The organism is Actinokineospora iranica, from assembly GCF_900101685.1.
Lineage (GTDB): Bacteria > Actinomycetota > Actinomycetes > Mycobacteriales > Pseudonocardiaceae > Actinokineospora > Actinokineospora iranica.
In genome coordinates, this window is the sequence record NZ_FMZZ01000017.1 from 57,672 (window position 1) to 113,025 (window position 55,354).

Below are 55,354 nucleotides of genomic sequence, written 5' to 3' on the forward strand. Positions count from 1 at the left end.
ACACCATCCGGGCACGCGGCCGGACTGCAACGGGCATCGGGACTCCCTGCGGCACGTGGATCAGACCTGTTCCTTCTGCCTGCCGATGGCCGCGACGGCGGCCTCGACCGGGGCGGGCGGACGCGGCCCGGCCGCCCGCCGCCTGGCCGCGGGCAGCACCGCGACGCAGGCGGCGAGCGCGCCGAAGGCCGTCACCAGGCCGACCACGCCGAGCACCCGGGCGAGCGGGTCGGTCCCGTCCTCGGCGGCAGGGGCGGCGGGCAGGTGGACCGCCAGCACCGGCGCCGGGTACTCCGGCTCCGGCGCGCCCGCCTGCCCGACCTCGATCCAGCGCACGACCTCGCCGTCGGAGTAGGTCTGCAACGCCTTGAAGACCAGGCCGTCCACCCCGTGCGGCAGCGGGCCGAAGGACACCGGGAACTCGACGAACTCGCCCGGCTTGACCTCCCCGCCCTGCCAGGTGATCGACTCGACGCCCTCGGTCAGGGTGCCGCCGTGGCCGTGGCCGTGGATCGGCGCGGCGAGCTTTCGCGTGGCGACCGTCGCCGTCCACCCCGGAACCGGGGCCACCGACACCTTCCCGAAGGGGTGGTCCGCCGGGAAGGCCACCTCCAAGCGGGTGGTCGAGGCGTCCGCGCGCTCGTTGGGCACCCGGAACGCGGCCTTGGTGTAGCCGCCCGGCTCGGGGTTGTCCGCGGTGACCGTGACGTGCGCGACGGCGGCCTGCGCTCCGGCGAGCAGCGCCGCGCCCGCGACGGACGCCACGACCAGACCGCGGAGCATCGCTGACCCAACACGTGGCATGGGATCGGCCCTTTCGTTGTCCGGCGAGTGGGGAGGTGGTCAGCCCTGCGGGTGCTCTTCCTTATGCGCGGCCCCGGCTCCGGACAGACCGGGCAGCGGAAGCTGGGGCAGCGGCAGGGCGGGCAGCGGAAGCTGCGGCAGCCCGGGGACCGACGGCGGGATCCGCGACAGGTCCGGCAGCCCGACCGCGGGCGGGTCGACGTGCAGGATCGAGACCAGGCCGGTCATGCCCTCGTGGGTCTCGGAGTGGGAGAAGATGTGGCAGTGCAGCATCCACTTCCCCGGCACGGTGGGGGTGAAGATGATGTCGAAGGTCTGCCCGACGCCGACCAGCAGCGTGTCCATGCGCTGCGGGAAGGGCGTTCGCAGCCCGTCTTGGGCGACGACTTCGAAGAACCCGCCGTGCAGGTGCATCGGGTGGATCATCTCCGGGCCGGTGCCGATGATCCGGAAGCGCACCCGTTCGCCGACCCGGGCGCGCAGCGGCACGGTGGCGGGGAAGCTCTTGCCGTTGATGACGAAGCCGAGCGCGCCGTCGCCGAGCATGATCCGGTAGTCGCGGTCGGCGTGGATGTCGCCGAGCCTGGGCACGATCTCCAGTGAGCCGTAGACGCCGCGGCTTTCCTGGTCGCCGTGCATGTGCGAGTGGTACCAGTGGCTGCCGGTGCTGATCGCGGTCCACTCGTAGGTGTGGGTCTGGCCCGGGTCGATCAGCAGCTGGGTCAGGCCGGGCACGCCGTCCTGGCTGTTGGGCAGGACCATGCCGTGCCAGTGCATGGACGTGCCCTCGTCAAGCAGGTTCTTGACGATGAAGCGGAGCTTGTCGCCTTCGTTGACGCGGATGGTCGGGCCGGGGATCTGCCCGTTGATCCCGTATCCCTTCTTCACCGAGCCGGGTTTGGTCTCCCACTGCATCGGCGCGACGGTCAGCTCGAAGACCTTGACGCCGTCGACCATGCGCCACTCGGCCAACTTGGTGCCGTCGTGCAGGTCCTCGCCGCCGCCGGACTGGGCGGGCGCGGTGGCGGCGACCGGGACCGGGGACAACGCGGCGGGGCCGTCGGCTGCGGTGCCCAAGGGCGGGTTCATCGCCGAACTGGTGAGCAGCCCGCCGGACACCGCGATCACCGCCGCCGCCAAGACCGCGACCGGCTTGATCGTGGACGTGCGCAACCACTGGGGAGAACTCATGGCTTTCCTTTTCCTTCGACCGGACCGGACGGTCGGGGAACCGCCGTGACGGCGGTTCCCCGACTTGGGTTTGTCCGGTGGTTACGAGCACTTGGTCGCGAAGGCGACCGGGTTGCGCTGCTTGCAGGTCAGCTGGTCGTTGACCTTGTTGCTCGGCACCCGCTGGACCCAGCCCTCGTAGGCCAGCGGAATGGGCAGGACGCCCTGTCCGCCGAAACCAGGCCACTTGGTGATGGTTCCGTCGTTCTTGGTGCCTGCGCCGCCGTCGAGAACGAACTTGCCGACCACGGCCGCGTCCTCAGGGTTGCCGTCGCCGTTGGGGTCGGTGTCGACCACCGACAGGGCGTTGGCGAACTTGCTGGAGACGTAGGCGTAGTAGCCGCCGCCCTTCTTGGCGCCGAAGTTGATGCCGTGGCATCCGGCGTCACAGGGCAGCCACTTGACGATCTCGTCGGTCTTGGGGTCGATCACGGTGATGTTGGACGTCAGCGTGTTCGCGACCAGGAGCGCCGAGTTGTCCGGGGCGACCGGAAGCTGAATCGGCAGGCCACCGAACGGACCGGAGGCGCCTGCCACGGCGTCGTAGCTGCTCCACAGGTCGATGCTCTTGTACTTGGACTTGGTGCCGCCGTCGACACACGCGTCGTCGTAGTTGGAGATACACGACACGGTGGCGCCGAGGAAGTCGGCCATGTACGTCTTGTCGCCGGTCGGGGTCATGCCGGTCGCGATCGGCAGCTCGCCGGTCTTCTCGTGCCGGATGTTCCCGGTCGGGATGTCGACCATGGTGGCGTTGTACAGGTTGACGTTCGGCGTCGCCATGATCTTGGCGTCACCGGTCATCCAGTGCGCGTGCGGGTGCGCGATCTTCTCACCCGGCTGGCTCACCGTCAGCCTGCGGTCGATCTTGGTGCCGCCCGGGGCGACCTCCATGACCGAGCCACCGCCGTTGATGGCGACGTGCAGCTGGTCGGTGTCGGTCCGGCTCATCACGTGCGAGGGGTCCGGGCCGACCTGGATCTGCCGGATGAGCTTGCCGCTCGCCCGGTCGAAGACGTCCATCTTGTCCGAGAACCACTCGTTCGCGTAGATGACCGTCTCGTTCTTGTCGGTCCACATGTTGTGCGTGTTGTTCATGTTGATCTCCGGGGCGGAGACCTTCTGCTCGACGGACCAGTTCTCGGCGTTGACCTTGGTGATCGAGCCGGTCTTGGTCTTCTCGGCGTACTCCTCCATCTGGGTGGCGACCCAGACCTCGCCGACACCGGGCACCGAGGGCTTCTTGCCGAGGGCCGGAAGCTTCTTCGGCAGCTCGAACTTGCTCTTGAAGTACGAGTCGAGCAGCGGGATCAGGACCGGCTTGCCGTTCTCGTCGTACTGCAGGATCGGAGCGGGCGGGAACGAGGGGTTCCACGTCTTCTCCTCGGTGTCGCTGAATGTCTGCCAGTTCTCCGGCACGGTGATGACGAAGAACTTGTTGACCAGCTGCTGGATGATGTCGGCGTTCGACGGCACGCTGAGGTTGCGGCTGTTGACCCGCAGCTTCTTGCCGAAGTCGAGGCCGATCGTCAGCGGGTCGTCGACCACGACAGCGCCGAGCATGTACGGGTGGATCTTGCACGCGAACGCGTACAGGCCCGGCTCGGTGAGCTGCATACTGGTCTGGCCGACGAAGGCGCCCGGCTCGTCCTGCGGGAAGCCCTTGGCGCCCTCCGGCCAGATCAGGCTGGTCGCGGTGTGCGCCGAGTCGGCGTCCGGCTTGGCGATGTTGAAGTTCACCGTGACCGGCAGCTTGACGTCGTTCTCCGCGAACGCCCGCAGGTCTTCGAGCAGGTCTTCCAGCTCGGGGCCGACGGGGAGGCTGTCCAGGGAGATCGGCGCGTTCACCGGAAGCGCCGACATCTGCGACGCGGCTGTGTCCAGCAGCGAGTTCGCCTTGGCGATGCGGGCATCGCCGGTGGGCAGGAGCTGGAAGACCGCCTGCCGGGTGGTGTCGAAGTTGAGCAGCGAGTTCAGGTCGAGGCCGAGGTCGCCCAGGACCGGGAGCTTGCCGCCGCCCAGGTTCGTCAGGTCGGTCAGGCCGCCGAGCTTGGAGACGGTGTCCAGGTTCAGGGTCTTGACCGCGTCCAGGCCCGACAGCAGGCCGCCGCCCAGGAGCGGGACGGTGGTGCCGTCCAGCAGCGGCAGGCTGCCGCCGCCGAGCAGCGGGAGGTCGCCAGCGCCGGGGATGCCGCCGCCGAGGCTCGGGAGCAGGCCCCCGACGTCGGGCAGGGCGGGCAGGCCACCGGTGCCGCCACCGGGCAGACCCGGCAGACCCGGAAGGCCAGCGCCGAGGTCGGGCAGCGCCGGGAGGCCGCCGCCGCCGAGGTTGGGCAGGCCGCCCGCACCCGGAAGCACGCCACCGAGGTCCGGCAGGCCCTTGCCGTTGAGCAGCGGGAGACCAGCGGGAGCGACCGAGGGAACCCCGTTGAGCGCCGAGCCCAGGTTGACCCGGGGCAGGACGGCGACCGCGAGGGACTGGCCGCCGAGCGGGCCCAGGTTCAGGTTCGTGTCGAACCAGCTGCCGTTGGCGTCACTGAGGTCGAACGACACCGGCAGCGGGCCGACGCCCAGGGGAGCGCCGCCCGCGCCCGAGGTCGGCGTCGCCGCCCCGCCACCGGGCGGCGGAACCGTTCCGGTCGTGGAGGTCGGGCTGGAGGTCGGCGTCCCCGACGTGGACGAGGTGGGCGGCGTGGTCGTGGACGTGGGCGTGCTGCCCCCGACCGTGACCCGACCGGCCATGTCCGGGTGGAACTTGCACTGGTAGTCGAACGTCCCGGCGCTGGTGAAGGTGAACGAGTAGGTCGCTCCCGGGTCGAGATTCGGGGAGTCCAGCGGTCCGCCCGTGACACTGTGGATCACCGAGTCGGAGTTCGACCAGTTGACCGTGTCACCGACAGCGACGGTCATCGTCGCCGGGTTGTACTGAAGGTTCTGCAGGGTTACCGAGTGGGTCGCCGCCAGCGCGGGAGACGGGACCATGGCGCCCAACGTGCCGAGCGCCAGAACTGAGGTTGCGGCGGTGAACCGAGACGCCCGGCTGCGGCGGGGACCGCCACGGCCGAGCGGGAACATGCGCGACAAACTGTGACGCGACGAGCGCATGCCTTTCCCTTCTTATCAGGTCCGAGCGACGCGGCCCGCAGGGAGGGGCGCCGCGTCGCTCGAGCAGGGTTGGTGCCGATTCGTGACTTCTGTTCAACCAACACAGGGTTTACGACTCCGGCTCTCCCCTTGCCCCTGAGGCAAAACGGAGGGTCGGTGCCGCGGATACCACAGCGGCCCCCTTCAAATTTCGACCGGGACGCTCGACGACCGATATTCCGGCTCCCCGTTTGCGTCCCAATCGCCTTCTCAGGAATCCCTGGGATACGGCTCCAAGTACCCCAACGAACCATGTCCGACCAGTCTCCGCTTTGTTAACTGGACGTGATATTTCCATCACGCAAGATCCGTTTGCCGCGTGAGCAGGACTGTTTGGCCGCTGATTCCCACCGGGTCGCTCGACCATTCGGCCGACCTTCGAACCAGGCCGGAAACATCGAGAAGTAAGCCGTTTCCGCAGGTCAACACAGATGATCGGCATTATCGGCCACCGATTGGATGCCGGGTATTTGCCTGGACGGTTAGCTATGTGGCAACACCCCCCACCGGAAGGAGGGACACCTGAAAGAGCGCTGAGAAGCCACTGAGAGCAACCTGAGAGCAACCTTAAGCAGGGGAAACAGGGCCCACCCTCTGATCGGCCCGTAAGCGCCCGCAACACATTACGGAGATGTGAAGCGCCCGAGCAGCGACAAAGCCGACACTAGCCAAGCCGAGACAGCGCGTGTCACGATGCGACTTGTCGTTCCCGGCGTCGGGAAATAAACCGCCACGATGGCCTCATCGATGCGTTAGCTGTGGGACGCCATGTCTGTTCTTCCAGGGAGGGCCCGAGTCGTGAGTGAGACCCCATCCACCGTGACCACCGACGTCATCGACGACCCGGCCGGGAAAGTCGCCGACAGCGCGCCGGACACCGACGCCGCCGTCGAGTCACCCGAGTCGGAAACGGATTCCACCCCGCCCGTTTCCCAGGGGCGCAAGTTCGCCGAGCGGACCTGGTGGCTGCCGTGGTTGCTGGGCATCGCGGCGCTCGCCGCGGCGGTCCTGGTGATCACCCAGGCGTTCGGCGGCGACCCGACGCCAGAGGAGCAGATCCAGGAGCGGCGCTCGGTGCTGCCATCGAGCACCCACACCGTCGTCTACGAGGTCAACGGGACCGGCAAGTCCCCCGAGATCCGCTACGTGGTCGACGGCTCCGCGGGCACCGAGACCGTCGAGGGCGTCGACCTGCCGTGGCGCAAGGAGGTCACCATGACCGTCGGACCCGGCATCGGGATCGCGCAGCTGCTCGCGGCCAACGGCGACGGCGAGTCCGTCTCCTGCGCGGTCAGCGTCGACGGCCAGGTCGTCAACCAGGGCGTCTCGCCCGGCCAGTACACCAACGTCGCCTGCTCCGCCGTGATCAGGCCCAACCCCGCCAAGTAAGGAGCGCGTCATGCGCAGCCAGTCGCGTTCGCGCGTTCGACGTCTCGGGGCAGCACTGTGCCTCTCCCTGATGGTCGCGGCGGGAGTCACCTTCAGCGCGGGCGCCGCCTCGGCTGCCGAACCGTTCGTGCTGGAGAGCTGCTCGGCCAGGGTGGTCGGCGAGCCCGGCCAGCAGATCGCCCTGAGCACCAAGTCGGTCGAGCCGCCCATCCTGGCCGCCCTCGCCCCGCTCGACCCGCTCGGGGTGACCCGGGTGCTGTTCAAGCAGGTGTGGTCGACGCTGCCGCCCATCCCGATCGGCTCCATCCCGGCCAGCGGCCAAGTGGTGATCGGCGGCGACGTCATCGCCAACGCGGTCGCCACCCAGCTGCTGGGCCTGCCGGTGCTCGCGCCGGTGATCGAGCCGCTGCTCGCCACGGTCTGGACGACGATCGCGAGCACCTGCACCGTGGTCGGCGAAGCCGTCGGCACGGTCTCCGGCGGCGGCGGCGCCCCACCGCCCGCACCTGGCCAGCCCGCGCCAGGCCAGCCCGCGCCAGGGCAGCCCGCGCCTGGCCAGCCCGCGCCAGGGCAGCCCGCACCCGGCCAGCCCATCCCGGGCAGGCCAGGCAACCCCACCGCGCCGGGTATGACCACGGTGCCCGAGCCGCAGCCGGGCGCGGGGCCGGGCGGCGGCGCCCCGGTGCAGCCGGAGCCGGTCGCGACCGCGCCGCACACGGCGAACCAGGGGTCCAACGTGGCGCTGGAATACCCGGTCGAATGGGCGACCAAGACGCCCGGGATGGGCGTGGCCCCCGAGGGCGTCGCGGTCCTGACCTCGCCCTACGGCGCCGACTCGCCGGTCCCGCAGTTCGGCATCGTCGGCCCGGACGAGAAGACCCGCGCGCAGAACCGGGCCACGACCGGCCACGCCACCCCGCTCGCCGACGACGTGGAGCGCTCGCTGTACGGCCCGATCCTGCTCGCCACACTGCTGGTCACCCTGGTGGCCGCGCAGGGGACCCGGATGTGGCTGCTGCGCCGGACCGCGCCCGCTGGCTCCGGCGGCGGCAGGCTCGGCCTGCGGTGGGGACACCTGCGGGTGCCCATGCCGGTGTTCAAGCGCACCGACGACTGAGCTTCGCTCGGTCTGTCGCGGACGGCCCCGCGGCGATCGCCGCGGGGCCGTCACGCTTTCGCGCCCCGCTCCCGGCGCAGGCGGTCCCGCCACCGCGCGCCGTCCGCGGTCGCGCGGGTCGCGAACACCACCATCGCCGCGGCGATGAGCACGCTCACCCCGTGCAGCACCGTCGCGGGCCAGTCGACCCCCAGCGGCTCGTCCTCCCCGCCGCGCAGCGCGGCCACCACCCCGTACGCGGTCAGGCCAAGGAAGGCGAGCACGCCGAACAGGCCGCCCACCCGGGCGCCGCTGGCGCGGGACGCGGCGAGCAGCAGGAGCAGCGCGCCGAGGATCGTGTGCACGAGGTTGAGCAGGGTCGTGCCGCCGAGCCCGCCGACCGTGCCGTGCACGTGGCCGTCGAACTCGCCCGCCCCGGTTTGCAGCAGCCCGAGAACGCCGACCACGAGGTAGACCACGCCGAGCAGGCCGCACAGGCCCTGGGCTATCGGCGCCCGTGCCGAGGCGCCCGCGCGCTGCGAACCGGACATGACGACTCCTCTCGTCTCCCGACGCCTACCCGGCTGGACACCGGCCAAACCGGGCGGCGTCAATCCCGGGCGCCGGGGTACCCCGTTCGCGAGACCGCAGTCATGAGGCCGCGGTCACGACCGGGAGGGAGCCCATGTCCGAGCCGCGTTCGGAACAGCAGGAGGACATCGACCGGGGGACCGCGCGCGAGCGGGTCGCGCGCGATCCCGGGTTCACCGTGGTCGCGCACCCCAACGTCGAACAGTCCGTCGAACAGTCCACGGCGGACGGGCTCGCTGACGGCCTGGTGGACGACGAGGCCACCGAGATCGGCCGGGACACCGGGGCCGAGCGGCCGAGCGGACCCGAGGACCGCACCGTCCACATCGAAGAGAGCTGAGCTCGCCGGGTTTCAGCGGTCACCCGCCGGGTGATTCCCTGCCCATGGATCACAGCCGAGCCCCCGTCCTCGACGCGCTGCGCGCGTTCCGCGAACTCGACTACGTCCCGTTCACCCCGCCGGGCCACCGCCAGGGGCGCGGCGTCGACCCCCGCGTCCTCGACGTGCTGGGCCGGGCTGTGTTCCAGGCCGACGTGCTGGCCCTCAACGGGCTCGACGACCGCACGATGAGCCAGGGCGTGGTGCAGCAGGCGCAAGAGCTGATGGCCGACGCGGTCGGCGCCGAGCACACGTTCTTCTCCACCTGCGGCAGCTCGCTGTCGGTCAAGAGCGCCATGCTGGCCGTCGCGGGCCCGCAGGAGAAGCTGCTGGTGGCCCGGCACGCGCACAAGTCGGTGGTCTCCGGGCTGATCGCCAGCGGCGTCGCGCCGGTGTGGGTGTCGCCGCGCTGGGACGGCGAGCGGCACCTGTCGCACCCGCCGGGCCCCGACGAGGTGCGCGCCGCGTTCGAGGCCGAGCCCGACGCCAAGGGGATGCTGCTGGTCACCCCGACCGACTACGGCACGTGCGCCGACATCGCCGCCATCGCCGAGGTGTGCCGCGAGTTCGACCGGCCGCTGATCGTGGACGAGGCGTGGGGCGCGCACCTGCCCTTCCACCCCGACCTGCCGCAGTGGGCGATGGACGCCGGGGCCGACCTGTGCGTGACCAGCGTGCACAAGGCAGGCGCTGCGGTCGAGCAGAGTTCGGTGTTCCACCTCCAGGGCGACCGCGTCGACCCGGCGGCGCTCAAGGCAAGGGAGGACTTGCTGGGCACGACCAGCCCGACGTCGCTGGTCTACGCCACCCTCGACGGCTGGCGCAGGCAGATGGTCGAGCACGGCCACGCGCTGCTCGACGCGGCGCTGGCACTGGCGCGGCGCGAGCGCGCGGCGATCGGGCGGCTCCCCGGGCTGCGGGTGATGGAAGAGGAGTTCCTGGCGATCGTCCCGGCGATCGACCCGCTCAAGATCGTCGTCGACGTCTCCGGCCTGGGCATCAGCGGCTACCAGGCGGCCGACTGGCTGCGCGGGCGCCGCCGGGTGATCGTCGGCCTGGCCGACCACCGGCGGATCGTCGCCCAGGTCACCCACGCCGACGACGAGGCGTCCGCGGCCGTCCTGCGCGAGGCCCTGCGCGCGCTGACCGAGGCCGCGGCCGACATGCCGACGCCCGCGCCGGTCCGGCTGCCCTCCCCCGATGAGCTGATGGTGGAGACGGCGATGCTGCCCAGGGACGCGTTCTTCGGCGAGACCGAGCAGGTGGGCGTGTCGGACGCGGTGGGCCGGGTCGCGGCGGAGATGATCACCCCGTACCCGCCGGGCGCGCCAGCGCTGGCGCCCGGGGAGGTCGTCACCGAGCAGGTGCTGGAGTACCTGCGCGGCGGCCTCGCGGCCGGGATGCACATCCCGGACTCGGCGGACCCGGAACTCAAGAGCATCCGCGTCGTCGCGTGACCGCGCGGCGTTCGACGGCAAGGAGGGCGCGGTGGCCGCCGACGCGGTGGTGATCGGCAGTGGACCCAACGGCCTGGTGGCGGCGAACATCCTCGCCGACGCGGGTTGGGAAGTCGTGGTGCTGGAAGCGGAACCGAGCCCCGGCGGGGCGGCGCGGACCGCGGAGATCACCCTGCCCGGCTTCCGGCACGACCTCTACAGCGCGTTCCACCCGCTGGCCGCGGCCTCGCCCGCGCTCGCGGGCCTCGATCTGGGCGCGCACGGCCTGCGCTGGCGGCACGCCCCCGAGGTCCTGGCGCACGTGCTGCCCGACGACCGCGCTGCCCTGCTCTCCCGCGACCTCGACCGCACCGCCGAGTCCGTCGACCGGTTCGCCCCCGGCGACGGCGCCGCCTGGCGCGCCGAGCACGACCGCTACCGCGCCATCCGCGACGACCTGCTCGCCGCCCTGCTGCGCCCGTTCCCCCCGGTGCGGGCGGGTATCGGCCTGCTCCGCACCCTGGGCGTCGGCGACGCCCTCCGCGCGGCCCGAATGGCGACGATGCCGGTCCGCCGCTTCGGCGAAGAGACCTTCGACGGCGAAGGCGCGCGGATCTTGTTGGCGGGCAACGCCATGCACACCGACCTCGGCCCGAACCAGGCGGGCAGCGCGGTCTTCGGCTGGCTCCTGGCCATGCTCGGCCAAGACGTCGGCTTCCCCGTGCCCGAGGGCGGCGCGGGCGCGATCACCGCGGCGCTGGTCTCCCGCCTGCACGCGCGCGGCGGGCGAGTGCTGTGCGGCCGAGCCGTGACGAAGGTCTTGGTCGCCCGTGGACGGGCGGTAGGGGTGTCCACTTCGGACGGTGAGCAGGTGCGGGCGGAACGAGCCGTCCTGGCTGACGTTCCCGCGCCCGCGCTCTATCTAGACCTTGTCAGCGCCGACTTGCTCCCCGCCCGCCTGCTGGAAGACGTGCGCCGCTTCGACTGGGACGACGCGACCATCAAACTGGACTGGGCGCTGTCCGGACCGATTCCCTGGCGAGCGGAGGAAGCGCGGCTCGCCGGGACTGTCCACCTAGGGGTGGACCTGGACGGGCTGGTCCGCGCTGACGCGGACCTTGGCCAGGCGCGGGTCCCTGGGGAGCCGTTTCTGCTTCTGGGGCAGATGACGACCGCGGACCCGAGCCGCTCGCCCGCCGGAACCGAGTCGGCATGGCTCTACAGCCACGTTCCCCGGGGCGGCGACTGGACTGATGAGCGGCTGCGCGGGTGGACAGATCGGGTGGAGGGAATCATCGAGCGGCACGCGCCCGGGTTCCGGGACCTGATCGCCGGGCGGGTGATCTCTGGGCCGCGTGATCTCCAGCGGGGGAATCGCAGCCTCGTGGACGGGGCGGTGAACGCGGGGACCGCCGGAATTCACCAGCAGCTGGTATTTCGGCCAGGGCCTGGGTTGGCGCGCGCGGACACCGTTGTCGAGAGGCTGTTCTTGGCGGGGGCTTCCGCGCATCCGGGCGGCGGGGTGCATGGGGCCCCGGGTGCCAACGCCGCTCGGGCCGCCCTCGCCGCCAGCGGGTGGTACGGGCCGGTGTACCGGGCGGGGATGCGGCGGATTCACCGGGTCCTGCACGGGTAGTTCGTCTTCTGTGGGGCCTCGGTTAGCGCACGAGTTTCTGCCACCTGACCGACATCGGCCTGTCGCCATCCAAACGAAAGAACTCGACCGCCGCATCAAGCACATCGGCGTACGGGATTTCCCCGCGCACGGGGACGGGCATTTCACTACCCTGGTAGTCGTAGCTCAACACGTCGTCGCCCCGAACGTCGACATCTCCCGAACTGAACCAGATTCCGGGGTACAGGCGGCCCGAATACGACAACGCACCCAGATCGCTGTTCACCCCCACCCCGAACTCGGGAGTATGCTCGTCACCGTTGACGTACCACAGGGTCATGATGGGGTAACCGAGCGATTCGGAGTCGACTCGCACGCTCTCCAGGAACGAGACCACATCATCGTGAGTGCGAAGAATCTGCGGCTCACGCCCATAGTACGCCTTCACGCTGATCATTATGTCGCCTTTCCATAATACACTCGCCGAAAGCCATTAGAGCCGTGGATAGTCATAGTGTAGCCGCAGGGAAGGACCTGCGGAACAAGGGCGTCACACCCCCAGTCGCCAGTGCAGGGCAGGTTATTGATCGCCAACGTCACGGCCGGGATGCGATTGAGTCGCATGTGTACAGCAATTTTGACTTCCACATGGGCCGCGGTACTGGGAACCCGTGGTGGTTGTTGCTGTTCAAACCACTCAACCGCCGTGTCGTATTTCTCGTCCCACCCCGAGATTTCCTCGCGAACCTTCCCATTCTGATCGACCCAGCGGCCATGTGTCTTGGGTGCGGGTTTGCCCCTGGGACGTGGTAATGGACGACTCTGATCGTCGACCAGGTCGGGAGGCAGAGCCGACCGCAGCAGTTCAATCTCCGTGAGTGGCTTCTCATCGTAGAGAAGAGTCGAAGTCGTTGCGGTGACCGGCCGAGGCGATGTCGGTCTGTCGTTCAGGTGGTGCTCCGCAGTGCGGGTGATGTGATCACAGACCAGGTCCAAGACAGCATGGAGGTCACGCAGGCGGGCTTCAGCCGCTCCGATGGCATGGTTGATCGCCGACGCGCGGGGGCCGTCGCCAAGTATCCGCGCCGTCTCGTCGTCTATACCCAGCATGATTTCGGAGATCGCCACCAGCACGCCTTGCAGACGCGTCACCTGGTTGGTGAGGACCGCTAGGCGTCCGACGTCGTCGGCAATAGCCACCACGCCAGGGTAGAGGCCGGGACACAGTCGTCCCGAACAATCAGGGTCCGAAATGCGAAGATTAGGCGTTGATCGCCTCGGCCGTTACTCCGACCGTGGTCGTCGAAGGCGGGTCAGCCCCGGGCGGTGCCGGGTTTGGTGAGGAGGCGGTGGGCGGCGGTGAGGACGGAATCCGGCAGTAGGCGGGCGGCGGCTGTTTGCGCGCGGTTGATCAGGGAACCGGCCACCACCTGCCGTTTGCCGTTCATGAGGGCTTCGTAGCCGTCGCGGGCCACGGTGGTGGGGTCGTCTTTGGGGCCGGTGGCTATGCGGGTGTCGAGCATTCCCGCGCGGGCGAAGAAGTGGGTGGCGGTCGGGCCGGGGAGCAGGGCTGTGACAGTGACGCCGGTGTCCTTGAGTTCTTCGCGGAGGGCCTTGGCGAAGGATTGCACGAAAGCCTTCGACGCGTTGTACACCGCCTGATAGGGGCCGGGTGCGGTGGCGGCGATCGAGGACGTGAACAGCACCCGGCCGTGGGCGCGCTCGACCATGCCGGGGAGCAGCAGCTTGGCCAGGTGGACGGTGGAGCGGACGTTCAGGTCCACGACCGCCAGTTGGTCCGCCAGCGTTGTGCCGGTGACGAAAGCGCCGCCGGTTCCGGTGCCCGCGTTGAGGGCCAGCGCGGTCGGTTCGCCGATCTCGGTGAGGCGTTGGGCCAGGGTCTCGACGTTCTCCGGACGGGTGAGGTCGAGGCGGATGGGCTCGACGCGGACGCCGGGGCGGGCGATGTGGGCCGCCGCGTCCGTGATGGCCGCTTCCTCGGCGACCATGACCACGTCGAAGTCGTGGGCGGCGAACTGCTTGGCCAGTTCCAGGCCGATTCCCGTCGAGGCGCCGGTCACCAGGGCCAAAGGCGGCGGAATGCTCCTCATGCGGCGTGGGTACCCCCTATCCGGTAACCCGAACTCACCCACACGGGTTAGCACTCTCGGTCCGGCACTGTGTGGGTGGTTATCGTGGACGCCCCCGCGGTAGCCGAGCGGCCGGACCGACTCCCCCGGTCGTCACCAGGTGCCCGAGAGGACTGCCCATGGTCGTAGAACCACGCCCGTCCGACTCCGTCCACAACCGACTGATTCCCACCCAACGACTCGCCCGCCCGCATCCCCTGCGGGTGCGCACGGTCCGCCCCCGCAACGGAACCGTCGTCGTGCATGTCGCGGGCGACATCGACGCGGCGTCCGCGCCGCCGCTGTGGTCGCTGCTGGAACACCAGTTGCGGTCCTCGCCCGCGCTGGTGGTGCTCGACCTCGCCGAGGTCGCCTTCGCCGACACCGCCGCCCTGGAGACCCTGATCTTGGCGCGGCGGCAGGCCGAGGGCCAAGGGGTCGCCCTGCGGCTGGTGGCGCCCGCGCCGTCGGTGACCCGACTGCTCGACCTCGGCGGCCGCGACGCCCCGTTCACCTGCCACCCGGACATCGACACCGCGCTGAACGAAGCGGACCTGGATGACAGCGCGGACCTGGACGACACGGCGCGCGCGCCGGTGTCCTGAACGGATAGACAGCCCGCACGGCGGATGCTCCCCTACTACCTGGCCGGGAGCATCCGCCGTGCCGGGTTCGGACTACCTGACCGTGCGGTCGCCGCGGTGGGTGGCGGTGGCCAGCACCCCGAGGCCGATCATGCCCAGGGCCAGCAGCAGGTGCAGCCAGTTGTCCGCGGTGTTCAGCGGCACGAAGTTGGCGGCGCTGTCGTGGTCGATGATCAGGCCGTAGAGCCACAGCAGCAGGTAGATGATGCCGCCGCCGATCAGGAACGCGCGCGCCCCGGCCAGCGTCCGCGCCAGCGCCAGGCCCGCGACACCGAAGGCGATGTGGACGAGGTTGTGCAGGATGGACACCTGGAAGACCCCGAACAGCTTGGCCGTCGACTCGTGGCCCGCGAAGCCGAGGTGGTCGTAGTCGGTGGTGACACCGGGGATGAACCCCAGGATGCCGACCAGGAGGAACACCGCGCCTACCACCGCCGCGATCAGCTGGCCGGGGTGGCGGGTGACTTGGGTCGCTGAATCCGAAAGGTTCGACATGGGACTCTCCTGTCTGGAAGGCGGGTCAGCGCTGGTCGGCCGGGCGGATCGGATCGGCGATGGTTGCCGAGGTCCGCTCGACTGGCGCGGAGTCCGCGACAGTGCGTTCCGGTGTGGTGTCGAAGGTGCTGCCGACCTGGCCGCGCCACGCGCCGGTCGGCATTCCGCCGCGGTCTTCGAGGAACTCCCTGAACCGCTTGAGGTCGCCCTTGACCCGGCGGCTGAGGACGCCCGCCTTGTCGGCGGCGTTCTCCACGAACCCCTCGGGGTCGACCACCATTCGCGCGGTGACCCGGGTGGTCGCGGCGTCGACCTGGTCGAAGGTGATCTCACCCGCGTGGTCGGGGCCGTCGTCGGAACGCCAGGCGATGCGCCGGTCCGGGATCTGCTCGGTGATGGTCGCGTCGAACTCGCGGGTCATGCCGCCGATCCGGGTGACCCAGTGCAGCCGGACGTCGTCAAGCTGGCGAACCTCGGTGACCCCGTCCATGAACTCCGGGAAGCTCTCGAACTGCGTCCACTGGTCATAGGTCGCCGACACTGGCGCGTGGACGTCGATGGTCTCGACAATGATGCTCATCGCCCTCCTTTCCTGCGTCAGTGGCACTCGGTTACCCCCCGTCCGACCAGTTCACACCCGGCCTCCGGCTTCCAGGTGCGAGTCCCCACACAACCGGGTGACAGCGGTGGCCGCGCCGCCGCCGACCCGGCAGCCTGCACGCTGACAGCGCCGCCGACGTGAGAAGGAACCGTTCGACCCATGATCAGCACCAAGGCTCTGCCGTCCGAGAGAGTCCGCGTGACCTTCACCCTCGACCGCGACGACCCGCCCGGTGCGACCAGCGTCGTCGGCTGCTTCAACGGCTGGACGCCCGGCGCGCACCCGCTGCGCCCGCGCTCCAACGGCAAGCGCTCGACGTCGGTGATCCTGCCCGCGGGCACGTCGGTGTCGTTCCGCTACCTCAGCGAGTCCTGCGGCTGGTGCGACGACCCGGCCGTGACCGAGCGGGACGAGCACGGCAACGCGCGTATCACCGTGTGACTGTGAACCGGGTGGGCGCGGGAGTTCAGGACAGTTCCGTGAGCACCTTGGCGCCGAACGCGTCGATGAACTCGTCCTGCGCCTGGCCGACGTGGTGCAGGTAGACCTCGTCGAAGCCGAGTTCGGCGTACTCGCGCAGCCAGGCCGTGTGCCTGCCCAGGTCCGCGGAGACGGTGACGACCTCGGCGACCTGTTCGGGCGTCACCCGTTCGGAGACAGCGTCGAACAGCTCGGGGGTCTCCAGGTCCCAGGGCACCGGCGGCGCGAACACGTTGGTCCGCCACTGGTCGTGCGCGACGGCCAGCGCGGTGTCCTCGTCCGGCGCCCAGCTCAGGTGCGCCTGCAGGACCAGCTTGCCGCGCCCGCCCGCGTCCCGGTAGGCGCCCACGACCCGGCGCAGCTGTTCCGGCGGCCCGTTGACCGTGATCAACCCGTCCGCCCACGCCGCGCACCACCGCGCGGTTTTCTCGCTGACCGCGGCCCCGAGCAGGTCGGGCGGCTGGTCCGGCCGGGTCCACAGGCGCGCCCGGTCGACGGTGACCAGCCCGTCGTGGCTTACCTCCTCCCCGGCAAGCAGCGCCCGGATGACGTCCACGCACTCGCGCAACCGGGCCGACCGGACCTCCTTGCGCGGCCACCCGTCCCCGGTGATGTGCTCGTTCGCGGCCTCGCCGGTGCCCAGCGCCGCCCAGAACCGGCCCGGGTACATCGCCGCGAGCGTCCCGATGGCCTGCGCCACTACCGCCGGGTGGTAGCGCTGCCCGGGCGCGGTCACAACGCCCATCGGTAGATCTGTCGCCGCCAACGCCGACCCCAGCCACGCCCACGCGAACCCGGACTGCCCCTGCCGCTCGCTCCACGGGGTGAAGTGGTCAGAGCACATCGCCGCCCCGAACCCGGCGTCCCGCGCCCGCCGCACGGCGCTCAGCAGCGCGCCCGGGTGGATCTGCTCGTGGGAGGCGTGGAAGCCGTAGACCGTCATGCCCCCTGAGCTACCCCGATCCCATCCCAACCACGCGCCACCGACGTCAGCCCGCCGAGTCCACGCCGAAGCGCTGGGTGACCTTGGCGGCCAGGTCGGCCAGCTTGACGTTGAGCTGCTGGGAGGTGGTGCGCAGCACGTCGTATGCCTCGTCCGCGCTGATGCCGCGGCGCTGCATGAGGATGCCCTTGGCCTGCCCGATCACGTCGCGGCTGTCGATGGCGCGGCGCAGGTGGGCGGCCTGCAGAGCGGCCACGTCGACCGCCTGGGTGACCGCCAGCGCCAGGGACGCGTGCGTGGCCAGCAGCAGGGCGGTGTCCCGGTCGGCCGGGGTGAAGGCCGCCGGTTCGCGCGAGTAGAAGTTGAGCGCGCCGGTGACGGCGGGCGGCCGGGAGTCCGGCAGGAGGGCCGTGGCCAGCACTGAGCAAAACCCGTGGGCGGCCGCGGCGGGCGCCCACTTCGGCCACTGCGGGTCGGCGGCCAGGTCGTCGCTCACCGCCGACGCCGGACCGGGGTGCTTGGCCGCCTCGACGCACGGCCCCTCATCGAAGCGGTACTGCAGGCGGTCAAGCTCACCCGCGATCGCGTCAGTCTCGACCGGGGTGTGAAACCGGCCATCCGGGTCACGCAAGGTGACGCTGACCAGGTCGGCGGCGGGGATGATCTCGAACGCCACCTCGACCACCCGCCGCAGCACACCGACGATGGTGGTGGAGTCCAGCAGGGCACGGGTGAGCGCGGCGAACTGCACGGCCAGCGGCCCCAGGAGAGCCTGGCCATCACCGGAGACGAAGTACGCGCGGTCAGCGAGGTCGCCGGTCTCGTCCAAAGCCGCCAAAGATCTGCCTTCCTTGTGGTCTGGCTCATGAACGGTCATCGCGCGCCTTCCGCTCCCGCCGACGCCAGCAGCGTCGATCCCGCCCACTTTACGGCCAGGCGGACCGGGTGACGGCCGTCGATACCTGTAACCAACGCTCTGGGGTTCCCAGCCCGCCCATGGACAGCCCGGGCGAGATCCGGAACGATCGGCCGGATGCCGGGATCGGATCGGTCGGTGGTCGTCGCCGTGTGCGGGTCCCCCGGGGCCGGAAAGACCACTGTCGCCCGCGCGACTGCGCGCCGCCTCGGCGTGCTCTTGCTGACCCGGGACGAGATCAAGACCGGTTTGGGACTGTCCTCCGCCGCCGTGGCCGAGGATGGCGGCGTTCGGTTCGGTCCGGACTTCGCTGTCGCGGGCGGTCCGCTGAGCCTGCGCGCCGAGGCGGTGATGGTCGACGCGGCCCGGCTGCTCGCGTCCGCGTGGGTGAGCTTCGTCGTGGAGTCATCCGTGTTGTCCCACAAGCTGCTGGACGCGCTGTCCGCCAGTGCGGCCAGAGTGCTCGCTGTTCATGTCACCGCCCACGCATCGGTCATCGGCGGGCGCCTGCGTGCCCGCGCGGCCGCGGGCGGACCCATCGACCTGCAGCTCGTGGCCCAGTTCCAGCGGGGCGAGATGGCCGCATCGATCTTCCAGCCGCCGGGCGGAATCGATGTCGTCATCGAGGTCGACACGTCAGGTAACGGGGTCCCGGACGTCGGCCCCGTCGAGGCTGCGGTCAGCGACCTGCTTCGACAGCGTGACGGATTCGACACTCGCTAGAACACATGTTCGAGGATGGGGTATGCTCGCTGTTGTCGGGGACGGGCCGACGGGGAAGGTCGGCCCGTCCCCGACGCCTGTCGCGCTTGCCGCTCATCTCCGGGCGAAGTCGTCCAGTGCCTGGCGCCTGCGTCGGACGAAGGCGTCGCTGCCGGTGTGGCCCGCGTCCTCGATGACGACGAGTTCGGCGTCCGGCCAGGCCCTGGCCAGTTCCCAGGCGACCGCGCTGGTCGAACAGCACCACGCGGTAGCGCTCGGGGTCGAAGTACGCCCGGCTCCCCGCCGAACAGCCCGACCCCGGCCCGCCGTGCACCACGATCGCGGGCTTCCCGTCCGGGTTGCCGCAGACGTCCCAGTAGACGTGGTCGCCGTCCCCCACTGCCGGCATCCCGCGGTCGTCCGGCTCGACTCTCGCGTACGACTCGACCATGCCGCTCCCCGGGGCTCCGACGGAGGCCGATGGTGTCACCGTTCGCCTGAGGGCTACCGCTTTCTCGCCTGGCCTAGGCGCGAAACCGCGCGCAGGTGTGCTCGGCTGTCAGGCGCGGCGGGCGCGGGCGCGGCGCTTGCCCTCGTGCATGGCCTGGACGCGGGCGACGGGGATGGTGTGGCCCTGCTCGATCAGGTCGGCGGGGAGGGGTTGTGGGGCGGGCATCCGGTCGGCCCACGGGTCGCCGTCGGTGAGCAAGGGCGCGGCGGTGTGGACGGTGAAGTCGGCGGGGGTGACGTCGTCCAGGTCGTCCCATGAGACGGGGAAGGACACTGTGGCGCCGGGGCGGATGCGGGGGCTGTAGGCGGCGACCACGGTCGCGCCGCCCGCGCGGGTCGAGTCGAGGAAGACCTTGCCCTCGCGGTCTTCCTTGATGTAGGCGGTGGTGGCGGTCGCCGGGTCGAGGTGTTCGGCGCGGGTGGCGATGGCGCGGGTGGCGGCGGCGGCGTCCTCGACCGGCAGCGGGGCGACCGGGACGAACACGTGCAGCCCCTTCGCGCCGCTGGTCTTGACGACGCCGGTGAGGCCGGTGTCCGCGAGGGCCTGGCGCACCAGGCGGGCTGCCGCGACGACCGCAGGGAACGCCGCGCCCTCGGGTGGGTCGAGGTCGAGGACCAGGTGGGTGGCGTGGCCGTCGCGGACCAGCGGCACGTGGTACTCCACGGCGCGCTGGTTCGCGAACCACAGCAGGGTGCGGCGGTCGTCGCAGAGGGCGTAGGACACCTCGCGCCTGGACGACTCCGCCCACTGGGTCGTCGTCCGCACCCAGTCCGGGGTGTACTTGGGGACGTTCTTCTGCATGAACGGCCGCTGCCCGCGCAGGACCCGGACCACCGACAGCGGCCGGTCGCGCAGGACGGGGAGAATCCGGTCGCGGACCGCGTCGAGGTAGTCGACCAGATCGCGCTTGGTGGCGTCGGCGTCGGCGAAGAGGGGCTGGTCGAGATTGGTCAGCGACACGCCGTCGCGGACCTCGTCGCTGGTCACCGGGCCACTGTGCCCACTCACGCCGGACAGGTCAATCGCCCGCTCACGGCAGCCGCGCCGAGGACAGCCAGCGCCCGGCTCACGAACCCCACCCGCCCTGGTCCACCGCGCCCGCCCGCGCCGCGAGGTACTCGTGCGCCTCGACCTCGCGGTTGGGCACCGTGGTGGGCGCCTCCAGGTGGACCGCGCCGCTGGGCAGGATGCCCGCGCCGCCGCTGCGCGCCATCACCCGCCACTGCGCGAGCACGTCCTCGCCGACGTGCTCGGCGGGCAGGTCGCGCCAGAACTCGAAGCCGCCCGCTGCCACCAGTTCGGCCCGGTCGTAGAGGACGCAGCCGCCCACCCAGGCGATCTTGTAGGCGCGCCACTCCCCCGGCCGCAGGCCCCGGGCCAGGTGCGCGGGGTTGGCCGCGTTGTGCAGCGTCCACCGCCGCCAGGCGTCGGTGCCGGGCGCGATCGACTCCGGCTGCGGCGGGCCATGCCACTCCTCGTACGGGGCCAGTTCGTCCGGCCGCTCGTCGTGCCAGTAGGACAGTCCCTGCACGGCCGCGCCGACCAGGCCGCAGCCCAGTTCGCCGATGGCGGTGCGGAGCCGGGCGACCGTGCCGGGGGCGAGCCACACGTCGTCGTCGAGGAACAGCACATACCGGGCGCGGCTGTGGGACAGCAGGTGGTGGCGGTGCTCGGCGAGGCCGCGCCGGGGCAGGTGGCGGCCGGTCCGCACCGGGTGCCCCGCCAGGTCCAGGACCCGCAGCATCGCCCGCGCCGACGGGGTGTCATAGCCCGCGGGCCCGTCGGACTGGTCGCTGACCACGACGCCGAACTCGGCGTCCTGCGCGGCCAGCCCGGCCAGGGTGGTGGCCAGTTCGGTCTGCCGGTCGCGGGTGGGCACGAGAATGTCGAGATCGCCGGTGGCCACGGTCCTCCTCCGTCGTCGTCCGGGACGCGAACGCGAGTACCCGGGCGGAGCGGAGGCAATCACGGTTCACCCGGCGTCTGTTTCGGCTCGCCCCGACCGGGTAGCCGACCACCGTCAGCGGCGGCGGCGAAGGGAGTCCGGCATCGGGTCACCGCCTGCTGTCCGCGCCTCGCTGACGCGCCCGCTCCGGTGGCTGGGGCGCGCCCTGCGGCTCTCCGGCTATGAGCGGCTCGTCGTCACCCAGGCCGCGAAGGCCGCGCTGGCGGCGGCGCTGGCCTGGCTGGTCGCCGCGGACGGCCTCGGGCTGCCGCAGCCGTTCCTCGCGCCGTTCGTCGCGGTGTTCCTGGTTGAGACCACGGTGTACCGCTCGGTGCTCGCCTCGGGGCAGCAACTGGTCTGCAACGCCATCGCCGTCCTGGCCGCGGCGGTGGCGGACTGGTGCGCGCCGGGGCCTGCCGCGGCGATCGGCGTGGCCGCGGTGCTCGGGCTGCTGATCGGCCGGTGGCCCCGGCTCGGCGACAGCGGCCGGTGGGTCGGGCCGACGGCGGTGCTCGTGGTCGCCCTTGGCACGACGGCCGACGGCTTCCTGCTGCTCGACCGGCTGGTGGAGACCGGGATCGGCGCCGCGCTGGCCACCGTGGTGAACGCGGTGGTCTACCCGCCCGCGTACGGCAACAGCATCGCCTCGGCCGCCCGCGGCCTGGCCGACGAGTCCGCCGCGCTGCTCACCGGCCTGGCCGATGAGCTGCGCCGCGACGAGCCGCCGGACGACCCGAGCGCCTGGCCGCGGCACGCCCGCGACATCGCCAGCCGCGCCCGGGTCGCGGAGCTGTTCGCCGAGCGGGCGGTCGAGGGCCGTCGGCTGACCCCGCGCCTGCGCCGGGCCCACCCCACCGACGCCGCCATCGACGAGTCCGACCGCCTGCGCCGGGCCTGGTCGCACGTCCGCGACCTGGCCGACGCGGTGCCCAAGGCCACCGCGGCCGACGTCGTCTACCCGGGCGCGGCGTCACGGCGCGTGTTCGCCGACGCGCTTGACGACCTCGCGTCAACGGTCCGCTCCTGCGGCGCGGACACCGCGGCACGGGACCGCTGCGCGGCCACGCTGCACAAGCTTTCCCACGCCACCAAGGAATCCGGCCCGGTCCTCGGCCTGGCGAGCCTGCTGCTCCCAGCCCGGGAATTGCTCGCGGTCTTTCGGACCGACGAGCGGAAAACGCTCATTTAACATTAAGACGGCGTCACAGGGAGCGACGAGCCAGTAGAGTCAGTCCCCGCACGACGCCCCTGAGCGGCCGCGGCCGCCACTCGGGCCAGGTTTGGCCGACCCCGGCGCTGGGTAGCAAGCAATTCTGGCAGTTGAGGAGCGCGCATGCGAGAAGGCCCGACGCGGGTCGGTGTGCTGGATGTCGGCTGCTTCAGCGCCCACCTGCTGGTAGTGGACGCCGCCGAGGGGTCGCTCACCCGCCCGGCGTGGAGCCGCAAGGTCCGCCTGCGGCTGGACAAGGCGCTCGACAGCACGGGCGAGATCAGCCCGGCGGGCATCGACTCGATCGTCGCCGCGGTGCGCGAGGCGACCCGCCGGGTGTCGCCAGGCGACCTGTCCGCGTTCGTGCCGTTCGCGACGTCGTCGGTGCGCGACGCGGCCAACGCCGACGACGTGCTGCGCCGGGTGTCCCGGCGCGCGGGCATCGACCTGCGGCTGTTCTCCGGCAGGCAGGAAGCGGAGCTGTCCTACCTCGCGGCCCGCCGCTGGTTCGGCTGGTCGGCGGGACCGCTGTCGGTGCTGGACGTCGGCGGCGGCACCGTCGAACTGGCCGCGGGGGACAGCGACGGGGCCTCGCTCGCGGTCTCCCTCCCGCTGGGCGCGCGCACGCTGATGATGCTGGGCCTGGACGAGCGCGAGCGGTTGGGCGACATGCGCGAAGAGGTGCGCTCGCGCGTCGCGGACGCGCTGCCCAAGCGGGACGTGAAGGCGCTGGCGAGCGGACGCGCGGTCGGGTGCTCGAAGGTGTTCCAGCAGCTGGCGCACCTCGCGGGCGCCGCCGCCCCGGACGGCAGGCGCGTGCTGCGGGCTGGCGACCTGGACAAGTGGATTCCCCGGCTGGCGGCGCTGTCGGCGCGCGGCCGCGCGAAGCTGCCCGGGATCTCCCGGCACCGGGCCGAGCAGTCACTCGCGGGCGCCCTGGTCGCCGAGGCGCTCATGCGGGCCACCGGGCACGACACGGTGGACATCAGTCCATGGTCGACCAAGGAGGGCCTGCTGCTGACGCTGCTCGAACGCGACCGCCCCGCGACGGGGGGAATCGTTTCCGCGGCGTGAAAAAACGGTTTCGCCGCACGGGTTCGAGGTATCCAGCGGGCATGGGCGCAGCACAGCCGACAACGGCGAGGGACAACGGGCGGCGGGACCGGACATGACCCCCGAGCCGACCTTCGAGGTGTGGGCGGTCACCGTCCCCGCCGAGGCCGCCCAGCTCCCCTTCGCCCGGCACGCCCTGGACCGGTGGCTGGCGGCGCAGCAGGTGCCGTCGCCGACCAGGGGCGATGTCGTCTGGGCCGCGGACGAGGCCATGACCAACGCCATCGTGCACGGCTACCGGCACCGGGGCCGGACGACCCTGGCCGGCCTGATCGGGCTGAGCGTCCACATGGACGACGAGGTCGTGGTGGTGACCGTGGTGGACCACGGCAGCTGGCGGATGCCCGAGGAGGGCGCGATCGTGGCGGGCCGGGGCATGACCGTGGTCCGCGCGCTCGCCGACCACGTCCACCTGTCCGTCGACGACGACCGCACCACGTTCACCGCGTGCTTCACCCGCTGACTCCCCGGCGGAAACCTCAAACCGATCAGGACCCACGGATAGTGGCCGACTGACATTCGCCTGACTCGAACGGCGTTCAGCGCGGGCGCATTCGACGTTCCCGAATGGAGCAAAGCCGACTGTGTCGACCGAACGCACAGTAGTGACACATTACCGTGCTGTGCAGCCGGATTCCCGACCGTGGCAAGAGAACCCGGCCAGTGGGCAGCGGAACTCCGGTCAGTCGCGACCGCGGACGATAGTGGGCTCGTAGCCCTCGTCTTCGGCTGGGCCGGGCGGCGGCCAGGAGCCCGCCCGTCCGCCGATGACTCCTTCGGTCGCCGCGGTGTCCGCGGCCTCGCTGTCCACAAAGGACCGGGGACTGGGCAGCGACACCATGCGATCGGCTGTTTCGGCCATGGTCTTCTCCTCACCTGCTCCGCAGCTGTTGATACCCCACCTCGGGTGGGGCCACCGCATCCAGGACCGGTTCAGGTGACCGGTTGTCCCCGATTCGACGGTCCCCTCAGCGGTCCTCGGTGTGCTTGCGGTAATCGTCCACCTGCCCTGGCGTCGGGTCGACCCCTACCGCGTCGGCGAAGTCGTCAGGATCTGCGAAATCGTCCACGCGCGGTTCTTCACCGACAGTGGGCTCGTTTTCCCCTATTCCCGCGCTGTCCCCTATCGCGCGCTCGCCCAACCCCAGTTCCGCTTCGACCGCGGCGAGCACGTCGGGGTGGCCCAGCGGCAGCGGCGGCGGGATCCGGTCGCGGGCGCCGCCGGTGCTGCAGGCCAGCAGGACGACGTCCACACCGGAGTCGAGCAGCGCCGCGCGGGCGTCGGCGTGGCCCGCCATCCACGCCTCGCCCGCGGCCTGGGTCGGCTTGCCCGGCGCGGTGCCGCCGTCCGCCCCCGGGTCGACCAGCAGCACCCGCTCCACGCGGTCGGGCCACTCGGCGGCGACGCGCAGCGCGGGCTCGGCGGCCGTCCCGGCGGCGAGCACGGCGATCCGGCCGGTGGACTCGCCCGCCGCCCTGGCCACCGCGTCGCCCGGGGACTCGGCCGGGTCGCTCCACACGACCGGGACGGACGCGGCCAGCGCGCGCCAGGTGGCCGGGAGCGACCCGTGGGCCGCGGTTCCCGCGGGGTCGAGCACGACCAGGGCCGAAGTCTTGAGCTGCGTCATCGGTTCCTCCATCAACGGGTGTCGTGCTCGGGTACCCGTCGATCAGGTTCGACACACGGCAGGCGTGCCGGACACCGCGCGCGGGTACGCCGGGCGCATGACCACGCGGACGCACAGGCACATCACTCGCGGACACGCGGGCACATGACTCGCGGACACTCGGAGGTGCGGGACCGGATCGAGCGGGCCGCCCGGGACGCCTTCGGCTGGTCGAGCCTGCGCCCGGAGCAGATCGAGGCGATCGACCGGCTCGTCGCGGGCGACGACGTGCTGGTCGTGCTTCCGACCGGAGCCGGGAAGTCGGCCGTCTACCAGGTGGCGACGCTGCTGCGGGACGGGCCGACCGTGGTCGTGTCCCCACTGATCGCCCTGCAGCACGACCAGGTGCTGGTGCTGGACGACAGCGCGGCCCCCGACGCGGTCGAGGTGAACTCGGCCCAGCGGGCGGGCGCGGCGGCCGACGCGTGGGCCGCGGTCGAGTCCGGCCGGGCCGCGTACGTGTTCCTCGCCCCCGAGCAGCTGGTCAGCGACGAGACGGTCGAGCGGGTCGCCGCGGCGCGGCCGGGGCTGGTCGTGGTGGACGAGGCGCACTGCGTGTCCGACTGGGGCCACGACTTCCGGCCCGACTACCGGGCGCTGGCCGGGGTGATCCGGCGGCTGGGCAGGCCCCCGGTGGCGGCGCTGACCGCGACGGCGTCCGAGCCGGTCCGCCGCGACATCGTGGAGCGGCTGGGCCTGCGCGACCCCGCGGTCCTGGTCACCGGGTTCGACCGGCCCAACCTGTGGCTGGCCGCGCGCGGGTTCGGCGCGGCGGCGGACCGCGCGGACGCGGTGGTCGAGCACGTGCGCGCGGCGGAGGCGCCGGGGCTGCTGTACGTCCCGACGCGCAAGGCCGCGCACGAGTACGCCGACCGGCTCACCGCGGCCGGTTTGTCCGCCGCGGCGTTCCACGCCGGGATGAAGGCGGCCGACAAACGGGCCGTGCACGAGGGTTTCCTCGACGGGGACGTCGCGGTCGTCGTGGCGACCTCGGCGTTCGGGATGGGCATCGACAAGCCCGACGTGCGGTCGGTGACGCACGCGGCCTGCACCGACTCGCTGGACTCCTACTACCAGCAGATCGGGCGCGCGGGCCGCGACGGCGGGCCCGCGGCCGCGACCCTGTTCCACCGGCCGGAAGACCTGTCCCTGCAACGGTTCCTGAGCGTGCGCGGCATCGATGAGCAGGCCGCCCGCGCGGTGGCCGACCTGCTCGGCTCCGGTCCGCGCACGGCGGCCGAGGTGGCGGCGGAGACGGGGTGCTCGCGCCGGAAGGCCACCAGCCTGCTCAACCTGTTCGACCAGGCTGGGGTTTGCGCGGCCGACGGCGATGGCGTGCGGCTGACCGCCGATGCCGACCGGGCGCACGCGGCCGTGGTCGACCTGGCCCGGCGGCAGCGCGAGTTCGGGAACACCCGGCTGGCGATGATGCGCGAGTACGCCGAGACCCGCGACTGCCGCAGGCGGCTGCTGCTGGGCTACTTCGGCGATGTCAACGCGGACCCGTGCGGGCACTGCGACCGCTGCGCCGAGGGCGCGGCCACCCCGGCGGCCGCGGTGGCCGAGTCCGCCGGGGGCATCCCGCCGAACACCCGGGTCGAGCACACCGAGTGGGGCGCAGGCGTGGTGCTCGACGCCCGGCCGGACCGGGTGACCGTCCTGTTCGACCAGCACGGGTACCGCACGCTGTCCCTTGCCGCTGTCGAGGAAAACGACCTGCTGCGCACCGTCGACGCCGAGCCGGGTCAGCGCGGGGTGCCGCCGTAGCGGGCCAGGACGGCGGCGCGCAGGTCCTGGTCGGAGCGCGGCACCGGCTCGATGAAGACCTCGCTGACGTCGCCGTTGAGCTCCCGCAACTCGCCCGCGAGCCGGACGCACACCCGTTCCAGGTCGCCCGCGGTGAGCGTGTCGTCGAAGTCGACGCGGGCGCAGACGAGGACGCTGTCCGCGCCGATCAGCATCGTCTGCAGGTCGACCAGCGCGTCCACCTCCGGCGCGCCGGACAGGGTGTCGCGGATGGCGTAGACCAGGTCCGGGGCGGCCTGCCTGCCGATCAGCAGGCCCGCGTTGACCCGGCCGAGCATGAACGCGACCCCGGCCAGCAGCATCCCGATCGCGATGGAGGCCAGCCCGTCCCACAACGACGACCCGGTGAGCTGGTGCAGCCCGACCCCGGCGAAGGCGAGCAGCACCCCGCACAGCGCGGCGGAGTCCTCGAAGAGCACCGTGGTCGATGTCGGGTCGTCGCCGTGGCGGACCTGGGCGCGAAAGCGCCGGTCCTGCTCGGCGGCCTCGTGGCGGGTCTGCCGCACGGCTTGGGACAGCGACACCGACTCGAGGGTGAACGCCACCGCGAGCACCACGTACGCCACGACCGGCGAGGTCTGGTCGACCGCCTCGCCGAACACGGTCGTGACCCCCTGGTAGAAGGCGAACATCGAGCCCGAGGCAAAGATCGATACCGCGGCGAGCAGCGACCAGAAGTACCGCGCCTTGCCGTAGCCGAACGGGTGGGTGCGGTCGGCAGGCCGCCGGGACGACCGCAGCGCGGTCAGCAGGAAGATCTCGGTGAGCGTGTCGGCGACCGAGTGCGCCGCCTCAGACAGCATCGCCCCGGACCCGGTGATCAGGCCCGCGACGAGTTTGAGCACGGCGATCAGCAGGTTGACCGAGCCCGCGAGCAGCACGGTCAGCAGGCTCTCACCGCTGCCGCCCTCGCCGTCCCGCGCCACCGGCCGATCGTAAGGACATTCGCGCCCGCCCGCCTCATGGCCGCCGTCGCGAGTAGACGCACCGTCAACGAAGTGTGCACCGGGCGTCAACGACAACCGGGGACCTGGTCGGTACCGTGAGGACCGCATCAGCACCCGCAGGAAAGGCAGAAAACGATCAACCGCACACGTATCGCGCTCCTGGCGGTCCTCGGCGCGGCGACGCTGGCCGTTTCCGCTTGCGGCGAGGGGGAAACCGCGCAGCCGCCGACCTCGACGGGCGCAGCCGCCACGAGCACGGCCGAGACCACCACCGCCGCCAGCACCACCGCGGGCGACGACGCCCCGGCAAGCGACGCCCCGGCGGCCAACGCCCAGACGACCCCGCCCGGCACGAAGCTCAAGGTCGGCGAACGGGCCGTCGTCGCGCACAAGTCCGGCAAGAAGTCCGGCACCGTCGCGATCACCGTCACGGCCATCGAGAAGGGCGACGAAGCCCAGTTCAAGGCCAAGTTCGGCGACAAGGCCAAGGACATCGTTCCCTACTACATCCGCTTCACCGTCGAGAACGTCGACGGCGGCGACCTGTCGAGCACGTCCGCTCCCTACCTGAGCGCGGTGGACGCGGGCGGCCGCGGCACCGGCGTCGTCATCAGCGGCGAGCTGGACGACTGCGAGCGCGAGAGCGCGCCGCGCGAGTTCTCCAGTGTCGGCGCGAAGTACCAAAGCTGCCGGTTGCAGGGCGGCACGGCGAAAATCGAGGTCGCGGGCGCGGAGTACGACGAGGACAGCTACAAGGACAACCCGATCGTCTGGACCCCGTGACCTCGTCCGGGTGACCGCGCTCGTCCGCGCTCGTCCACGCGCGGTCCTTCTGACACACTCGAAAGACGCCGGTCAGGGGAGTGCGTGTGGACGAGCCAGGTCAGCCGAGACAGCCGAGGCCCCGGCTGGCCGATGTGGTCGCCAACGCCGTCGGCCCGCAGCCCAAGCACGCCATGGGTTATCTGAACCCCGTGGGCGAGAACAGGTTCGGCAGCGACGGGTCCGGCTACATCGCGACGATGAAGCTGTCGACCGCCACCGTGGACGTGGCCGAGTTGGACGAGGGCACCGAGGACATCCTGTCCTACGACCGCTGCGAGACCGCGGACGCGAACATCGGCCAGATCAACATGATCACCGCGTCGTCGTTCTGCGGTCTCAACGGTGCGCTGTGGGGCTACCACTTGGCGCAAGCCGAGGATCTCCGGGCAGCCCCGCTGGCGCACTCAGCCGACCTGTTCACCGCCGAGGAGCTGGCCGGGTTCTCCGACGAGGAACAGCGCCGCGTCAAGGCGGGTTTTCCGGTCTACGACGCGAGTCCGCTGCTGGAAGCCACCGAGCGGCTGTTCGGCCGGGTGGACAAGCGCCACCGGCGGCATCCGCCGCTGCCCGGCGCGCATGTCGTGTGCGCCAACAAGAACAGCACGGTTCGCGGCCCGGCCTACGCGTGGGGCGTGCTGGCCATCGCCATCGCGAAAGACCCGGAGCGGGACAGCAACCTGTTCATCAAGGACTGCGGAAAGTTCACCGCCTACGCCAGCGCGGCGCACCCCGGCGAGGTCGTGCCGACCGCGGACCAGGTGGAGCTGCTGCTGACCGACCACCGCAACGCCGTCGTGAAGAGCATCGCGTTGTGCGGGCAGAACTACGACAGCGTCGAGTACGCCGAGGTGTTCGTCTCGGCCAAGGCCGTCTACGCGGGGCCGACGGAGGTGGCCTGCGCGCTGGCGTGCGCGCCGTACGTCCTGCTCGCCGAGGAGACCGTCCCGACCCGGCACGGCGTGCAACTGCCCCCGGAAGCGCTGCTGGACCTGTCGCTGCGCGAGTGGGAAGACCTGGTGTGGCCGGACCAGGACCTCGTGGTGGAACCCGTGGGGCGCGACGGCGTCCTCGTGGTCGGTCCCGCGAAACTCACCTGACCAGGGCCGCATCCCCCAACGCCGCCATCGCGGCGCGCAGCTGGTCGTCGCGCAGGTAGGGCGCGGGTCCGAAGCGGAGGCAGTCGCCCCGGCTGTCGGTGAGCACGCCGCGCTCGGCCAGCGCCCGCTGGAACTCCGCGGCCCGCGGCGCGCGCAGGGCGAGGAAGCCGCCGAACGCGGCGCGCGGGGAGTCCCGGTCGCGGGCGGCCACCGCCGAGGACAGGTCCAGGGCGTCGAACTCGGCGGCGAGAAGGTCGTTCTGGCGCAGGGAAACCGCGCGCAGCGTCTCCGGGGTGAGGCCGTGCTCGGCGAAGAAGTCGAGGACGCGGGCGGCGCGGTAGTGGCTGGTCGGGTCGTACGTCGCGCCCGCGAACCGGGCCGCGCCGGGGCCGTAGGCGACGCGCGCGGGGTCGTCCCGGTCGGCGAGGGCGGCGAACTCGGCGAACCAGCCGGTCACCACCGGACGCGCCGCGTGCGCGTGCGGGGGCACGCGCAGGAAGCAGTTGCCCTCGCCGAGCTGGAGGTACTTGTACCCGCCGCCGACGATCCAGGCGGTGGACAATCCCATGGCGGGCAAGGAGAACGGGACGACGCCCAGCGCGTGGTAGACGTCCACCAGCAGTTCCACGCCGTGCCTGCCGCACACCGGCGCCAGCGCGCCGAGGTCGGGCACGATCCTGGCGTCGGCGAACAACACCGACGACACCAGGACCGCAGCGACGCGACTGTCCACTTGGGACGCCAGGCGCTCGGCCAGGGTGCGCGCCGGACGCGCCGGGACGCGCACGACCTCGACGCCCGCTTCCGTGAGCCTGCCGAGCTGCCTGCGCAGGGTGTGGAACTCGCCGTCGGTCGTGACCAGCCGGGGCCGCCCGCGAAGGTCCACGGCGGACAGGAAGCGGATGACGAGTTCGTGCGTGCTCGCGCCGAGCGCGACCACGCCGCCCGGGTCGCCGAGAAGCGCGGCGAACCCGGCCCGCACCCGGTCCGCCTTGGCGAAGGCGCGCTCCCACTTGGCGTCCACCGCGTCCGCGGCGTCGGAGAACGCCTCGACGTGGCCCGCCAGCGCCACGTCCGGCCACGCCTGGTGCGAGTGCCCGGTGAGCAGCAGCCGCTCGGCGACCCGGAACCGACTGTAGTGCGGCGCGAGCTCTTCCGGCCTCACAGCTCGCTCCGCACGGCCCACAGGTCGGGGAACGCGGGCGCGAACAGGGTGCCGCGCAGGTACTCCGCGCCCGGCGAGCCGCCGGTGCCCGGTTTCGCGCCGATGGTCCGCTCGACCATCTTCACGTGCCGGTACCGCCACTCCTGCACGCCCTCGTCCAGGTCGACCAAGTGCTCGGCGACCGAGGCAGGGCCCGCGTCGTCGGCGTAGACCGCCAGCAGGACCCGGTGCAGCGCGGGCGAGGGAACCACGGGCGCGGACACGTCCCGCTCCAGGGACTCGGCGGGCACGGCGTAGCCGTGGGCGGCGAGATAGGCCAGGAACGAGTCGTAGAGCGAGGGCCGGGCCATGGCCTCGGCGATCCGGGCGCGCTGCGCGCCGCCCTCGGCGTACGGCGCGAGCGCGCGCTCGTCCCGGCGGCCGAGCACCGCCTCCAGCTCCCGGAACTGGGCGGACTGGAACCCGCTGGCCGCGTCGAGCCGTGCCCGGAAGCCGGTGAACTGGCGCGGGGTCATCGTCTCCAGCACGTCGATCTGCGCCACGATCACCTTCAGGATCGTCAGCACCCGGCGCAGCGTGCGCACGGCGTGCGCGGTGTCGCCGTCGGCGAGCACGGCCTGCAGCCGCGCCAACTCGTGCAGCAACTGCTTGAACCACAGCTCGTAGACTTGGTGGACGACGATGAACAGCATCTCGTCGTGCTCGTCGGAGCGGGGCCGCTGCGCGCCCAGCACCTCGTCCAGGGCGAGGTAGGAGGTGTAGGTCAGGGCCGGGGCGGACTCGTCGGCCAGGTCGGTCGAGTCGGTCGAGTCGGTCAGGTCGGTCACGGTGCCGTCGCTTCCGTCTGGGTCGGCTCCGCCGGGGTCTCCTGCGCGGAGCTAGGTCCATCGAACAACGCCCCGGCCGCGCGCGGCCACCCGAGCAGCCGCCGAGAACCGTCTCCGGAACCTCTTTGGTCGGACTGTCGGTGCTCCTTGAGATCATGGGCCCATGACCGACGACGCGTTCTGGCACCTGATCGGCCGAGCGGTGGAGCAGCCGGGCGACCGTGACGAGCGAGCCGACTGGCTCACCGAGGAGCTGACGCGCCTTCCGGTGGCCCAGATAGTCGACTTCGCGCGCAAGCTCTCCGCGGTCCGCCTGCGGGCGGACACCTGGGCGATGTGGGCGGCGGCCAACGTCGTCTACCGCGGCTCGTGCTCCGACGACAGCTTCTGGTACTTCCAGCTCTGGCTGCTCACCCTCGGCCGCGCCGAGTTCGACCGCGTCGTCGCCGACCCGGACACCCTCGCCGACGTCCCCGCCGTGCGCTCGCTGGCCGCGCGCCCGATGCGCGAGTGGGCGGACCAGGACTGGCCGGAGTGGGAGAGCCTGGACTACGCCGCGCACGAGGCGCACCAGGAGGTCACCGGGCAGGAGTGCGGGCTGGAGCAGCTGCTCGACCTGCCGCAGTGCCCGGAGCCCGCTGGCCCGCCGCTGGACCCGGCCGAGCACCCCGCCGCGCTGCCCCGGCTCACGGCGCTGTTCGCGCCCGCTCCCATGGAGCTGACCGGCCTGCCCTGAATCGCCCGCCAGGCCGATCAGATCCGCCCGTCGACCGCCTCCGCGAGAGCGCCCGCCGCGCCGAGTCCCAGCCGCCCAGGGCACCGCGCATTTCGCTGGAAGGAAAACAGGGTCCGGCTTGTTACCGTGGTGTGGTGAACGTCGAGGTGACCCCGCTGCCGGGGATCGGAACACGCCAGGACTTCGTGTCGCGGTCGGGGCGGCGGATCGGGGTGATCACCCATCGGGACGGGCACGTCGACCTGATCGTGTCCAAGCAGGAGGATCCGGACGCCTGCGTGGCGTCGATTCCGCTCTCCGCGGAGGAATCCGGGGCGCTGGCCAACCTGCTCGGGGCGCCGCACCTGGTGGCGCAGCTGGCGGAGCAGCACCGGGAGGTGACCGGCGTGACGACCCGGCAGCTTCCGCTCGCGCCCGGCTCCCCCTATGCCGGGCGGACTCTGGGCGACACGGCGCTGCGCACCCGCACGGCGGTGTCGGTGGTGGCGGTGGTGCGCGCCGGGATTGTGCACCCGTCACCGCGACCGGATTTCCTCTTGGCCGGGGGCGACATCTTGGTCACGGTCGGCACGGCGGAGGGCCTCACGGCGGCCGTCGACGTGCTCGAGCGCGGCTGAACCTCGACGCCGGACCACCGTAGGAAAGCGGATACTTGCACAACACTGCCATCTCTCTCATCGAACTGGGAGCGGTCTTCTTCGGCCTCGGCCTGCTCGGGCGGCTCGCCTGGCGGATCGGCATCTCCCCGATCCCGCTCTACCTGATCGGCGGGCTCGCCTTCGGCTCGGGCGGGCTGATCCCGCTCGAAGGCATCGAGGGGTTCACCGCGATCGCGGGCGAGATCGGCGTCGTGCTGCTGCTCCTGCTGCTGGGCCTGGAGTACTCCGCGGCCGAACTCGTCACCGGCCTGCGCCGGTCGTGGCTGGCGGGCCTGCTCGACCTGGTGCTCAACGCGGTCCCCGGCGCGGCCGTCGCGCTGATGCTGGGCTGGGGCCCGGTCGGGGCGCTGGCCATGGCCGGGGTCACCTACATCTCCTCGTCGGGCATCGTCGCCAAGGTGCTCGGCGACCTGGGCAGGCTCGGCAACCGGGAGACCCCGGTCGTGCTCTCGATCCTGGTGTTCGAGGACCTGGCGATGGCGGTGTACCTGCCGATCCTCACCGCCCTGCTGGCTGGCGCGACCCTGCTGGGCGGCCTGACCACGGTGGGCGTCTCGCTGATCGCGATCACCGTCGTGCTGGTGGTGGCGCTGAAGTTCGGCCGGTTCGTCTCGATGGCGGTGGACAGCCCCGAGCCCGAGGTGTTCCTGCTGCGCGTGCTCGGCGCGGCCCTGCTGGTCGCGGGCATCGCCTCGCAGCTGCAAGTGTCGGCGGCGGTGGGCGCGTTCCTGCTCGGCATCGCGATCTCGGGCTCGACAGCCGAGAACGCGACCAAGCTGCTTGAGCCCCTGCGCGACCTGTTCGCGGCCATGTTCTTCGTGGTGTTCGGCCTCAACACCGACCCGAGGACCATTCCCCCGGTCCTGGCCTTCGCCGTCGCCCTTGCCGTCGTCACCACCCTGACCAAGGTCGCCACCGGCTGGTTCGCCGCCCGGCAGCAGGGCATCGCGCGGATGGGCCGGGTCCGCGCGGGCGCGGCTCTGGTCGCCCGCGGCGAGTTCTCCATCGTCATCGCGGGGCTGGCGGTCAGCGCGGGCGCGGTGGACGACCAACTCGCCGCCCTCGCCACCGCCTACGTCCTGCTGATGGCCATCCTCGGGCCGGTCGCCGCCCGGGTGGTCGAGCCGGTGGCACTGGCCGTGCGGCGCAGACTCCAACCCGCCCCGGCGACCTGACGGCTGTCAGCACCCGAGGGCGGCGCAGGCGGCGTCCACCGCCGGTCCGCGCAGCTCGTCGATGGGCACGTGCGGGAAGTGGACGGTGCAGTCCTGCAGGCCGCCGATCGCCACGACCGCGCGGGCGGACTGGGCCAGCGTGCGGTCCGGGCCGTAGAGCAGGGTCGCCATCCGTTCGCGCCAGGTCAGGACCAGCTCGATCAAGCCGAGTTCGGTGAGGATGGTCGGCTCGGCGAGCACGAACATGATCTCTTCGCGGTGCCGGTAGTGGAAGTCGAAGTAGCCCTCCAGCACGGTACGCGGCGCCACCCGCTCCCCCGCCTCCAGGCGGGACAGGAAAGCGTCGCCGCCCTCGATCAGCGGCTGCACGATGCTGCGGACCAGCTCCTCGCGTGAGGAGAAGTGGTAGTAGAGCGCGGGTTTGGTGATGCCCAGGCGGTCGGCGATCTCCCGCAGGCTGGTCTTCTGCACGCCCTTCTCCGCGAAGAGCTCGCGGGCGACCTCTTGGATGCGCTGTTTGGTCTGCTGGGACGGCTTGGACACCGACCCAGGATAACTGACTTAACGGTAGGTAAGCTGTCAGGTAGGATTTACCTATCGGTAAGTAAGGGGGACTCATGCGAATTCTGATCTCGGGCGCCAGCATCGCCGGACCGGTGCTGGCGTACTGGCTGACCAAGCACGGCTTCAGCGTCACGGTGGTCGAGCGGGCGCCGACCCCGCGCAAGACCGGCGGCCACGCCGTCGACCTGTTCCGGCCCGCCATGGACATCTCGGAGAGGATGGGGGTGCTGCCGCGGATCGAGGCGATGGCCACCGGCACCGACCGGATGACCCTGATCCGGCCGGGCGAGACGCGGCCGGTGACGCTGAACCTGGCCAAGGTGTTCAACGCCGCGTCGGACCGGCACGTCGAGATCATGCGCGACGACCTGAGCGAGATCTACCACGACGCCACCCGCGACGACGTCGAGTACGTCTTCGGCGACTCGATCACCGCCATCGCCGAGGACGGCGATGGCTGCGAGGTGAGCTTCGAGCGCGGCGGCCCGCGCCGGTTCGACCTCGTCATCGGCGCCGACGGGCTGCACTCGAACGTGCGGCGCATCGTCTTCGGCGAGGAGTCCCGGTTCAGCTCGTTCATCGGCGCGTACCTGGCCGTGTTCTCCCGCCCGAACGACCTGGGCCTCGACGGCGAGATGCGCAACCACGCCGACGTCGGCCGGATGGCCGGGCTCTACGGCGCCCGGCACAGCGACGACGCGCGGGTGGTCTGCCTCTTCCGCACCGACCGCCCGCTCGACTACCACTACCGGGACGTGCCGAGGCAGAAGGACCTGCTGCGCGCGGCGTTCGCCGGGATGCACGACGAGGTCGACCACTGGCTGGCCGACCTCGACTCCACCTCGGCGTTCTACTTCGACTCGATCACCCAGCTGCGCATGGACACCTGGTCCCGCGGTCGGGTGACGCTGGTGGGCGACGCCGGGTATTGCCCGGGGCCCGCGGTCGGCGGCAGCACCAGCCTCGCGGTCTATGGCGCCTACGTGCTGGCGGGCGAGCTTGCCGACGCGGACGGCGACCACGAGCGGGCCTTCGCCGCGTACGAGCGCGAACTGGCCGAACCGGTGCGCGCCGCCCGCGAGTTCGCGCTCACCGCGGCCAAGAGCATCATCCCGACCTCGCGCCGGGGCCTGTGGACCCTGGTCAACGGCGCGCGGCTGGTCTCGGCGCTGCCCGCGGGCGCGGGCCGCGTCCTGACCCGGCTCGGCTCCCCCGGGCTGCGCGCCCAGGACTCGCTGCCGGTCAGGGACTACCCGGCGAAGACCCGCCACTAGCCGCCCGACCGACAGCGCTGCCCGAACTCACCGCGCTCACAACCGAGAGCGCTGCCACCGACCGCTACAACCGACAGCCGCGGCGATGAACCGCTGCTACAAACCCACCGCGGAGTAGAGAGCGCCGACCTCAGGCCGGTTCAGCGCGCGGATCGACCCTGGCCGCTGGTTGCCCAGCCGGACCTCGCCGATCTGGGTGCGGACCAGCTTGAGGACGGGGTGGCCCACCTCTTCGAGCAGGCGGCGCACGATGTGCTTGCGGCCCTCGTGCAGCACGACCTCGACCAGGGCCTTGCCCGCGTAGTTGTCGACCAGCTTGAACGAGTCGACCCGGGCGGGGCCGTCGTCGAGCAGGACGCCTTCGCGCAGCGTGCGGCCGACGTCGCGGCCGACCGGGCCGGGCACCTCGGCGAGGTAGGTCTTGAACACCTCGAACGACGGGTGCATCAGCCGGTGGGCCAGGTCGCCGTCGTTGGTGAGCAGCAGCAGGCCCTCGCTGTCGGCGTCGAGGCGGCCGACGTGGAAGAGGCGGTCCACGCGGTCGCGCAGGTAGTCCCCGACGCAGGGCCGACCCCGGTCGTCGGTCATGGTGCTGTGCACCCCGCGCGGCTTGTTCAGCGCCAGGTAGAGCCGGTCGTCGCGGACCACCACCCGCACGCCGTCGACATGGATCACCGCGTTCTCGGGATCGACCCGCCTGCCCTGCTCGCGCACGATCTCACCGTCGACGCTCACCCGGCCTTGATCGATCAGATCCTCGGCGGCCCGCCGCGAGGCCACTCCCGCGCTGGAGAGCACCTTCTGCAGCCGGACGCCTTCCGGGCTATCAGACATCGTCAATCGCATCCACTTCTGGCAACAGCGGAGCGATCGGGGGCAGATCCTCCAGCGAGGACAGCCCCAACCGCTCCAGGAACAACTCGGTGGTCCGGTACAGGATCCCACCGGTTTCGGAATCGGTGCCGGTCTCTTCGATCAGACCGCGCACGACGAGGGTACGGATGACGCCGTCGACGTTCACACCCCGCACCGCCGCGACCCGCGCGCGGGTCACCGGCTGGCGGTAGGCGATGACCGCGAGGGTCTCCAGCGCCGCCCTGGTGAGCTTCGCCCGCTGCCCGTCGAGCAACAGCTTCTCGACAACCGGCGCGTACCGGTCCCGAGTGTAGAACCGCCAGCCCGCGCCCACGCGCCGCAGGTCGATCCCGCTGCCCTGCTCGGTGTAGCGGGCCGAGAGCCGCCGCAGCGCCGTGCGCACCCGGGCGACGCCCTGGTCGACGGCGGTGGCCAGCACCTCGTCCTCGGCAGGCGCGTCCACGACGAGCAGCACGGCCTCCAGCGCCGCGTCGAGCGCGGCGTCCTCGGTCAGATCGGGGAAGGCGGCCTTGGCCGCGACCAGGTCCTCGGGCTCGTCCTCCTCCGGCGGCGCGGCACCCGAAGGAACCTGATCCGCGACCTCGGCGGGGTCGGACTCACCCGCTTCTGGCTCGGCGGGGCTGGTGTCGCCCGCGGCGGGTTCGGCGGCGGTGTCGGCCACGGAAGCGGCGTCGGCCGGGGACGCGGGCGGCTCTTCGAGGGGTTCGTCCGCTGCGGTGGCCGCGTCGGTCCGCTCGGTCATCCGTAGTCCTCTTCCTCGGTGGCGATCGGGACGGCGGCGGCTTCCTCCACACTGCCGCCGGTCCACTCGACGAACAGCTCGCCCAGCGGGTCGGACTGTTCGAACAGGACAGTGGCCTCCCGGTAGAGCTCCAGCAGCGCGAGGAACCTGGCCACGATATCGATGGTGTGCTCGCAGTCGGCGACCAGTTCGGCGAAGCTCGCCCGGCCCGCCTCGGCCAGCTTCACCCGCAGCAGCGCCGCCGTCTCGCGGACCGACACCTTGCCCAGGTGCAGGTGGTCCAGCGACACCGACGGCGGCGGCTTCGGCCGGAAGACCGCGGTGGCGATGGCCGCGAAGCGCGCGGCGTCCACGCCCAGCATGACCTCGGGCATCAGGTCCTGGAAGCGGTCCTCCAAGGCCACCGAGCGGGGGTAGCGGCGCAGCGCGCCCGCCTCAAGCTCGCTGAACAGCGCGGCGACCTGCTTGTACGCCCGGTACTGCAACAGGCGCGCGAAGAGCAGGTCCTTGGCCTCCAGCAGCGCCAGGTCCTCCTCGTCCTCGACGTCGCCCGCTGGCAGCAGCCGGGCCGCCTTGAGGTCGAGCAGGGTCGCGGCGACGACCAGGAACTCGGTGGTCTCGTCCAGGTTCCAGTCGTCGCCCAGCGCCCGGATGTGGGCGATGAAGTCGTCGGTGACCCGGTGCAGGGCGACCTCGGTGACGTCCATCTGGTGCTGGGAGATCAACTGGAGCAGCAGGTCGAACGGGCCCTCGAAGTTCGACAGCTTGACGGTGAACCTGCCGTTGGGGACGGCGGGCGGGTCGGCCACCGCGGTCACTTTCCGGTGCCCTGGCGCAGCCGCCGGACCAGCACCGAGTCCTCGCCGTGCTCATCGAGGTCGGCCAGCACGACCGCGACGGCCTCGCGCACGACCCGGCCGCGGTCCACCGCGAGGCCGTGGGTCGCGCGCAGCGCGAGGCGGGCGTGCTCCAGGGCGAGCAGTTCCTCGTCGGAGACGTAGACGGTGATCTTCGACGTGTGCTTCTGCCGGGGCGTCGGACGCACCGGCGGGCGGGGGGCCTGCTCGGCCGGGGTGGCCGGGTCGAACCAGTCGGCCTGCTCGGGCGGGTTCGCCGGGGTGCTCTGGTACAGCTCGGCCGCGCCGGGGAGCGAGATCCTCCGGGTCACCGGGCGATCACCTCGCGGGCGAGTTGCCGGTAGGCCTTCGCGCCTGCGGAGCGCGGCGCCCAGGTGGTGATCGGCTCCCCGGCGACAGTGGTCTCCGGGAACCGGACCGTGCGGTTGATGACCGTGTCGAACACGGTCTCCCCGAATGCCTCCACCACGCGCGCCATGACCTCGCGCGAGTGCAGGGTGCGCGGGTCGAACATGGTGGCGAGGATGCCGGTGATGTCCAGCTTCGGGTTGAGCCGTTCGCGGACCTTCTCGATGGTGTCGATGAGCAGCGCCACTCCACGCAGGCTGAAGAACTCGCACTCCAGCGGGATCAGGACCCCGTCGGCGGCGGCGAGCGCGTTGACGGTGAGCAGGCCGAGCGAGGGCTGGCAGTCGACCAGGATGTAGTCGTAGTCGTCGAACACCGGCCGGATCGTGCGCAGCAGCGAGTGCTCGCGGCCGACCTCGCTGACCAGCTGCACCTCGGCGGCGGACAGGTCGATGTTGCTCGGCAGCAGGTCCATGTTCTCCACGGTCGTGCGGAGCACGACGTCGTGGATGCCGACGGACCGCTCGATGAGCACGTTGTAGATGGTGCGGTCGAGCTGGTGGGCGGGGATGCCCAGGCCGACCGACAGCGCGCCCTGCGGGTCGAAGTCGACCAGCAGCACGCGCCTGCCGAACTCGGTCAGCGCGGCGCCCAGGTTGATCGTGGAGGTCGTCTTGCCCACCCCGCCCTTCTGGTTGCAGATCGCCAGGACCTGCGCCGGGCCGTGGTGGTCGAGCAGCGCGGGCTCGGGAATGTGCCGCAGTGGTCTTCCGGTCGGCCCCACCCCGTTGCCTGCGCCCTCGTCGTGTCCGTCGTCGTCGGCGTCGGTGGCGGCCCGGGGCGCGATGCTCAACTCCACCGCACCGCCGCGCAGCTGCTCCGACTGCGGAAGTGTCGACATGGCGATCTAGCTCCTTGTCGCCTCGCGATCCTGACTACCGCAGAGTAAAGGGGCGGGTTCCCGCTACCAACGCGGCTCGCCGACGATTCACCGCGGGGTTGTCAAGACCTCCGCCGAGACACTTCTCAGCTGTTCACCCGCTCCACGGCGCCCAGAATCGAGTCGAGCAGCCCGGGGAAGCGCCGGTCGAGATCGGCGCGACGGACTGAGAGCCACCGCTGGTTGCCGTCGCGGCGGGTGTGCGTCACCCCCGCCTCGCGCAGGACCCGCAGATGCTGCGACAGCGTCGACTTGGCCACCGACACGGCCAGGTTCCCGCAGGACATCTCCCCCGCGTCGGACAGCTGGGTGATCACGGCCAGCCGGGTCGGGTCGCTGAACGCGTGCAGCACCTCGGGCAGGACCAGCCGCTCGACCTCGGGTTCGTCCAGTTCGCCCATCGCGCACCTCCGGCAGCAAACATTAGGCGAGTGCGGGCCGTAACGGCAGGGGTTCGTCAGTCGGCCGGGTAACGCCCACCCAGGCCAGCGTCTCGACACCGGCAGCGGTGCGCACCGTCAGCGTGGGCGGCCGGAAGAGCGTCGTAGAGCCGGTGGGCGCGGGGCATGATCGAAAAACTCTCTAGCCGGTCGCCCGCGGATGGGACGTCGCGTACACCTCGCGCAGCGTGGTGACCGTCACCAGCGTGTAGATCTGGGTGGTCGTCACCGACGCGTGCCCGAGCAGCTCCTGCACGACCCGCACGTCCGCGCCGCCCTCCAGCAGGTGCGTCGCGAACGAGTGCCGCAGCGTGTGCGGGGAGACCGGGGCGGTGATCCCGGCCTGCTCCGCGGCGGCCTTGAGCGCGGTCCACGCGCTCTGCCGCGACAGCCTGCCGCCGCGCAGGTTGAGGAACACCGCGGGCGTCCCCCGGCCGCGGGTCGCGAGCGCGGGCCGCGCGCGGACCAGGTAGGCGTCAACCGCGTCGAGGGCGGGCTGGCCGATCGGGACCAGGCGCTGCTTGCCGCCCTTTCCGTCGAGCAGGACAGTGCGCTCGACGGCGTCTATGTCGTCCAAGTCCAGGCCGACCGCCTCGGAGATGCGGGCCCCGGTCGAGTAGAGGACTTCCAGCAGCGCGCGGTCGCGCAGCATCCCGGGGCCCTCGCCGACCGAGGTGTCCAGCAGGCGCAGCACGTCGTCCACCGGGAGCGCCTTGGGCAGCCTGCGCGGCGGGGTCGGCGGCTTGACCGCGCGGGCCACGTCGTGCGGGGTCAGCCCCTCCCGCACGGCGAACCGGTGCAGCCCGCGCACGGCGACCAGGGCGCGGGCCGCGGACGCCGCCGCCAGCGGCGGGTGCTCTGCGTCGCCTTCGCGCAGCACGGCGAGGAACGCCGCGACGTGCCGCTCGCCCACCTCGGCGAGGTCGGCGATCCCCTCGGCGGCCAGGTGGTCGAGGTAGCGGCGCAGGTCGCGGGTGTACCCGTCGAGGGTGTTGGGGGCGGTGCCGCGCTCGACGGCCAGATGGTCGAGATAGGTCCGCAGCACGGCTGCGACGGGCTGGCTCCCGAGGTCGGCCACGCCCGCGAGCGTAGCCGCGACGCCGACGAGGACAACCGGGGCACGCGGATGAAACCGACGATCCGTGCGCCGCGTCTGACGTATCGTGACGACCGTGAGCGAACCCGCGGGGCCCGACTCGGTGCGCATCGGCACCGCCGAGCGGGAGGACGCCATCCGCGTGCTCGGCGAGCACTTCGCCGCGGGCAGGCTCGGCGTGGCCGAGTACGAGCAGCGGGTCGGCCTCGCCGTCGATGCGGTCAACCGCGGCGACCTGCGCCCGCTGTTCGCCGACCTCCCCGCGCCCTACCCACCGTTCATGGCCCCGCCGGTGTGGCCCGCCCCGCCGCCCCCGGTCACGCCGCACTACCCGGCCTATGCGCCGGTGCGGCCGTATCCGTCGGCGCCGCAACAGTGGGGCGAGTACTCCGACAAGTCGAAGGTCGTCGCCGGGCTGTTGCAGATCCTGGTGCCCTTCGGCGCGGGCCGCTTCTACACCGGCCACACCGGAATCGCCGTCGCCCAACTGCTGACCTGCGGCGGGTTCGGCCTGTGGTGCCTCATCGACGGGATCATCCTGCTGGTCAACGGCGGCACCGACGGCTACGGCAGGCGCCTGCGCGACTGAGCCGGGCCGAGCGGACCGGCGCCGCTCAGTCCTGGCGGGCGGAGAACGCGGTCGGTTTGCCCGGCCAGGGCGCGTCCTCGGCGCGGGCGGGCGCGGCCCCGGAGTCGACCGCGTAGGCGGCGAGCACGCCCGCCACCGCGGCGGCGTTGACGATCTCGCCCGCCAGCACCATCCGCACCGCTTCCCCCAGCGGGACGCGGCGGGCGGTCAGGTCGGCCTCTTCCTCCCCCATCTCCTCGCGGTCCACAGTGGACAACCCGGTGGCGAGATAGACGCGCACGGCCTCGTCGGTGAACCCCGGCGACACCGCCACGTCGGTCAGCACCGACCAGTCGCTCGCGGCGAGGCCGACCTCCTCGGCGAGCTCGCGCTTGGCCGCGGCCAGCGGGTCCTCCCCGGCGTGGTCGATCAGCCCGGCGGGCAGCTCCCACAGCCGCTGCCCCACCGGGTGGCGGTACTGCCGGATCAGCACCACGTTGCCCTCGTCGTCCAGCGCGGCGATCCCCACCGCGCCAAGGTGCTCCACGACCTCGCGCCGCGCGGTCGAGCCGCCCGGCATCCGCACCTCGTCCAGCCGCAGCGCGAGGATCTTGCCCACGTGGATGTCGCGGCTGGACACCAGGTCGAACACGTGCCGGGCGCTGTCGTCCATCTCGGTGGCGCCGACGTTCACGTCGGTCATGCCTGCGCCGCCGCGCTCACCGGCTCGTCCAGTTCCACCGGCAGCCGCTCGGCCAGCAGGTAGTCCATGGCGGCGCGGATGAATCCGGCGAACAGCGGGTGCGGGCGCGTCGGGCGGCTCTTGAGCTCCGGGTGCGCCTGGGTGCCGACGAAGAACGGGTGGACCTCCGCCGGAAGCTCCACGAACTCGACCAGGTGGCCGTCGGGCGAGGTGCCGGAGAACACGACCCCGGCCTTGGCGAGCCGGTCGCGGTAGGCGTTGTTGACCTCGTAGCGGTGCCGGTGCCGCTCGGTGACCTCCCGGCTGCCGTACACCCCGGCCACGACCGAGCCACTGGCCAGCGCCGCCGGGTACGACCCGAGGCGCATCGTGCCGCCCATGTCGCGCTCGCCCGCCACGACATCCTTCTGGTCGGCCATGGTGCTGATCACCGGGTTCGCCGTGTCGTCGAACTCGGCGGAACTGGCGTCGGGGATGCCCGCGAGGTTGCGCGCGGTCTCGATCACCATGCACTGCAGGCCCAGGCACAGCCCCAGGATCGGGATGCGGTTGACCCGGGCGTAGGTGATGGCGCCGATCTTGCCCTCGATGCCGCGCACGCCGAATCCGCCGGGGATGAGCACGCCGTCCACGCCCGCGAGCGCGCCCGCCGCGCCGACCGGGGTCTCGCAGGTGTCCGAGGGCACCCACACGACCTCGACCTTGGCCCGGTGGGCGAACCCGCCCGCGCGCAGCGCCTCGGTGACCGACAGGTACGCGTCGGGCAGGTCGACGTACTTGCCGACCAGCGCGATCCGCACCGTCTCCTTGGGCTTGTGCACCCGGTCGAGCAGGTCGCCCCACACCGTCCAGTCGACGTCGCGGAACGGCAGGCCCAGGCGGCGCACCACGTACGCGTCGAGGCCCTCGCCGTGCAGCACCCGGGGGATGTCGTAGATGGACGGCGCGTCCGGGGCGGCGACCACGGCGTCGGTGTCCACATCGCACATGAGCGCGATCTTGCGCTTGAGCCCGTCGGGGATCTCCCGGTCGGCGCGGCAGACGATCGCGTCGGGCTGGATGCCGATGTTGCGCAGCGCGGCCACCGAGTGCTGCGTCGGCTTGGTCTTGAGCTCGCCGGACGGCGCGAGGTACGGCACGAGCGAGACGTGCAGGAAGAAGACGTTGTCGCGGCCCACGTCGTGGCGGACCTGGCGGCAGGCCTCCAGGAACGGCAGCGACTCGATGTCGCCGACGGTGCCGCCGACCTCGGTGATCACCACGTCCGGCGCGCGGCCGGTGTCGTCCGGCTCGGCCATGGCCCGGATGCGGGCCTTGATCTCGTCGGTGATGTGCGGGATGACCTGCACGGTGTCGCCCAGGTACTCGCCGCGCCGCTCCTTGGCGATGACCTCGGAGTAGACCTGCCCGGTGGTGACGTTCGCGCTGCCGGACAGGCTGCGGTCGAGGAAGCGCTCGTAGTGGCCGATGTCGAGGTCGGTCTCGGCGCCGTCCTCGGTGATGAAGACCTCGCCGTGCTGGAACGGGTTCATCGTGCCCGGGTCGACGTTGAGGTACGGGTCCAGCTTCTGCATGGTGACCCGCAAACCGCGCGAGGTGAGTAGCTGACCCAGGCTGGACGCGGTGAGCCCCTTGCCCAATGAGGAGGCGACGCCTCCCGTGACGAAGACGTGCTTGGTCGTCCGAGCGTGCTGCACCAACGAGGCTCCCGTGGTAGATCCAGGCCATCGCCTAAGCGGGCCGTAGCGGTTGCGGCGACAGGCTGCGCACCCGCCGTTCCACGGGACCTCACGATAACACCAGCTACTTCGGCGGTCGCACGGCCGCTCCGCCGGGTCGCCCCGCGGCGACCCGGCGGAGCGCCGCGGTCACGGCGTCGGCGAGCAGGCCGCGGCGCCGACGACGACCTCGCCGGTGATGCCGGACTCGGGCTGGAAGCGGATCCGCGCCATCGTCAGCGCCATGCTGCCGTCGGGGCGCTGCGGCGTGACGATCTCGTTGAAGGTGACCGTGGCCAGCACCACGCCCTCTGCGGTGGTGATGTCCTGCCGGTGGTTGACCGGCACCGGGTTGGGCAGTTCGCCGAACCCGGCGACGCCGCCCGCTTCCCAGTTCGCGACGGTGCCGTCGCGGGTGGCCGTGCAGCCGACCCGGTAGTAGTCGAAGCCCAGCCGCGGCCCGCCCGCCGGGACCAGCGCCGACAGCCTGAATCCGCGTCCCTTGGCCTCGACCGCGGTCGCGGTGATGTGGTCGCCCGGGTCGACCACGGTGGTGACGCAGGTGGAGTCGCCGCCGCCGAACCGCAGGCCCGGCACGCTGACTTCCGCCGCCGTGTTGGCCGTCGGGCCGCTGAGCGAGCAGACCGCCAGCGGCGCCACCTCGACCGGCGCGCCACCGTCCTGGGTGAAACTCGCCGACCCGATCCCCGCCACGCCCGCGGGCGTGGCAGGCGCCCGACCCGCGCCCCCCGACCGCGTTGTGGTCGCCCCGGCAACGGTCGCGGGAGTCTCCCCCACCTCGGTCATCACCGTGTGCGTGCCCGTGGCCTGGTCCGCGTGACCCGCTGCCGCCAACCGGACAGTCGTCGCCCCGGCGACCGTCGCCGGAGTGTCCGCCTCCCCGGTAACCGCGGCGGGCGGGACCGCGGCCACTGGCGAAGCGGCTGCCGCTGGTAGCGGGCCCGCGGCGAGCGCCGCCGCCGCGATCACACTGAGGACCCGCGCTGCCTTGACCTGTCTCATTCCCACTCCCTTGCCTTCGCAGGCGGAACGCTCTCCCGCCTTCGGCGACATCGGTCGGCGAGAGATCGGAAATAAGCTGGTCAGGGCACCTCCCACTCGTCCGGGACCGGCTTTTACGTCGATCGGGACCCCGCTCGCGGTGCTCACCCGGTGGCGAGTCCGGGAGCGGTCGCCTGGGCGTTGCCCGCACTGCCGTAGCGGCCCGCCTTGCCCACGAGCTGCTCCCCCAGCGCCAGGATCGTCACGATCCGCCCGGCCGGAGTGTCCACGTTGTCCACGGTGGACAGGATGGAGGTCGCGGCCGCGTCGGCGCGGGCGACGCCGACCGCGCCCGAGCCTGCCGCCGAGCCGGAGCGGCCCGCGAGGACCGCGCCGACGCCCGAGCGGTCGACCTGGGTGGCGAACCGGGCGATGGTCGCCGCGCGGTCGCCCGCGCCGTCGCCGGAGGCCGCGCCGCCGGTCACCACGACCACAAGCTGCGCGGGCCGCAGGTCCGGCGAGGCCAGCACGAACCCGCCCTCGGTGAGCCCGGTGAGCGCGGCGGCGGTCTCCTCCGGCGAAACCTGCGGCTGGGTGCTGACCTTGTCGATGAGCAGCAGCGGCCCGAGCAGGCCGCCCGCGAGGGTGCCCGGGTCCGATGCCATCGGAAGCTGCACGCCAGCGGGCAACAGGCGGGTGACGATGTCCTTGAGCTGGTCGGCGCGGTTCTCGTCGGCGAAGGCGTCGGTGAGCCGCAGTTCGCCGGTGACCGTGCCGCCCGCGCTCGCCACCAGGGTCTTGATCGCGTCGCGGTCGGCCGGGTTCGAGTCGGCGGTGCTGACCAGCGCGACGGTGCGCTGGTCGAGGACCCCGCGCACGGCCAGCGGGCCCACGGTCGCGGCGAACGAGTCGGCGTCGGCGAGCCGGGCGTCGAGCCCGTTGCGCTCGGCCTCCAGGCCCGACACCTTGGCGGTCAGGTCGCTGTTGTCGGCGCTGAGCCCGGACAGCAGCGGGCGGCTCAGCGCGGTGGAGCCGAACACGACCCCGGTGGCCAGCGCGAGGAACACCGCGGCGATGGAGATGACGTGGTAGCGCAGCGAGATCACGAGAACAGCCCTCCGAGCCAGGCGACGGTCGAGTTCCAGGTGGCGACGAGCCAGTCGCCGGGCGCTCCGCCGATCCCCGAGACCGCGACCGCGGCCGCGATAGCGAGCAGCGCGGCCACCACCAGCAGCGCCACGGCGAGCGCCGAGACCCGGTTGCGGTGCAGGGCGGCGACGGCCTTGGCGTCGACCAACCTGCTGCCCAGCTTGAGCCGGGTGAGGAACGTCGAGGGGTTGGAGCCGGACCGGCCGCGGTCGAGGAACTCGCGCAGCGTGGCCTGGAAGCCGACGGTGACCACCAGGCTCGCCTCGTGCGTGTCGGCCAGCAGCAGCGCCAGGTCCTCCGCGTTGCCCGACGCCGGGAAGGTGACCGCGCCGACCCCGAGGTCCTGCACCCGGTCGAGGCCGGGCGCGTGCCCGTCGGTCTGGGCGGGCACGACGATCTCGGCGCCGCAGCGCAGCGCCTCGGTGGAGATCCCGTCGGGGTCGCCGACGATGACGTCCGGCCGGTGCCCGGCCGCGCGCAGGGCGTCCGCGCCCGCGTCGACGCCGATCAGCACCGGGCGGTGCTCGCCGAGGTAGCGGCGCAGCCGCTTGAGGTCGGCGACGTGCTCATGCCCCGGCGCGACGACCACGACCTGCCTGCCGCGCACCGGGGTCCGCAACTCGGGCACGCCGACGCCGTCGAGGATCAGCGCGCGCTCGCGGCGCAGGAACTCCATGGTGTTGGCCGAGAACGCCTCCAACTGGGCCGACATGCCCGTCTTGGCCGCGATCATCTGCTCGGCCACCGACTCGGGGGTCTGCTCGGCGCCGCGGGCGACCTCGCGCTCGCCGATGAACACCCCGCCCTCGTGCAGGCGCAGCCTGCTGCCTTCCCGGATCGCGCGCAGCGCGTCCTGCCCGACCCCGTCGATCAGCGGGATTCCCGCGCCGACGAGCACTTCCGGGCCGAGGTTGGGGAACCGGCCGGAGATCGACGGCGAGGCGTTGACCACGCCCGCGACCTCGGCGCGCACCAGGGCGTCGGCGGTGGCGCGGTCGAGGTCGAGTTGGTCGAGGACCACGACGTCGCCCGCCGCGACCCGGCGCAGCAGGTCGCCGGTGCGCCGGTCGACCCGCGCGATACCGGTGATTCCGGGTAGGGATGACCGGGACCGGGTAAGCAATCCGGGGAGCTTCATGGTGCGCATGGTGACAAAGTGGCGGCCGCAAAACGCGCGCGCCACGCCCGCCTTCCCCCTGCCGGGTGATGGCACCAAAGGGTGAATTTTGCCTGACCAGCGGGCCGAGCTGACGAATACTCGCCTCGGGTCAGCGCTTGCGCTTGGGCCGAGGGCGCCCGCTCAGCTCCCAGTCGTGCTTCTCCCCGTCGGCCAGCGCCAACAGCTCCTCGGCGTGCGCGCGGCCGGTCTCGGTGGACTCCATGCCCGCGAGCATCCGGGCGAGCTCGACCACCCGGTCGGTCTCGTCCAGGGTCCGCACATCGCTTCGGGTGACCCCGCCGTGCGTGCCCTTGTCCACGATGAGGTGACGGTCGGCGAACGCGGCGACCTGCGCCAGGTGCGTCACCACGATCACCTGGTGGGTGCGCGCCAGCCGGGCCAGCCTGCGGCCGATCTCCACCGCCGCCCGCCCGCCGACGCCTGCGTCCACCTCGTCGAAGACCAGGGTCGGCACCGGCTCGGAGTGCGCGAGGACGACCTCGATGGCGAGCATCACCCGGGACAGCTCGCCGCCGGAGGCGCCCTTGTGGACCGGCAGCGGCTGCGCGCCGTCGTGCGCGACCAGCAGCAGCTCCACCTCGTCCACGCCGTCCGGTCCCGCGTGCAGGGACTGCCCGCCGACGTCGAGGGCCAGCGCGTCGCCCGCCTCGGCGGGCTTGGGCCGCACGCTGATCTGGATGCTGGACTGGCCCATCGCCAGCCCGCCCAGCTCGTCGGTGACCGCCTTGGCCAGCTCGTCGGCCGCCTCGGCGCGCGCGGCGGTGAGCGCGACGGCGATCTCGGCCAGTTCCGCGGCCAGCGCGGTCTTGCGCGCGGCCAGCTCGCCCAGGGCTTCCTCGGACGTGTCGAGCCCGGAGAGCCGGTCGGCCGCGTCGCGCGCCCAGGCCAGCACGCCGTCAACGTCGGCGGCGTACTTGCGGGTGATCGCCTTGAGCTCGGCCTGCCGGGCCAGCACCCGCTCCAGGGCGGCCGGGTCGGCGTCGAGGCCGTCGAGGTAGGCGGTCAGCTCGGCGCCGACGTCGGTCAGCAGCACGGCCGCCTCGGCGAGCCGGGGCTCCAGGTCGCGCAGCCGGGGGTCGTCGGCCCCGGCGAGCCTGCGCTGCGCCTCGCCGATCAGGCCGAGGGCGCCGGGGATGTCCGGGTCGCCGTCCGGGGAGCCCGCGACGGCGTAGCTCGCGCCGGTGGCCGCCTCGCGGAGCTGGTCGGCGTCGGCGAGCCTGCGGGCCTGGTCGACCAGCTCGACGTCCTCGCCGGGGCGGGGGTCGACGGCGGTGATCTCCTCAAGGCCCAGCCGCAGCATCTCGGCCTCGCGGGCCAGTTCCTTCGCCCGCCGGGTGCGGTCGGCCAGCTCGTTCGTGACCGCCAGCCACTCTTCGCGGACCGAGCGGTAGCGCCCCAGCACGTCGGCGACGGCGTCCCCGGCGAACCGGTCGATCACCGCGCGCTGCTCGGCAGGCCGCAGCAGCCGCAGCTGGTCGTTCTGTCCGTGCACGGCGATGAGCTGCTCGGCCAGGTACGACAGCACCCCGACCGGCACGGACCGGCCGCCCACGTGCGCGCGGGAGCGGCCGTCGGTGGCGACGGTGCGCAGCGCGATCAGGCTGCCGTCCTCGTCCGGCTCCGCGCCCGCGTCGGTGGCCACCGCGGCGGCGGGCGTGCCGGTCAGGTTCTCGAACCGGCCCTCGACCACGGCCTTGGACTTCCCGCTGCGGACCCTGGACGCCTCGCCCCTGCCACCGGACAACAGGTGCAGTCCGGTGACGACCATCGTCTTGCCCGCACCGGTCTCACCGGTCACCACGGTGAAGCCGGGGTGGAGTTCGAGCGTGGCCTCGTCGATGACGCCGAGGTCCTGAATGCGCATCTCGGCTAGCACAGGGCGCACCCTAGCGGCTCCCGGTGACAGCGGTGTCGTGCCGTGCACCGGATCACCGCGACCGCCAGCCCTGGACCGGCAGCGCGAACTTGTCGACCAGCCGGTCGGTGAACCGGTCGTCGCGCAGCCGCACCAGCCGGATGGGCAGCCTGCCGCCCCTGACCTCGATGCGCGCGCCCGGCGGGATGTCGAAGGTGCGCCTGCCGTCGCAGCACAGGACGGCCGGGTGGCCGCCGGGGTCGACCTCGACGGCCACCACGGAGCGCGACGACACCGCCATCGGCCGGGAGAACATGGCGTGCGCGTTGCTCGGCACGACCAGCATCGCCTGCACGTCCGGCCACACGATCGGCCCGCCTGCGGAGTACGCGTACGCGGTGGACCCGGTCGGCGTCGCGCACAGCACGCCGTCGCAGCCGAAGGAGGACACCGGGCGGCCGTCCACCTCGATCCGCACGTCCAGGATGCGCTCGCGGCTGCTCTTCTCCACGCTGGCCTCGTTGAGCGCCCAGGTGTCGGCGAGGACCACGCCGTCGAGGGTGGCTGTGACGTCGACGGTCATCCGGTCCTCGACCCGGTAACCCTGCCGGACCACCAGGTCGACGGCCTCTTCGAGGGCGTCGGACTCGGCCTCGGCGAGGAACCCGACGCGCCCCAGGTTCACCCCGAGCACCGGCACGCCCGCCGGGTGCGCCAGCTCGGCCGCGCGCAGCAGCGTGCCGTCGCCGCCGAGCACGAACACCAGCTCGGTGCCCACCGCCGCGTCCGGACCCAGCGGGACGACCCGGCTGTAGCAGCACGGGTCCAGGTCGGGGGCCTCGTCGTCGAGCACCCGCAGCCGCACCCCGGCCGAGGCGAACCAGCCAGCGACCTTCTCCGCCGTGCGGCGGTTCTCGGTGCGGCCGGTGTGCACCACCAGCAGGATCTCTCGGTCGGTGCTCATCGCGGCCCTTCTCGGACGGCGGTCTCGACCAGCGCCGCCGCGTCGTCCTCGGCCAAGGGGTCGCCTCGGCGCAGCCAGGCGAAGTACTCGACGTTGCCCGAGGGTCCGGGCAGCGGGCTGGCGACCACGCCGTGGGCGCGCAGGCCGAGGTCGCCCGCGGCCTTGAGCAGCCGGGTGACCACCTCGGCGCGCACCTCGGGGCTGCGCACGACGCCGCCGGAGCCCAGGCGCTCCTTGCCGACCTCGAACTGCGGCTTGACCATCGGCACCAGGTCGGCCCCGTCGTCGGCGCAGGCGAGCAGGGCGGGCAGGACCAGCCGCAGCGAGATGAACGACAGGTCGGCGACCACCAGGTCGACCGGCCCGCCGATGTCCTCGGCGGTCAGCGAGCGCACGTTGGTCTTGTCCATCACCACGACCCGCTCGTCGTTCTGCAGCCGCCACACCAACTGCCCGCGCCCCACGTCGGCGGCGACGACCTGGCGCGCGCCGCGGCGCAGCAGGACGTCGGTGAAGCCCCCGGTGGACGCCCCCGCGTCCAGGCACCGCCTGCCCTCGACCGGGATGCCGAACGCGTCGAGCGCGCCGATGATCTTGTGCGCGCCGCGGGAGGCCCAGTTGGGGTCGTCGACGAGGTCGCGCACCACCACGGGCGCGTCGGTCTCCACGCCGGTGGCGGGTTTCGTGGCGACGGAGCCGCGCACGGTGACCCGGCCGTCGGCGATGAGCTCGCTGGCGTGGTCACGGGAGCGGGCCAGCCCCCGGCGCACCAGTTCCGCGTCGAGACGCGCCCGTCTGGGCACCGGTCAGACCTTGTCGATGGAGGCCAGCGCGGCCGTCAACGCGATGTGCACCGCGTCGAACCGCTCCACGTGCTCGGCGACGGGCAGCCGGTCAAGACCGGCGAGCCCGGCGACGGCCGCGTCGATGGCGGCGTCCTGAGTCGGCGACGGCGGCCCGGGAACGGGTCGCGGCCCGGCCGCGTCGAAATCCACCTGCACTCCTCCACGCTATCCGATCGAGGGGCCCGCGCGTGGTCAGCGCGGTCCGGTGAGTCCGAGGACTGCCAGGGCGGGATGCTCGACGGCGAACGCAGGCGGCCCGGAGCCAGCGTCCCACCAGGTCGCGCACAGCGCCCGCAGCAGGTCGAGCGGGTCGCCGTCGCCGCTGACCTCGACCCGCCGGTCGGCGGTGAGCCGGACGTCCCACCCGGCCTTGGGCCCGATCTCCAGGGTGGCCGCGGACTCGGTGATCGCCTGGATGTCCGCCGCGACGTAGGTGGGCCGCTCGTCCGGCCCGGCGCGCACCAGGTCGAGCGCGGTGGAAACCCCCGTCAACACCAGCAGCGAGTCGGCCCCGACAACCGCCGCGCCCGCGATGTCGGTGTCGAGCCGGTCCCCCACCACCAGCGGCCGCTCCGCCCCCGCGGAGCGGATGGCCTCGGTCAGCAAAGGCGCGGCGGGCTTCCCGGCGACCAACGGCTCCCGGTCGGTGGCGACCCGCAACGCGGCCACCAGCGACCCGTTGCCCGGCAGCAGCCCCCGCTCGGTCGGCAGCGTCCGGTCGACGTTGCACGCCACCCACAGCGCCCCAGCGCGAATGGCGACGGCGGCCTCGGCGAGATCCCGCCAGGCCAGCTCGGGGGAAAGCCCCTGGAGCACGGCTTGGGTGCCGTCCCCGTGCGCCCGCACCGGCACCAGCCCGACGGCGGCCACCTCGGCGGCCAGGGCATCGGTGCCGAGCACCAGCACCTCCGCGCCAGCGTCGAGCCGCTGGGCGACCAGCGCGGCGCCCGCCTGGGCACTGGTGCTGACCTCGCCTGGCTGAGCGGCGATGCCGAGACCGGTGAGGTGGGCAGCCACCGCCAGCGGCGCTCGGGAGGCGTTGTTGGTCACGAACCGGACGACCACCCCGCGCTCCCGGGCGACGTCGAGGGATTCAGCCGCCCCCACCACCGCCTCGCCACCGCGATAGACGGTGCCATCGAGGTCGGCGAGAACGGCGTCGTAGAGGTCGAGCAGACGATCACTCATCGCGCCGCTTGACCGCCCCGTCGTCGGTTTTGCCCACATCTTCGCCGGCCACCGACACCTCGTCTTCACCAACGGCGGGCTTGCCTGCGTCACCCAGGTCATCCCCCACCCGCCCGGCAGCACCGGACTCGGCAGCACCGGACTCGGCAGCACCGGACTCGGCAGCACCGGACTCGGCAGCACCGGACTCGGCAGCGGGACCAGCGACCTGGTCCGCTGAGTTCGGTGAGTCCTCGGCGGGCGAAGCGGCGGGGTCGCGGACAGGTTCGTCCGTGACCGCGGCCTGAGCGTCCGCGGTCGTCTCGGTGGGCTCGGCGGCGTCCTCGGCGGCGCAGGCGTCCTGGGTGACGTCGTCCTCGATTTCGAGGGTTTCACCGGGCAGGGCGGCGGCGATCTCCGACTCGTCCGCGCCCAAGGTGAAGGCACGCTCGGCCGCGTCGGTGTCCTCGTCGTCGTCGGCCTGGGCTGCGTGCAGGAACCAGCGGATGGCCTCGTCGGTCCGGCCCGCGGCTTCCAGGTTGTCCGCGTAGGCGTAGAACAGCCGCGCGCTCCACGGGTCCCGCCGCTTGGGATCGAGGTCGGGCCCCTGCAAACTCACCACCGCGGCGTCCAGCTGCCCCATGTCCCGCCGCGCGCCCGCGGTCACGATGCGCAACTCCACTGCGACGTCCGCGGGCAGGTCCTTGCCTGCTTCCCTGGCCAGTTCCAGGGCCCGCTCCGGCCGCCCGAGGGCACGCTCGCAGTCGGCCATCACCGCGATATGGGCGTTGCCGCCACTCATCCGCCGCACGGCCCGCAGCTCGGACAGCGCCTCAGCCCACTCCCCAGCGTGGTACGCCGTCAGCCCCGCGGCTTCCCGCACCACCGCGACCCGCGACGCGCGCTCCCGCGCATACCGCGCGTGCACCAACGCCCGCTCCGGATCCTCGTCGACCAGCATCCCGGCCGCGACCAAGTGCCGCCCCACCAGTTCGGCCAGGGACTTGGGCAGACTCCGCAGCCCCGCCCGCGCCTCGACGTCGAGCGCGCTGTAGTCCGCGCCCTCCGGCACCGGAGGCCCACTCAGCACCGGCGCGACATCCCGCTCGTCCCGCCGAGGCCCGCCTCGGCCATCCTCACCGCGAGCGCCACGCGAGTCCTCGCGCCTACCGCCGCCCCGAACGTCATCCCCCGGACGCCCCCGGCCGTAGTCGCCCCGACTGTCGCCACCGTCACGCCCGCGCGAAACACCAACCCGGGCATCCGCACCGCGGCCGGTCCGAGCATCCTCGCCTCGACGCCCACGCGACTCATCGCCCCGGCTGCCCTGAACGTCGCCGCCCGCACGCCCACGCGATTCGTCACCCTCGCTACCCCGGGCACCCTCCGCCAAGTCCGCACGCGACTCGTCACCCCGGCTGCCCTGAACGTCGCCACCCGCACGCCCACGCGACTCATCGCCCTGGCTGGCCGGAGCACCTTCGACCGAGTGCGCACGCGGCTCGTCGCCCTGCTCGCTCCGGGCGTTCTCGCCCTGAAGTCCACGCGGCTCATCGCCCCGGTGACCGCGTGACTCATCGCCCCAGTTGTCCGGAGCGTCGTCACCCTGGCGTCCCAGGTCGTCATCGGTGTCGCGGGCTTGTGAGCCTTCGGCTCGGGCCGCGGTGCTTTCCGAAACTCCCGCACCTCGGTCGCCGCGCCCGTCGCGGTGGGAGCCGTCCCGCGCGTCTTCGCCCGAACTGGTCCGCTGGTCATCGCCGCGCGAGTTGTCAGTCGCGTCGTCGGTGGTGCGGGTCGTCTCGCGGCCCCCTGCACGGGAGGGCTGCTGGTCGCCCGCGTGCGGAGTTGTCCGCTCGGTGGTTTCCGTGGCGTCTGGCCCGGGGGCATCCGAACGCCGAGGCGTCACCTCGGCAAACCGGGCCTGCTCAGTGGACTCGGGCCGCTTGCCGGACCGGCCCTCCGCGAAATCCTGGCCCGACCGGTCCGAGTAACGGGAACCGGCACGGTCGCCACCATCGCGGTAGCCGCTCGCGCGGTCGTCCTTGCGCTGGTAACCGCCCCGATCGGCACTCTTGCCGTACGGCCGGTCGCCACCATCGCCACGGGGGTAGCCGCCCTTGCCCGGGGTGTCCCGACGCTGAGATCCGCCTCGGTCGTCGGACTGGCGACTCGGCCGGTCGGAACGGAACCCAGGCTTACCGCCACGGGAGCCCGCCCCGGACCGGTCAGCCCCGCCAGCCCGATAGCCACCAGACGAACCGGAACGGTCGGAGCGGTAACCACCGGCGTCCCGATCGTCCGAGGAACGCTGACCACGCGAGTCACGGTCTCCCGAGGACGCCCGGTCCGATCGGTAGCCACCGGAATCCCGCCCGCCCCCGGACCGGTGACCGCCAGTGCCGCCGGAACGGTCACTTCCGGAATCACGGCCACCAGCGCCGCCACGGTAACCGCCAGAGTCGCGACCGCCAGAACTTCCACGCTCAGCGCGGTAACCACCGGACTCACGGCCGCCACCGGAAGAATCGCGGTCGGAGCGGTACCCCGATTCACGCGCGCCTCGACCGGCGTCGCGGCCGCCGGAGGCTCCGCGATCAGAGCGATACCCGCCCGAGTCCCGACTGCCAGACGAATCCCGGTCCGAGCGGTGACCGCCCGAGTCACGACCGCCGGAAGTGCCCCGGTCAGAGCGGTAGCCCGCGGACCCACCGCTGCTGCCGGACGAACCCCGGTCGGCGTTGTGGCCGCCGGAACCGCGCCCGCCAGCCCCCCGGTCCGAGCCATAACCG

General features: G+C 72.2%; 58 protein-coding genes and 2 pseudogenes (1 of these 60 running past the window's edge). 19 read left to right on the forward strand and 41 right to left on the reverse strand.

All coding sequences use genetic code 11. The features are described from left to right. From BLS56_RS26265 to BLS56_RS26280, 4 genes are all read right to left on the reverse strand, one after another. Window positions 1-37, reverse strand: the 5' portion of a protein-coding gene (locus BLS56_RS26265; RefSeq protein WP_091456167.1) for a copper resistance CopC/CopD family protein. The gene continues 1,739 nt to the left of window position 1, outside the view; the window shows 37 of its 1,776 coding nt (coding positions 1-37); the start codon lies at window positions 35-37; the stop codon falls past the left edge of the window. A gap of 23 nt (window positions 38-60) precedes the next feature. After that, window positions 61-783 carry a YcnI family protein gene (locus tag BLS56_RS26270; RefSeq protein ID WP_228771952.1) on the reverse strand — a complete coding sequence of 241 codons (723 nt, stop codon included), beginning with the start codon at window positions 781-783 and terminating at the stop codon, window positions 61-63. 60 nt (window positions 784-843) lie between these two features. Further along, entirely contained in the window at window positions 844-1,995 is a 1,152-nt protein-coding gene (locus BLS56_RS26275; protein WP_091456173.1) for a multicopper oxidase family protein, read from the reverse strand. A gap of 81 nt (window positions 1,996-2,076) precedes the next feature. Beyond that, a complete protein-coding gene (locus BLS56_RS26280) occupies window positions 2,077-5,016 on the reverse strand; it encodes a cupredoxin domain-containing protein (RefSeq protein WP_175483056.1) in 2,940 nt (979 codons plus the stop codon). Window positions 5,017-5,976: 960 nt separating this feature from the next. Here BLS56_RS26280 and BLS56_RS26285 point away from each other — a divergent pair. Beyond that, on the forward strand, window positions 5,977-6,567 hold the full coding sequence (locus BLS56_RS26285; protein ID WP_228771953.1) for an MmpS family transport accessory protein: 591 nt from the start codon (window positions 5,977-5,979) through the stop codon (window positions 6,565-6,567). Between the two features lie 10 nt (window positions 6,568-6,577). Next, window positions 6,578-7,684, forward strand: coding sequence for a hypothetical protein (locus BLS56_RS26290; protein ID WP_139191007.1), 1,107 nt, complete (start codon window positions 6,578-6,580; stop codon window positions 7,682-7,684). Between the two features lie 50 nt (window positions 7,685-7,734). On the opposite strand, the gene BLS56_RS26295 is transcribed toward BLS56_RS26290, so the two are convergent. Next, complete coding sequence (locus BLS56_RS26295; RefSeq protein ID WP_091456181.1) at window positions 7,735-8,214, reverse strand: DUF4383 domain-containing protein; 480 nt, start codon at window positions 8,212-8,214, stop codon at window positions 7,735-7,737. A gap of 134 nt (window positions 8,215-8,348) precedes the next feature. Here BLS56_RS26295 and BLS56_RS26300 point away from each other — a divergent pair, with 134 nt between their 5' ends. The 3 genes from BLS56_RS26300 to BLS56_RS26310 are packed head-to-tail and all read left to right on the forward strand — an operon-like array spanning window position 8,349 to window position 11,705. Continuing rightward, the gene (locus tag BLS56_RS26300; protein ID WP_091456184.1) at window positions 8,349-8,594 is read left to right on the forward strand and encodes a hypothetical protein; all 246 of its coding nucleotides are present in this window, start codon (window positions 8,349-8,351) and stop codon (window positions 8,592-8,594) included. A 44-nt stretch (window positions 8,595-8,638) separates the two neighbouring features. Continuing rightward, entirely contained in the window at window positions 8,639-10,090 is a 1,452-nt protein-coding gene (locus tag BLS56_RS26305) for an aminotransferase class I/II-fold pyridoxal phosphate-dependent enzyme (RefSeq protein WP_091456186.1), read from the forward strand. 31 nt (window positions 10,091-10,121) lie between these two features. Next, entirely contained in the window at window positions 10,122-11,705 is a 1,584-nt protein-coding gene (locus tag BLS56_RS26310) for a phytoene desaturase family protein (RefSeq protein WP_091456189.1), read from the forward strand. Window positions 11,706-11,727: 22 nt separating this feature from the next. On the opposite strand, the gene BLS56_RS26315 is transcribed toward BLS56_RS26310, so the two are convergent. The 3 genes from BLS56_RS26315 to BLS56_RS26325 form a co-directional block, all read right to left on the reverse strand. Further along, window positions 11,728-12,141 carry an Imm1 family immunity protein gene (locus BLS56_RS26315; protein ID WP_091456191.1) on the reverse strand — a complete coding sequence of 138 codons (414 nt, stop codon included), beginning with the start codon at window positions 12,139-12,141 and terminating at the stop codon, window positions 11,728-11,730. Further along, complete coding sequence (locus BLS56_RS26320; RefSeq protein ID WP_139191008.1) at window positions 12,141-12,884, reverse strand: DddA-like double-stranded DNA deaminase toxin; 744 nt, start codon at window positions 12,882-12,884, stop codon at window positions 12,141-12,143. The genes BLS56_RS26315 and BLS56_RS26320 overlap by 1 nt, the downstream gene beginning before the upstream one ends. Before the next feature lie 113 nt (window positions 12,885-12,997). Then, a complete protein-coding gene (locus tag BLS56_RS26325; protein WP_091456197.1) occupies window positions 12,998-13,795 on the reverse strand; it encodes an SDR family NAD(P)-dependent oxidoreductase in 798 nt (265 codons plus the stop codon). Window positions 13,796-13,953: 158 nt separating this feature from the next. On the opposite strand from BLS56_RS26325, the gene BLS56_RS26330 reads away from it, so the two are divergent. Further along, window positions 13,954-14,418, forward strand: coding sequence for an STAS domain-containing protein (locus BLS56_RS26330; protein WP_091456200.1), 465 nt, complete (start codon window positions 13,954-13,956; stop codon window positions 14,416-14,418). Window positions 14,419-14,490: 72 nt separating this feature from the next. Here BLS56_RS26330 and BLS56_RS26335 read toward each other — a convergent pair whose 3' ends face one another. Both BLS56_RS26335 and BLS56_RS26340 read right to left on the reverse strand, forming a co-directional pair. Beyond that, window positions 14,491-14,952, reverse strand: a complete 462-nt coding sequence (locus tag BLS56_RS26335; RefSeq protein WP_091456202.1) for a DUF4383 domain-containing protein — start codon at window positions 14,950-14,952, stop codon at window positions 14,491-14,493. Between the two features lie 133 nt (window positions 14,953-15,085). Continuing rightward, a pseudogene (locus BLS56_RS26340) lies at window positions 15,086-15,532 on the reverse strand (SRPBCC family protein); the annotation flags it as partial. Between the two features lie 180 nt (window positions 15,533-15,712). On the opposite strand from BLS56_RS26340, the gene BLS56_RS26345 reads away from it, so the two are divergent. Further along, window positions 15,713-15,994, forward strand: a complete 282-nt coding sequence (locus BLS56_RS26345; RefSeq protein ID WP_091456206.1) for an isoamylase early set domain-containing protein — start codon at window positions 15,713-15,715, stop codon at window positions 15,992-15,994. 25 nt (window positions 15,995-16,019) lie between these two features. On the opposite strand, the gene BLS56_RS26350 is transcribed toward BLS56_RS26345, so the two are convergent. Together BLS56_RS26350 and BLS56_RS26355 are read right to left on the reverse strand one after the other, a co-directional pair. Continuing rightward, complete coding sequence (locus BLS56_RS26350) at window positions 16,020-16,976, reverse strand: TIGR03885 family FMN-dependent LLM class oxidoreductase (protein WP_091456208.1); 957 nt, start codon at window positions 16,974-16,976, stop codon at window positions 16,020-16,022. Between the two features lie 46 nt (window positions 16,977-17,022). Beyond that, a complete protein-coding gene (locus BLS56_RS26355) occupies window positions 17,023-17,853 on the reverse strand; it encodes a GAF and ANTAR domain-containing protein (RefSeq protein ID WP_091456209.1) in 831 nt (276 codons plus the stop codon). A gap of 156 nt (window positions 17,854-18,009) precedes the next feature. Here BLS56_RS26355 and BLS56_RS26360 point away from each other — a divergent pair, with 156 nt between their 5' ends. Next, window positions 18,010-18,615, forward strand: a complete 606-nt coding sequence (locus BLS56_RS26360) for an AAA family ATPase (protein ID WP_091456212.1) — start codon at window positions 18,010-18,012, stop codon at window positions 18,613-18,615. A 220-nt stretch (window positions 18,616-18,835) separates the two neighbouring features. Here BLS56_RS26360 and BLS56_RS32585 read toward each other — a convergent pair. The 3 genes and pseudogenes from BLS56_RS32585 to BLS56_RS26375 all read right to left on the reverse strand — a co-directional run. Further along, window positions 18,836-19,045, reverse strand: a pseudogene (locus BLS56_RS32585) (prolyl aminopeptidase); the annotation flags it as partial. Window positions 19,046-19,153: 108 nt separating this feature from the next. Continuing rightward, complete coding sequence (gene ligD / locus BLS56_RS26370) at window positions 19,154-20,092, reverse strand: non-homologous end-joining DNA ligase (RefSeq protein ID WP_091456213.1); 939 nt, start codon at window positions 20,090-20,092, stop codon at window positions 19,154-19,156. 79 nt (window positions 20,093-20,171) lie between these two features. Further along, entirely contained in the window at window positions 20,172-21,011 is an 840-nt protein-coding gene (locus tag BLS56_RS26375; RefSeq protein WP_091456216.1) for a glycosyltransferase family A protein, read from the reverse strand. On the opposite strand from BLS56_RS26375, the gene BLS56_RS30975 reads away from it, so the two are divergent. From BLS56_RS30975 to BLS56_RS26395, 3 genes are all read left to right on the forward strand, one after another. Then, entirely contained in the window at window positions 21,004-22,239 is a 1,236-nt protein-coding gene (locus tag BLS56_RS30975; RefSeq protein ID WP_175483057.1) for an FUSC family protein, read from the forward strand. The two genes, BLS56_RS26375 and BLS56_RS30975, sit on opposite strands and share 8 nt — an antisense overlap. Before the next feature lie 144 nt (window positions 22,240-22,383). Then, complete coding sequence (locus BLS56_RS26390) at window positions 22,384-23,334, forward strand: Ppx/GppA phosphatase family protein (RefSeq protein ID WP_091456220.1); 951 nt, start codon at window positions 22,384-22,386, stop codon at window positions 23,332-23,334. Between the two features lie 94 nt (window positions 23,335-23,428). Continuing rightward, the gene (locus tag BLS56_RS26395; protein ID WP_091456221.1) at window positions 23,429-23,836 is read left to right on the forward strand and encodes an ATP-binding protein; all 408 of its coding nucleotides are present in this window, start codon (window positions 23,429-23,431) and stop codon (window positions 23,834-23,836) included. Window positions 23,837-24,055: 219 nt separating this feature from the next. On the opposite strand, the gene BLS56_RS26400 is transcribed toward BLS56_RS26395, so the two are convergent. Together BLS56_RS26400 and BLS56_RS26405 are read right to left on the reverse strand one after the other, a co-directional pair. Continuing rightward, window positions 24,056-24,235, reverse strand: coding sequence for a hypothetical protein (locus BLS56_RS26400; protein ID WP_091456224.1), 180 nt, complete (start codon window positions 24,233-24,235; stop codon window positions 24,056-24,058). 106 nt (window positions 24,236-24,341) lie between these two features. Then, complete coding sequence (locus tag BLS56_RS26405) at window positions 24,342-25,001, reverse strand: hypothetical protein (RefSeq protein ID WP_139191010.1); 660 nt, start codon at window positions 24,999-25,001, stop codon at window positions 24,342-24,344. A 144-nt stretch (window positions 25,002-25,145) separates the two neighbouring features. On the opposite strand from BLS56_RS26405, the gene BLS56_RS26410 reads away from it, so the two are divergent. Further along, window positions 25,146-26,807 (forward strand): RecQ family ATP-dependent DNA helicase, encoded by a 1,662-nt coding sequence (locus BLS56_RS26410; protein WP_091456228.1) that lies wholly within the window; start codon window positions 25,146-25,148, stop codon window positions 26,805-26,807. Here BLS56_RS26410 and BLS56_RS26415 read toward each other — a convergent pair. Further along, window positions 26,786-27,772: a cation diffusion facilitator family transporter gene (locus BLS56_RS26415; RefSeq protein ID WP_228771954.1), complete on the reverse strand. Its 987-nt coding sequence runs from the start codon at window positions 27,770-27,772 to the stop codon at window positions 26,786-26,788. The two genes, BLS56_RS26410 and BLS56_RS26415, sit on opposite strands and share 22 nt — an antisense overlap. A 128-nt stretch (window positions 27,773-27,900) precedes the next feature. Beyond that, window positions 27,901-28,287 (reverse strand): hypothetical protein, encoded by a 387-nt coding sequence (locus BLS56_RS32590; protein WP_228771955.1) that lies wholly within the window; start codon window positions 28,285-28,287, stop codon window positions 27,901-27,903. An 82-nt stretch (window positions 28,288-28,369) separates the two neighbouring features. On the opposite strand from BLS56_RS32590, the gene BLS56_RS32595 reads away from it, so the two are divergent. Further along, entirely contained in the window at window positions 28,370-28,576 is a 207-nt protein-coding gene (locus BLS56_RS32595) for a hypothetical protein (protein ID WP_228771956.1), read from the forward strand. Between the two features lie 86 nt (window positions 28,577-28,662). Next, entirely contained in the window at window positions 28,663-29,715 is a 1,053-nt protein-coding gene (locus BLS56_RS26425; protein WP_139191011.1) for a histidine decarboxylase, pyruvoyl type, read from the forward strand. On the opposite strand, the gene BLS56_RS26430 is transcribed toward BLS56_RS26425, so the two are convergent. Both BLS56_RS26430 and BLS56_RS26435 read right to left on the reverse strand, forming a co-directional pair. Continuing rightward, a complete protein-coding gene (locus BLS56_RS26430) occupies window positions 29,708-30,880 on the reverse strand; it encodes a kynureninase/PvdN C-terminal domain-containing protein (RefSeq protein WP_091456234.1) in 1,173 nt (390 codons plus the stop codon). The two genes, BLS56_RS26425 and BLS56_RS26430, sit on opposite strands and share 8 nt — an antisense overlap. Continuing rightward, complete coding sequence (locus BLS56_RS26435) at window positions 30,877-31,707, reverse strand: tryptophan 2,3-dioxygenase (RefSeq protein ID WP_228771957.1); 831 nt, start codon at window positions 31,705-31,707, stop codon at window positions 30,877-30,879. Before BLS56_RS26435 ends, BLS56_RS26430 begins: the two co-directional genes overlap by 4 nt. A 163-nt stretch (window positions 31,708-31,870) precedes the next feature. On the opposite strand from BLS56_RS26435, the gene BLS56_RS26440 reads away from it, so the two are divergent. From BLS56_RS26440 to BLS56_RS26450, 3 genes are all read left to right on the forward strand, one after another. Continuing rightward, window positions 31,871-32,443, forward strand: a complete 573-nt coding sequence (locus BLS56_RS26440) for a DUF4240 domain-containing protein (RefSeq protein ID WP_091456237.1) — start codon at window positions 31,871-31,873, stop codon at window positions 32,441-32,443. Between the two features lie 134 nt (window positions 32,444-32,577). Next, window positions 32,578-33,060 carry a cation:proton antiporter regulatory subunit gene (locus tag BLS56_RS26445; protein WP_091456308.1) on the forward strand — a complete coding sequence of 161 codons (483 nt, stop codon included), beginning with the start codon at window positions 32,578-32,580 and terminating at the stop codon, window positions 33,058-33,060. 35 nt (window positions 33,061-33,095) lie between these two features. After that, window positions 33,096-34,277 carry a cation:proton antiporter gene (locus tag BLS56_RS26450; RefSeq protein ID WP_091456240.1) on the forward strand — a complete coding sequence of 394 codons (1,182 nt, stop codon included), beginning with the start codon at window positions 33,096-33,098 and terminating at the stop codon, window positions 34,275-34,277. 6 nt (window positions 34,278-34,283) lie between these two features. Here the strand turns inward: BLS56_RS26450 and BLS56_RS26455 are convergent, their stop codons facing one another. Further along, a complete protein-coding gene (locus BLS56_RS26455) occupies window positions 34,284-34,820 on the reverse strand; it encodes a TetR/AcrR family transcriptional regulator (RefSeq protein ID WP_091456243.1) in 537 nt (178 codons plus the stop codon). A 74-nt stretch (window positions 34,821-34,894) separates the two neighbouring features. On the opposite strand from BLS56_RS26455, the gene BLS56_RS26460 reads away from it, so the two are divergent. After that, window positions 34,895-36,115 (forward strand): FAD-dependent monooxygenase, encoded by a 1,221-nt coding sequence (locus BLS56_RS26460; RefSeq protein ID WP_091456245.1) that lies wholly within the window; start codon window positions 34,895-34,897, stop codon window positions 36,113-36,115. 96 nt (window positions 36,116-36,211) lie between these two features. Here the strand turns inward: BLS56_RS26460 and BLS56_RS26465 are convergent, their stop codons facing one another. The 7 genes from BLS56_RS26465 to xerD form a co-directional block, all read right to left on the reverse strand. Next, entirely contained in the window at window positions 36,212-36,949 is a 738-nt protein-coding gene (locus tag BLS56_RS26465; RefSeq protein WP_091456247.1) for a pseudouridine synthase, read from the reverse strand. Next, window positions 36,942-37,733, reverse strand: coding sequence for an SMC-Scp complex subunit ScpB (gene scpB / locus BLS56_RS26470; protein ID WP_091456249.1), 792 nt, complete (start codon window positions 37,731-37,733; stop codon window positions 36,942-36,944). Before scpB ends, BLS56_RS26465 begins: the two co-directional genes overlap by 8 nt. Beyond that, window positions 37,730-38,551, reverse strand: coding sequence for a segregation and condensation protein A (locus BLS56_RS26475; RefSeq protein ID WP_091456252.1), 822 nt, complete (start codon window positions 38,549-38,551; stop codon window positions 37,730-37,732). Before BLS56_RS26475 ends, scpB begins: the two co-directional genes overlap by 4 nt. Continuing rightward, window positions 38,548-38,901 (reverse strand): hypothetical protein, encoded by a 354-nt coding sequence (locus BLS56_RS26480; protein ID WP_091456255.1) that lies wholly within the window; start codon window positions 38,899-38,901, stop codon window positions 38,548-38,550. The genes BLS56_RS26475 and BLS56_RS26480 overlap by 4 nt, the downstream gene beginning before the upstream one ends. After that, window positions 38,898-39,839 carry a ParA family protein gene (locus BLS56_RS26485; RefSeq protein ID WP_091456257.1) on the reverse strand — a complete coding sequence of 314 codons (942 nt, stop codon included), beginning with the start codon at window positions 39,837-39,839 and terminating at the stop codon, window positions 38,898-38,900. Before BLS56_RS26485 ends, BLS56_RS26480 begins: the two co-directional genes overlap by 4 nt. Window positions 39,840-39,964: 125 nt before the next feature. After that, window positions 39,965-40,279: an ArsR/SmtB family transcription factor gene (locus BLS56_RS26490; protein ID WP_091456260.1), complete on the reverse strand. Its 315-nt coding sequence runs from the start codon at window positions 40,277-40,279 to the stop codon at window positions 39,965-39,967. Window positions 40,280-40,460: 181 nt separating this feature from the next. Then, window positions 40,461-41,396 (reverse strand): site-specific tyrosine recombinase XerD, encoded by a 936-nt coding sequence (gene xerD, locus BLS56_RS26495; RefSeq protein WP_228771958.1) that lies wholly within the window; start codon window positions 41,394-41,396, stop codon window positions 40,461-40,463. Window positions 41,397-41,490: 94 nt separating this feature from the next. Here xerD and BLS56_RS26500 point away from each other — a divergent pair, with 94 nt between their 5' ends. Then, window positions 41,491-42,003, forward strand: a complete 513-nt coding sequence (locus BLS56_RS26500; RefSeq protein ID WP_091456310.1) for a DUF1707 domain-containing protein — start codon at window positions 41,491-41,493, stop codon at window positions 42,001-42,003. A 25-nt stretch (window positions 42,004-42,028) separates the two neighbouring features. Here the strand turns inward: BLS56_RS26500 and BLS56_RS26505 are convergent, their stop codons facing one another. From BLS56_RS26505 to BLS56_RS30980, 12 genes are all read right to left on the reverse strand, one after another. Then, on the reverse strand, window positions 42,029-42,655 hold the full coding sequence (locus BLS56_RS26505; RefSeq protein WP_091456313.1) for an NUDIX domain-containing protein: 627 nt from the start codon (window positions 42,653-42,655) through the stop codon (window positions 42,029-42,031). Window positions 42,656-42,681: 26 nt separating this feature from the next. Next, window positions 42,682-44,382 carry a CTP synthase gene (locus tag BLS56_RS26510; protein WP_091456265.1) on the reverse strand — a complete coding sequence of 567 codons (1,701 nt, stop codon included), beginning with the start codon at window positions 44,380-44,382 and terminating at the stop codon, window positions 42,682-42,684. A gap of 171 nt (window positions 44,383-44,553) precedes the next feature. Beyond that, window positions 44,554-45,426 carry a hypothetical protein gene (locus BLS56_RS26515; protein WP_228771959.1) on the reverse strand — a complete coding sequence of 291 codons (873 nt, stop codon included), beginning with the start codon at window positions 45,424-45,426 and terminating at the stop codon, window positions 44,554-44,556. 143 nt (window positions 45,427-45,569) lie between these two features. After that, window positions 45,570-46,511 (reverse strand): copper transporter, encoded by a 942-nt coding sequence (locus tag BLS56_RS26520; protein WP_091456269.1) that lies wholly within the window; start codon window positions 46,509-46,511, stop codon window positions 45,570-45,572. Then, on the reverse strand, window positions 46,508-47,692 hold the full coding sequence (steA, locus tag BLS56_RS26525) for a putative cytokinetic ring protein SteA (RefSeq protein WP_091456318.1): 1,185 nt from the start codon (window positions 47,690-47,692) through the stop codon (window positions 46,508-46,510). The genes BLS56_RS26520 and steA overlap by 4 nt, the downstream gene beginning before the upstream one ends. Window positions 47,693-47,822: 130 nt before the next feature. Beyond that, window positions 47,823-49,598, reverse strand: coding sequence for a DNA repair protein RecN (gene recN, locus BLS56_RS26530; RefSeq protein WP_091456319.1), 1,776 nt, complete (start codon window positions 49,596-49,598; stop codon window positions 47,823-47,825). Window positions 49,599-49,662: 64 nt separating this feature from the next. Beyond that, window positions 49,663-50,553, reverse strand: coding sequence for an NAD kinase (locus BLS56_RS26535; RefSeq protein ID WP_091456271.1), 891 nt, complete (start codon window positions 50,551-50,553; stop codon window positions 49,663-49,665). Then, window positions 50,550-51,356: a TlyA family RNA methyltransferase gene (locus tag BLS56_RS26540; RefSeq protein ID WP_091456274.1), complete on the reverse strand. Its 807-nt coding sequence runs from the start codon at window positions 51,354-51,356 to the stop codon at window positions 50,550-50,552. Before BLS56_RS26540 ends, BLS56_RS26535 begins: the two co-directional genes overlap by 4 nt. A 3-nt stretch (window positions 51,357-51,359) precedes the next feature. Beyond that, window positions 51,360-51,548: a hypothetical protein gene (locus tag BLS56_RS26545; protein WP_407640554.1), complete on the reverse strand. Its 189-nt coding sequence runs from the start codon at window positions 51,546-51,548 to the stop codon at window positions 51,360-51,362. A 42-nt stretch (window positions 51,549-51,590) separates the two neighbouring features. Further along, complete coding sequence (locus BLS56_RS26550) at window positions 51,591-52,586, reverse strand: HAD-IIA family hydrolase (protein WP_091456280.1); 996 nt, start codon at window positions 52,584-52,586, stop codon at window positions 51,591-51,593. Then, a complete protein-coding gene (locus BLS56_RS26555; protein ID WP_194957337.1) occupies window positions 52,579-53,655 on the reverse strand; it encodes a tetratricopeptide repeat protein in 1,077 nt (358 codons plus the stop codon). The genes BLS56_RS26550 and BLS56_RS26555 overlap by 8 nt, the downstream gene beginning before the upstream one ends. Then, a complete protein-coding gene (locus BLS56_RS30980; RefSeq protein ID WP_139191012.1) occupies window positions 53,649-53,930 on the reverse strand; it encodes a hypothetical protein in 282 nt (93 codons plus the stop codon). Before BLS56_RS30980 ends, BLS56_RS26555 begins: the two co-directional genes overlap by 7 nt. Window positions 53,931-55,354 lie beyond the last annotated feature (1,424 nt).

Coding starts and splice junctions, on each gene's coding strand:
- BLS56_RS26485 (WP_091456257.1), bottom strand. CDS start 39,839: ATGTCGACACTTCCGCAGTCGGAGCAGCTGCGCGGCGGTGCGGTGGAG.
- BLS56_RS26330 (WP_091456200.1), top strand. CDS start 13,954: ATGGTCGTAGAACCACGCCCGTCCGACTCCGTCCACAACCGACTGATT.
- BLS56_RS26550 (WP_091456280.1), bottom strand. CDS start 52,586: ATGAGTGATCGTCTGCTCGACCTCTACGACGCCGTTCTCGCCGACCTC.
- BLS56_RS26390 (WP_091456220.1), top strand. CDS start 22,384: ATGCGAGAAGGCCCGACGCGGGTCGGTGTGCTGGATGTCGGCTGCTTC.
- BLS56_RS26275 (WP_091456173.1), bottom strand. CDS start 1,995: ATGAGTTCTCCCCAGTGGTTGCGCACGTCCACGATCAAGCCGGTCGCG.
- BLS56_RS26335 (WP_091456202.1), bottom strand. CDS start 14,952: ATGTCGAACCTTTCGGATTCAGCGACCCAAGTCACCCGCCACCCCGGC.
- BLS56_RS26395 (WP_091456221.1), top strand. CDS start 23,429: ATGACCCCCGAGCCGACCTTCGAGGTGTGGGCGGTCACCGTCCCCGCC.
- BLS56_RS26400 (WP_091456224.1), bottom strand. CDS start 24,235: ATGGCCGAAACAGCCGATCGCATGGTGTCGCTGCCCAGTCCCCGGTCC.
- BLS56_RS26305 (WP_091456186.1), top strand. CDS start 8,639: ATGGATCACAGCCGAGCCCCCGTCCTCGACGCGCTGCGCGCGTTCCGC.
- BLS56_RS26290 (WP_139191007.1), top strand. CDS start 6,578: ATGCGCAGCCAGTCGCGTTCGCGCGTTCGACGTCTCGGGGCAGCACTG.
- BLS56_RS26270 (WP_228771952.1), bottom strand. CDS start 783: ATGCTCCGCGGTCTGGTCGTGGCGTCCGTCGCGGGCGCGGCGCTGCTC.
- BLS56_RS26460 (WP_091456245.1), top strand. CDS start 34,895: ATGCGAATTCTGATCTCGGGCGCCAGCATCGCCGGACCGGTGCTGGCG.
- BLS56_RS26315 (WP_091456191.1), bottom strand. CDS start 12,141: ATGATCAGCGTGAAGGCGTACTATGGGCGTGAGCCGCAGATTCTTCGC.
- BLS56_RS26535 (WP_091456271.1), bottom strand. CDS start 50,553: ATGAGCACCGACCGAGAGATCCTGCTGGTGGTGCACACCGGCCGCACC.
- recN (WP_091456319.1), bottom strand. CDS start 49,598: ATGCGCATTCAGGACCTCGGCGTCATCGACGAGGCCACGCTCGAACTC.
- BLS56_RS26280 (WP_175483056.1), bottom strand. CDS start 5,016: ATGGTCCCGTCTCCCGCGCTGGCGGCGACCCACTCGGTAACCCTGCAG.
- BLS56_RS26360 (WP_091456212.1), top strand. CDS start 18,010: ATGCCGGGATCGGATCGGTCGGTGGTCGTCGCCGTGTGCGGGTCCCCC.
- BLS56_RS26465 (WP_091456247.1), bottom strand. CDS start 36,949: ATGTCTGATAGCCCGGAAGGCGTCCGGCTGCAGAAGGTGCTCTCCAGC.
- BLS56_RS32590 (WP_228771955.1), bottom strand. CDS start 28,287: ATGTCCTTGGCCTTGTCGCCGAACTTGGCCTTGAACTGGGCTTCGTCG.
- BLS56_RS26490 (WP_091456260.1), bottom strand. CDS start 40,279: ATGGGCGAACTGGACGAACCCGAGGTCGAGCGGCTGGTCCTGCCCGAG.
- BLS56_RS26505 (WP_091456313.1), bottom strand. CDS start 42,655: ATGGACGACAGCGCCCGGCACGTGTTCGACCTGGTGTCCAGCCGCGAC.
- scpB (WP_091456249.1), bottom strand. CDS start 37,733: ATGACCGAGCGGACCGACGCGGCCACCGCAGCGGACGAACCCCTCGAA.
- BLS56_RS26410 (WP_091456228.1), top strand. CDS start 25,146: ATGACTCGCGGACACTCGGAGGTGCGGGACCGGATCGAGCGGGCCGCC.
- BLS56_RS26355 (WP_091456209.1), bottom strand. CDS start 17,853: ATGACCGTTCATGAGCCAGACCACAAGGAAGGCAGATCTTTGGCGGCT.
- BLS56_RS26300 (WP_091456184.1), top strand. CDS start 8,349: ATGTCCGAGCCGCGTTCGGAACAGCAGGAGGACATCGACCGGGGGACC.
- steA (WP_091456318.1), bottom strand. CDS start 47,692: ATGAAGCTCCCCGGATTGCTTACCCGGTCCCGGTCATCCCTACCCGGA.
- BLS56_RS26515 (WP_228771959.1), bottom strand. CDS start 45,426: ATGAGACAGGTCAAGGCAGCGCGGGTCCTCAGTGTGATCGCGGCGGCG.
- BLS56_RS26440 (WP_091456237.1), top strand. CDS start 31,871: ATGACCGACGACGCGTTCTGGCACCTGATCGGCCGAGCGGTGGAGCAG.
- BLS56_RS26345 (WP_091456206.1), top strand. CDS start 15,713: ATGATCAGCACCAAGGCTCTGCCGTCCGAGAGAGTCCGCGTGACCTTC.
- BLS56_RS26350 (WP_091456208.1), bottom strand. CDS start 16,976: ATGACGGTCTACGGCTTCCACGCCTCCCACGAGCAGATCCACCCGGGC.
- BLS56_RS26295 (WP_091456181.1), bottom strand. CDS start 8,214: ATGTCCGGTTCGCAGCGCGCGGGCGCCTCGGCACGGGCGCCGATAGCC.
- BLS56_RS26405 (WP_139191010.1), bottom strand. CDS start 25,001: ATGACGCAGCTCAAGACTTCGGCCCTGGTCGTGCTCGACCCCGCGGGA.
- BLS56_RS26325 (WP_091456197.1), bottom strand. CDS start 13,795: ATGAGGAGCATTCCGCCGCCTTTGGCCCTGGTGACCGGCGCCTCGACG.